The organism is Clostridioides sp. ES-S-0006-03 (assembly GCF_020662275.1).
GTDB lineage: Bacteria > Bacillota > Clostridia > Peptostreptococcales > Peptostreptococcaceae > Clostridioides.
This window is the reverse complement of sequence record NZ_JADGMM010000021.1, coordinates 1-51135: the sequence shown is the minus strand read 5'-3', so window position 1 is coordinate 51135 and position 51135 is coordinate 1. Positions and strand designations below refer to the sequence as shown.

Annotated in this window: 79 protein-coding genes and 1 pseudogene; 8 read left to right on the top strand and 72 right to left on the bottom strand. The window is 30.1% G+C overall.

The features are described from left to right. From IR151_RS19160 to IR151_RS18860, 62 genes and pseudogenes are all read right to left on the bottom strand, one after another. On the bottom strand, positions 1-273 hold a 273-nt coding region (locus tag IR151_RS19160), incomplete at its 3' end, for a hypothetical protein (protein ID WP_227437453.1). A 16-nt stretch (positions 274-289) separates the two neighbouring features. Next, the gene (locus IR151_RS19155; protein WP_227437451.1) at positions 290-970 is read right to left on the bottom strand and encodes a hypothetical protein; all 681 of its coding nucleotides are present in this window, start codon (positions 968-970) and stop codon (positions 290-292) included. A gap of 13 nt (positions 971-983) precedes the next feature. Beyond that, positions 984-1862, bottom strand: coding sequence for a phage tail protein (locus IR151_RS19150; RefSeq protein ID WP_227437449.1), 879 nt, complete (start codon positions 1860-1862; stop codon positions 984-986). Then, positions 1863-2480 carry a putative phage tail protein gene (locus IR151_RS19145; protein WP_227437447.1) on the bottom strand — a complete coding sequence of 206 codons (618 nt, stop codon included), beginning with the start codon at positions 2478-2480 and terminating at the stop codon, positions 1863-1865. Continuing rightward, entirely contained in the window at positions 2480-3529 is a 1050-nt protein-coding gene (locus IR151_RS19140) for a baseplate J/gp47 family protein (protein WP_227437445.1), read from the bottom strand. Before IR151_RS19140 ends, IR151_RS19145 begins: the two co-directional genes overlap by 1 nt. After that, positions 3522-3950, bottom strand: coding sequence for a DUF2634 domain-containing protein (locus IR151_RS19135; protein ID WP_227437443.1), 429 nt, complete (start codon positions 3948-3950; stop codon positions 3522-3524). Before IR151_RS19135 ends, IR151_RS19140 begins: the two co-directional genes overlap by 8 nt. Further along, a complete protein-coding gene (locus IR151_RS19130) occupies positions 3950-4276 on the bottom strand; it encodes a DUF2577 family protein (RefSeq protein ID WP_227437442.1) in 327 nt (108 codons plus the stop codon). Before IR151_RS19130 ends, IR151_RS19135 begins: the two co-directional genes overlap by 1 nt. A gap of 13 nt (positions 4277-4289) precedes the next feature. Then, on the bottom strand, positions 4290-5786 hold the full coding sequence (locus IR151_RS19125; RefSeq protein WP_413927375.1) for an NlpC/P60 family protein: 1497 nt from the start codon (positions 5784-5786) through the stop codon (positions 4290-4292). Between the two features lie 236 nt (positions 5787-6022). Then, a complete protein-coding gene (locus IR151_RS19120; RefSeq protein WP_227437464.1) occupies positions 6023-6655 on the bottom strand; it encodes a LysM peptidoglycan-binding domain-containing protein in 633 nt (210 codons plus the stop codon). A 17-nt stretch (positions 6656-6672) separates the two neighbouring features. Further along, complete coding sequence (locus IR151_RS19115) at positions 6673-6870, bottom strand: hypothetical protein (RefSeq protein ID WP_227437438.1); 198 nt, start codon at positions 6868-6870, stop codon at positions 6673-6675. Between the two features lie 76 nt (positions 6871-6946). Further along, a complete protein-coding gene (locus IR151_RS19110; RefSeq protein WP_227437436.1) occupies positions 6947-7696 on the bottom strand; it encodes an SHOCT domain-containing protein in 750 nt (249 codons plus the stop codon). A gap of 72 nt (positions 7697-7768) precedes the next feature. Beyond that, complete coding sequence (locus tag IR151_RS19105; protein WP_227437434.1) at positions 7769-10573, bottom strand: phage tail tape measure protein; 2805 nt, start codon at positions 10571-10573, stop codon at positions 7769-7771. A 3-nt stretch (positions 10574-10576) separates the two neighbouring features. Continuing rightward, positions 10577-10723 carry a hypothetical protein gene (locus tag IR151_RS19100; RefSeq protein ID WP_227437432.1) on the bottom strand — a complete coding sequence of 49 codons (147 nt, stop codon included), beginning with the start codon at positions 10721-10723 and terminating at the stop codon, positions 10577-10579. A gap of 26 nt (positions 10724-10749) precedes the next feature. Then, a complete protein-coding gene (locus tag IR151_RS19095; RefSeq protein ID WP_227437430.1) occupies positions 10750-11220 on the bottom strand; it encodes a phage tail assembly chaperone in 471 nt (156 codons plus the stop codon). A gap of 31 nt (positions 11221-11251) precedes the next feature. Then, a complete protein-coding gene (locus IR151_RS19090; protein WP_015981500.1) occupies positions 11252-11683 on the bottom strand; it encodes a phage tail tube protein in 432 nt (143 codons plus the stop codon). Between the two features lie 15 nt (positions 11684-11698). Continuing rightward, on the bottom strand, positions 11699-12769 hold the full coding sequence (locus tag IR151_RS19085) for a phage tail sheath subtilisin-like domain-containing protein (protein WP_227437428.1): 1071 nt from the start codon (positions 12767-12769) through the stop codon (positions 11699-11701). After that, on the bottom strand, positions 12770-13222 hold the full coding sequence (locus tag IR151_RS19080; RefSeq protein WP_227437427.1) for a DUF6838 family protein: 453 nt from the start codon (positions 13220-13222) through the stop codon (positions 12770-12772). A 10-nt stretch (positions 13223-13232) separates the two neighbouring features. Beyond that, on the bottom strand, positions 13233-13643 hold the full coding sequence (locus IR151_RS19075) for an HK97 gp10 family phage protein (RefSeq protein ID WP_227437424.1): 411 nt from the start codon (positions 13641-13643) through the stop codon (positions 13233-13235). Beyond that, positions 13644-13994: a hypothetical protein gene (locus tag IR151_RS19070; protein ID WP_227437422.1), complete on the bottom strand. Its 351-nt coding sequence runs from the start codon at positions 13992-13994 to the stop codon at positions 13644-13646. It abuts the gene before it with no gap. Between the two features lies 1 nt (position 13995). Continuing rightward, a complete protein-coding gene (locus IR151_RS19065) occupies positions 13996-14340 on the bottom strand; it encodes a phage head-tail connector protein (RefSeq protein ID WP_227437419.1) in 345 nt (114 codons plus the stop codon). Positions 14341-14368: 28 nt separating this feature from the next. Further along, positions 14369-14590 (bottom strand): Rho termination factor N-terminal domain-containing protein, encoded by a 222-nt coding sequence (locus IR151_RS19060; RefSeq protein ID WP_227437417.1) that lies wholly within the window; start codon positions 14588-14590, stop codon positions 14369-14371. Between the two features lie 12 nt (positions 14591-14602). After that, positions 14603-15541 carry a hypothetical protein gene (locus tag IR151_RS19055; RefSeq protein ID WP_054271807.1) on the bottom strand — a complete coding sequence of 313 codons (939 nt, stop codon included), beginning with the start codon at positions 15539-15541 and terminating at the stop codon, positions 14603-14605. A 31-nt stretch (positions 15542-15572) separates the two neighbouring features. Beyond that, positions 15573-16172 carry a phage scaffolding protein gene (locus IR151_RS19050; protein ID WP_227437415.1) on the bottom strand — a complete coding sequence of 200 codons (600 nt, stop codon included), beginning with the start codon at positions 16170-16172 and terminating at the stop codon, positions 15573-15575. Between the two features lie 118 nt (positions 16173-16290). Then, entirely contained in the window at positions 16291-16482 is a 192-nt protein-coding gene (locus IR151_RS19045; protein WP_054271809.1) for a hypothetical protein, read from the bottom strand. Positions 16483-16516: 34 nt separating this feature from the next. Then, positions 16517-17377, bottom strand: coding sequence for a hypothetical protein (locus tag IR151_RS19040; protein ID WP_227437414.1), 861 nt, complete (start codon positions 17375-17377; stop codon positions 16517-16519). A gap of 62 nt (positions 17378-17439) precedes the next feature. After that, the gene (locus IR151_RS19035) at positions 17440-18483 is read right to left on the bottom strand and encodes a minor capsid protein (protein WP_227437412.1); all 1044 of its coding nucleotides are present in this window, start codon (positions 18481-18483) and stop codon (positions 17440-17442) included. 9 nt (positions 18484-18492) lie between these two features. After that, positions 18493-20076, bottom strand: a complete 1584-nt coding sequence (locus IR151_RS19030; protein WP_227437410.1) for a phage portal protein — start codon at positions 20074-20076, stop codon at positions 18493-18495. Between the two features lie 19 nt (positions 20077-20095). Next, the gene (locus tag IR151_RS20550) at positions 20096-20323 is read right to left on the bottom strand and encodes a hypothetical protein (protein ID WP_227437461.1); all 228 of its coding nucleotides are present in this window, start codon (positions 20321-20323) and stop codon (positions 20096-20098) included. Next, on the bottom strand, positions 20217-20834 hold the full coding sequence (locus IR151_RS20545) for an HNH endonuclease signature motif containing protein (protein WP_227437459.1): 618 nt from the start codon (positions 20832-20834) through the stop codon (positions 20217-20219). The genes IR151_RS20550 and IR151_RS20545 overlap by 107 nt, the downstream gene beginning before the upstream one ends. A 326-nt stretch (positions 20835-21160) precedes the next feature. Next, positions 21161-22312 (bottom strand): annotated as a pseudogene (gene terL, locus IR151_RS19015) (phage terminase large subunit); the annotation flags it as partial. Between the two features lie 169 nt (positions 22313-22481). After that, on the bottom strand, positions 22482-22934 hold the full coding sequence (locus IR151_RS19010) for a helix-turn-helix domain-containing protein (protein WP_227437408.1): 453 nt from the start codon (positions 22932-22934) through the stop codon (positions 22482-22484). Between the two features lie 80 nt (positions 22935-23014). After that, positions 23015-23383, bottom strand: a complete 369-nt coding sequence (locus IR151_RS19005; protein ID WP_227437406.1) for a hypothetical protein — start codon at positions 23381-23383, stop codon at positions 23015-23017. A 14-nt stretch (positions 23384-23397) separates the two neighbouring features. Beyond that, a complete protein-coding gene (locus IR151_RS19000) occupies positions 23398-23658 on the bottom strand; it encodes a Gp49 family protein (protein ID WP_227437405.1) in 261 nt (86 codons plus the stop codon). A gap of 3 nt (positions 23659-23661) precedes the next feature. After that, on the bottom strand, positions 23662-24063 hold the full coding sequence (locus tag IR151_RS18995) for a nucleoside 2-deoxyribosyltransferase domain-containing protein (RefSeq protein WP_227437403.1): 402 nt from the start codon (positions 24061-24063) through the stop codon (positions 23662-23664). A 47-nt stretch (positions 24064-24110) separates the two neighbouring features. Continuing rightward, positions 24111-24308, bottom strand: coding sequence for a hypothetical protein (locus tag IR151_RS18990; RefSeq protein WP_227437401.1), 198 nt, complete (start codon positions 24306-24308; stop codon positions 24111-24113). 422 nt (positions 24309-24730) lie between these two features. Then, positions 24731-25213: a hypothetical protein gene (locus IR151_RS18985; RefSeq protein WP_227437399.1), complete on the bottom strand. Its 483-nt coding sequence runs from the start codon at positions 25211-25213 to the stop codon at positions 24731-24733. A 101-nt stretch (positions 25214-25314) separates the two neighbouring features. After that, the gene (locus tag IR151_RS18980) at positions 25315-26046 is read right to left on the bottom strand and encodes an antA/AntB antirepressor family protein (RefSeq protein WP_227437397.1); all 732 of its coding nucleotides are present in this window, start codon (positions 26044-26046) and stop codon (positions 25315-25317) included. Positions 26047-26108: 62 nt separating this feature from the next. Continuing rightward, positions 26109-26516, bottom strand: a complete 408-nt coding sequence (locus tag IR151_RS18975) for a RusA family crossover junction endodeoxyribonuclease (RefSeq protein ID WP_227437395.1) — start codon at positions 26514-26516, stop codon at positions 26109-26111. Between the two features lie 9 nt (positions 26517-26525). Next, the gene (locus tag IR151_RS18970; RefSeq protein WP_227437393.1) at positions 26526-26828 is read right to left on the bottom strand and encodes a hypothetical protein; all 303 of its coding nucleotides are present in this window, start codon (positions 26826-26828) and stop codon (positions 26526-26528) included. A 154-nt stretch (positions 26829-26982) separates the two neighbouring features. Further along, positions 26983-27222, bottom strand: coding sequence for a zinc-ribbon domain-containing protein (locus IR151_RS18965; protein WP_227437391.1), 240 nt, complete (start codon positions 27220-27222; stop codon positions 26983-26985). Between the two features lie 13 nt (positions 27223-27235). Further along, on the bottom strand, positions 27236-27421 hold the full coding sequence (locus IR151_RS18960; RefSeq protein WP_074105478.1) for a hypothetical protein: 186 nt from the start codon (positions 27419-27421) through the stop codon (positions 27236-27238). 93 nt (positions 27422-27514) lie between these two features. Beyond that, positions 27515-27823 carry a hypothetical protein gene (locus tag IR151_RS18955; RefSeq protein WP_227437389.1) on the bottom strand — a complete coding sequence of 103 codons (309 nt, stop codon included), beginning with the start codon at positions 27821-27823 and terminating at the stop codon, positions 27515-27517. Positions 27824-27825: 2 nt separating this feature from the next. Next, positions 27826-27987, bottom strand: a complete 162-nt coding sequence (locus tag IR151_RS18950; protein WP_227437387.1) for a hypothetical protein — start codon at positions 27985-27987, stop codon at positions 27826-27828. Further along, the gene (locus IR151_RS18945) at positions 27984-28709 is read right to left on the bottom strand and encodes a phosphoadenosine phosphosulfate reductase family protein (RefSeq protein WP_227437385.1); all 726 of its coding nucleotides are present in this window, start codon (positions 28707-28709) and stop codon (positions 27984-27986) included. The genes IR151_RS18950 and IR151_RS18945 overlap by 4 nt, the downstream gene beginning before the upstream one ends. A 4-nt stretch (positions 28710-28713) precedes the next feature. Then, positions 28714-28953 (bottom strand): hypothetical protein, encoded by a 240-nt coding sequence (locus IR151_RS18940; RefSeq protein ID WP_227437383.1) that lies wholly within the window; start codon positions 28951-28953, stop codon positions 28714-28716. A 109-nt stretch (positions 28954-29062) separates the two neighbouring features. Further along, a complete protein-coding gene (locus IR151_RS18935) occupies positions 29063-29395 on the bottom strand; it encodes a hypothetical protein (RefSeq protein ID WP_227437382.1) in 333 nt (110 codons plus the stop codon). Further along, complete coding sequence (locus IR151_RS20300) at positions 29379-29513, bottom strand: hypothetical protein (protein WP_255615867.1); 135 nt, start codon at positions 29511-29513, stop codon at positions 29379-29381. The genes IR151_RS18935 and IR151_RS20300 overlap by 17 nt, the downstream gene beginning before the upstream one ends. Further along, positions 29513-29878, bottom strand: coding sequence for a hypothetical protein (locus IR151_RS18930; RefSeq protein ID WP_227437379.1), 366 nt, complete (start codon positions 29876-29878; stop codon positions 29513-29515). The genes IR151_RS20300 and IR151_RS18930 overlap by 1 nt, the downstream gene beginning before the upstream one ends. A 13-nt stretch (positions 29879-29891) precedes the next feature. Further along, entirely contained in the window at positions 29892-30149 is a 258-nt protein-coding gene (locus IR151_RS18925; protein ID WP_227437377.1) for a hypothetical protein, read from the bottom strand. Positions 30150-30224: 75 nt separating this feature from the next. Next, the gene (locus tag IR151_RS18920; protein WP_227437376.1) at positions 30225-30632 is read right to left on the bottom strand and encodes a single-stranded DNA-binding protein; all 408 of its coding nucleotides are present in this window, start codon (positions 30630-30632) and stop codon (positions 30225-30227) included. Positions 30633-30648: 16 nt separating this feature from the next. Beyond that, entirely contained in the window at positions 30649-30822 is a 174-nt protein-coding gene (locus IR151_RS18915; protein ID WP_167640227.1) for a resolvase, read from the bottom strand. 62 nt (positions 30823-30884) lie between these two features. Continuing rightward, a complete protein-coding gene (locus IR151_RS18910) occupies positions 30885-31838 on the bottom strand; it encodes a DnaD domain protein (protein ID WP_227437374.1) in 954 nt (317 codons plus the stop codon). An 8-nt stretch (positions 31839-31846) separates the two neighbouring features. Next, complete coding sequence (locus IR151_RS18905) at positions 31847-32455, bottom strand: ERF family protein (protein ID WP_227437371.1); 609 nt, start codon at positions 32453-32455, stop codon at positions 31847-31849. Positions 32456-32464: 9 nt separating this feature from the next. After that, complete coding sequence (locus tag IR151_RS18900; protein ID WP_227437369.1) at positions 32465-32974, bottom strand: siphovirus Gp157 family protein; 510 nt, start codon at positions 32972-32974, stop codon at positions 32465-32467. 83 nt (positions 32975-33057) lie between these two features. Continuing rightward, positions 33058-33372, bottom strand: coding sequence for a hypothetical protein (locus tag IR151_RS18895; RefSeq protein ID WP_227437367.1), 315 nt, complete (start codon positions 33370-33372; stop codon positions 33058-33060). 10 nt (positions 33373-33382) lie between these two features. After that, the gene (locus tag IR151_RS18890) at positions 33383-33598 is read right to left on the bottom strand and encodes a hypothetical protein (protein WP_227437365.1); all 216 of its coding nucleotides are present in this window, start codon (positions 33596-33598) and stop codon (positions 33383-33385) included. Positions 33599-33610: 12 nt separating this feature from the next. Continuing rightward, positions 33611-33838 (bottom strand): hypothetical protein, encoded by a 228-nt coding sequence (locus IR151_RS18885; RefSeq protein WP_227437363.1) that lies wholly within the window; start codon positions 33836-33838, stop codon positions 33611-33613. A 123-nt stretch (positions 33839-33961) separates the two neighbouring features. Then, complete coding sequence (locus tag IR151_RS18880; protein WP_227437361.1) at positions 33962-34867, bottom strand: hypothetical protein; 906 nt, start codon at positions 34865-34867, stop codon at positions 33962-33964. Positions 34868-34870: 3 nt separating this feature from the next. Further along, a complete protein-coding gene (locus IR151_RS18875) occupies positions 34871-35077 on the bottom strand; it encodes a hypothetical protein (RefSeq protein WP_194655110.1) in 207 nt (68 codons plus the stop codon). A gap of 46 nt (positions 35078-35123) precedes the next feature. Continuing rightward, positions 35124-35831: an antA/AntB antirepressor family protein gene (locus tag IR151_RS18870; RefSeq protein WP_227437359.1), complete on the bottom strand. Its 708-nt coding sequence runs from the start codon at positions 35829-35831 to the stop codon at positions 35124-35126. Between the two features lie 28 nt (positions 35832-35859). Next, a complete protein-coding gene (locus IR151_RS18865; protein ID WP_227437357.1) occupies positions 35860-36312 on the bottom strand; it encodes a helix-turn-helix domain-containing protein in 453 nt (150 codons plus the stop codon). 44 nt (positions 36313-36356) lie between these two features. Then, positions 36357-36548: a helix-turn-helix domain-containing protein gene (locus tag IR151_RS18860; RefSeq protein ID WP_134932537.1), complete on the bottom strand. Its 192-nt coding sequence runs from the start codon at positions 36546-36548 to the stop codon at positions 36357-36359. A gap of 137 nt (positions 36549-36685) precedes the next feature. On the opposite strand from IR151_RS18860, the gene IR151_RS18855 reads away from it, so the two are divergent. Continuing rightward, positions 36686-36994 carry a helix-turn-helix domain-containing protein gene (locus IR151_RS18855; protein ID WP_227437355.1) on the top strand — a complete coding sequence of 103 codons (309 nt, stop codon included), beginning with the start codon at positions 36686-36688 and terminating at the stop codon, positions 36992-36994. Between the two features lie 60 nt (positions 36995-37054). After that, a complete protein-coding gene (locus IR151_RS18850) occupies positions 37055-37297 on the top strand; it encodes a helix-turn-helix domain-containing protein (RefSeq protein ID WP_021401517.1) in 243 nt (80 codons plus the stop codon). A 178-nt stretch (positions 37298-37475) separates the two neighbouring features. Here IR151_RS18850 and IR151_RS18845 read toward each other — a convergent pair whose 3' ends face one another. Then, the gene (locus tag IR151_RS18845) at positions 37476-37667 is read right to left on the bottom strand and encodes a helix-turn-helix domain-containing protein (RefSeq protein WP_227437353.1); all 192 of its coding nucleotides are present in this window, start codon (positions 37665-37667) and stop codon (positions 37476-37478) included. A gap of 167 nt (positions 37668-37834) precedes the next feature. Between IR151_RS18845 and IR151_RS18840 the strand changes: the two genes are divergently transcribed. Beyond that, on the top strand, positions 37835-38179 hold the full coding sequence (locus IR151_RS18840; RefSeq protein ID WP_074076102.1) for a helix-turn-helix domain-containing protein: 345 nt from the start codon (positions 37835-37837) through the stop codon (positions 38177-38179). Between the two features lie 108 nt (positions 38180-38287). Here IR151_RS18840 and IR151_RS18835 read toward each other — a convergent pair whose 3' ends face one another. The 3 genes from IR151_RS18835 to IR151_RS18825 are packed head-to-tail and all read right to left on the bottom strand — an operon-like array spanning position 38288 to position 39817. Beyond that, a complete protein-coding gene (locus IR151_RS18835; protein ID WP_227437351.1) occupies positions 38288-39091 on the bottom strand; it encodes a phage antirepressor KilAC domain-containing protein in 804 nt (267 codons plus the stop codon). A 15-nt stretch (positions 39092-39106) separates the two neighbouring features. Continuing rightward, a complete protein-coding gene (locus IR151_RS18830) occupies positions 39107-39550 on the bottom strand; it encodes a helix-turn-helix domain-containing protein (protein WP_227437349.1) in 444 nt (147 codons plus the stop codon). 39 nt (positions 39551-39589) lie between these two features. Further along, the gene (locus IR151_RS18825; RefSeq protein WP_227437347.1) at positions 39590-39817 is read right to left on the bottom strand and encodes a helix-turn-helix domain-containing protein; all 228 of its coding nucleotides are present in this window, start codon (positions 39815-39817) and stop codon (positions 39590-39592) included. A gap of 188 nt (positions 39818-40005) precedes the next feature. On the opposite strand from IR151_RS18825, the gene IR151_RS18820 reads away from it, so the two are divergent. Continuing rightward, positions 40006-40365 carry a helix-turn-helix domain-containing protein gene (locus IR151_RS18820; RefSeq protein WP_227437344.1) on the top strand — a complete coding sequence of 120 codons (360 nt, stop codon included), beginning with the start codon at positions 40006-40008 and terminating at the stop codon, positions 40363-40365. 10 nt (positions 40366-40375) lie between these two features. On the opposite strand, the gene IR151_RS18815 is transcribed toward IR151_RS18820, so the two are convergent. Further along, complete coding sequence (locus IR151_RS18815) at positions 40376-40537, bottom strand: hypothetical protein (RefSeq protein WP_227437343.1); 162 nt, start codon at positions 40535-40537, stop codon at positions 40376-40378. 636 nt (positions 40538-41173) lie between these two features. On the opposite strand from IR151_RS18815, the gene IR151_RS18810 reads away from it, so the two are divergent. The 3 genes from IR151_RS18810 (at position 41174) to IR151_RS18800 (ending at position 43594) form a co-directional block, all read left to right on the top strand. After that, a complete protein-coding gene (locus IR151_RS18810) occupies positions 41174-41386 on the top strand; it encodes a helix-turn-helix domain-containing protein (protein ID WP_227437340.1) in 213 nt (70 codons plus the stop codon). 46 nt (positions 41387-41432) lie between these two features. Further along, complete coding sequence (locus tag IR151_RS18805; protein WP_227437338.1) at positions 41433-42494, top strand: site-specific integrase; 1062 nt, start codon at positions 41433-41435, stop codon at positions 42492-42494. A gap of 611 nt (positions 42495-43105) precedes the next feature. Continuing rightward, positions 43106-43594, top strand: coding sequence for a prolyl-tRNA synthetase associated domain-containing protein (locus tag IR151_RS18800; protein WP_255621705.1), 489 nt, complete (start codon positions 43106-43108; stop codon positions 43592-43594). A gap of 230 nt (positions 43595-43824) precedes the next feature. Here IR151_RS18800 and IR151_RS18795 read toward each other — a convergent pair whose 3' ends face one another. The 5 genes from IR151_RS18795 to IR151_RS18775 all read right to left on the bottom strand — a co-directional run bounded on the left by IR151_RS18795 (position 43825) and on the right by IR151_RS18775 (position 50052). Next, positions 43825-46371 (bottom strand): FtsX-like permease family protein, encoded by a 2547-nt coding sequence (locus IR151_RS18795; RefSeq protein WP_227437336.1) that lies wholly within the window; start codon positions 46369-46371, stop codon positions 43825-43827. A gap of 8 nt (positions 46372-46379) precedes the next feature. After that, positions 46380-47057: an ABC transporter ATP-binding protein gene (locus IR151_RS18790; RefSeq protein WP_227437334.1), complete on the bottom strand. Its 678-nt coding sequence runs from the start codon at positions 47055-47057 to the stop codon at positions 46380-46382. Between the two features lie 82 nt (positions 47058-47139). Next, positions 47140-48129, bottom strand: coding sequence for a sensor histidine kinase (locus IR151_RS18785; protein WP_227437332.1), 990 nt, complete (start codon positions 48127-48129; stop codon positions 47140-47142). Beyond that, on the bottom strand, positions 48116-48802 hold the full coding sequence (locus IR151_RS18780; protein WP_227437330.1) for a response regulator transcription factor: 687 nt from the start codon (positions 48800-48802) through the stop codon (positions 48116-48118). The genes IR151_RS18785 and IR151_RS18780 overlap by 14 nt, the downstream gene beginning before the upstream one ends. Before the next feature lie 515 nt (positions 48803-49317). Then, positions 49318-50052 (bottom strand): class I SAM-dependent methyltransferase, encoded by a 735-nt coding sequence (locus IR151_RS18775; RefSeq protein ID WP_227437328.1) that lies wholly within the window; start codon positions 50050-50052, stop codon positions 49318-49320. Between the two features lie 398 nt (positions 50053-50450). Between IR151_RS18775 and IR151_RS18770 the strand changes: the two genes are divergently transcribed. After that, positions 50451-51135 (top strand): ABC transporter substrate-binding protein (locus tag IR151_RS18770; RefSeq protein ID WP_227437455.1); only part of this gene is annotated, 685 nt, incomplete at its 3' end.

The window sequence follows — 51135 nt, the reverse complement described above, 5'->3', positions numbered from 1 at the left end:
TTTTTCATTTTCATTTAATAAAATCTGATTTTCTAATTCTTGTATTCTCTTTTGTTCTTCTGTTAATTCTCTTTTTATCTCTTTTATGATTGGTACATTATTAACTACATCTATCTTTTCTATATAAAAATTATCAGCTATTGATTTAAAAGGAATGTCAATATAATCTAGTTTTGTTATAATTTTTCTTGGTATAATATCGCCTTCCATCTCTCCAAAGATTGCAATTATTTCTCCGTCTTGGTCAAAGATTATTCTTCTTCCTATTTCCATTTTTAGTCCTCCTTTTTTATTCGTACTTTATAGCAAACCAACTAACGGCTACATATATACCAGTATCACTTAAATAAATTGGCGTTCTAAAACCATTTGTAAAAAATCCAGCACTGGTAGAATTAGAATAAGTATCTGTGTCAAATATGCGATTTTGAAATCTAGCAATATTTTGTCTAATACTAGGTCTGTACTGTTCATCAATGCATAGTATTAGATTAGGCATTAAATTCATCGTAGAGTCAAAAGCAATAGTTGTGTAGTTGCTATAGCTATCTTTTGTAGTCATAAAAACTAAATTAGGTCTAAAAGATAACGAATTAATCTCAAGAGAGACACGCTTTACTGAATCTTCCGTTTGACCATATGGCAAGACATAACTTGACCCCATAGAAATATAATTATTTTCACTCTTTGCTGTTTTTATTATATTTTTTATGCTTGACACTTTATCTATTAAATTTTGCATACTTTCAGTTTTATTTGCAGAAACATTTTTATTTGTCAAATTTGTTGCAAAAGTGTTTTTTAATGTTTCTATTTTTGTTTTAGTTGAACTTAGTTTATCTGTCCCAGCAAAAGGGCTTCCTAATGTACTTGCCACATTATTTTTTCCTATCTGTAAGTCATTTTTTATACTTTCAAATGCTATCATAAGTTCACTTAAACTAGAATTTTCAGTTAATTTTTCTGTCATATCTTCACCTCACTTATATCATATCTATTAGATTATTTGCTATTGTAATTCCTTTAGCTCTTTGCCCATTTACTTCTGTATTTAATGAGTTTTGATTTGTTGCTAATTCTTTTAGTGCTCCTTCAACATTGTTACTTGTAAATAGATTATCTATATCTTTTATAGTTGCTCTTTCTGCTGTTATCTGGATGCTATCTAAACTAGCTTTTATCTCATTTACTGCATTTACAAGATTACTTTTGTTAGTTGTTGTTAAAGATGCTTTATCTCCTAAGTTAGTTACTACTTCATTTATAGCCCTTACTGTATTGCTTTTGTTTACTGTACTAAGAGTAGTTGTATCTCCTATTTTATTATTAATCTCTGTCTTAGCAGTTTCTATGTTGCTTGTTAACTCTGTTTTAGTTGTATCTATTTTAGTGTCTAACTCTTGTATATCTTTTAAAGTTGCCAGCACAACCGTTGGGTCTATTTTTAAGTTTATACTTGCTGTATTAGACACAGCTAATATAATTTTAATTAATATTTCTTTTACTGTTCCAGAATCCGGAGCAGGTTTATAAGTTTCGGGATAACTAGATACTGCCAAAAGTTGGTCTTTAGAGTCAAATACCCCTACCTCTCTAATTGTAAAGCTTCCAGTATCTCCAGTTATAGTTTTTTGGATAACTACCCAATTAGGATTTTTTTCGTCTGCTTGAACATGTTCTAATGTGCTTTCCCACACCACATTTTTAAGTACTGTCTGAGTTTCCGTTGGAATATATGCACTTCCACCACCATCCCCAGCTTTTATTTTTGCAAAATCAACTCTAGTCCCGAGTACTGTAGCATTTGCTATAGCCGCCTTACCTATTTCTGTAAGTAATGTATAATATTGTGCTTGTGCCAATTATATCACCTCCTGTTTAGGGTATAATGTTACCCTTTCAGCACTTTTATTGTTTCCACTAGCTAGTATTATTTCTCCAAAACATTCTATATTTTTAGGAGTATAAGGGTAGATTGTAACTGTTTCTCCTGTACTAGCCATTGCTCCTGTATAAAGCCCATTTTTATTAAATAGTATTCTCTCAAATTTGTGTTCAAGATGTGCAGGTTTTATTTCTTCTATTTTCTTATCTAATTCTAAAATAGTGTTATAACTGCAATTATTTGTTATAAAACTAAGTGTAAAACTAAATAGATTACTGAACACTTCTACATCAACATTAGTCTTTGTATAAGCCTCTCCTATCGCTTTTATAACTTCTATTGTAGTTGTACCCTTAGCACGCATTTTCGCTTTTATATTACTTCTTCTATCTTCTATACTTAAATCATATCTATTTTTAATAGATAAAATATTTTCCCAGTAATCAAGCCCCCAAGTGGCTGTATCAACAAAGAACTGGTCGAATGTATCGTCATAAGTTTCTCTAAGTGTTTCTAGTTCTATATCATAAGCATTTTGTATTTTGCTCGTAATAGAATTGTTATAAAATTGAGGCAGCTTATCGATTAACTTCATTAAACCACCTCACTAAATTCTAAGGTTGTAACGCTTGGGACTTTGTCTTCTTCAAAACTTATATTTTCAGCTTTATTATTTAAAAGTAAATTACTAAAGTCATGTAGACCTTCCGTACTTGCAAGTATTGCACTTACTTTGGTGTAAATTATTTCTTTATTAACATTTATTAAATAGCTATTAATGCTTTCTAAGAAACTTTCTTTTACAAAATCTATTGTGTATCCTGCTTCTAATTTTATAGTTGCACTTATGCTTATATTAAGTGGCGAAGGTGTTGTGACTGTTAGTGTACATCCTATTGGCATTTCTGCTTCGATATGTTCTCTACATTTAGTTATTATTTCTTCTTCAACAGCTTGATTATTTTGACCAAATAATAAAACCTTAACTGTCCCTGCTCCATCCCATCTTGGATATACTTTTGCATTATATACACCATCAACCTCTAAAGCCCATTCCTCATAGTGTACTTTATTTCCACTTGTAGCTTGGTTTTTCTGTATTTTATAGAATCTTTCTTTTAATTCTTCGTCTGTTTCTATTTCTGTGCCACCTTTAAAATCTGCATTATTATAAATTTTAGTTATACCGTTTATTTCGTCTTGTAGCTTAAATTCTGTGTTTGCAGGTATATTATATCTAATTCCAATTTCTAAAGCCTGTATGGGGCTTGTATTTCGTTCGATTTCCGAACTAATTTCTATATCTTTAATTACCACGAATAATAGCTCATTGTAAGATATAATAGTTCCATTTTGAACAACTGTCCCGACTTTTCCCTCGAACATCACTTCTCCTGTCGCTTCTGTTCCTAGTTTTCTATACACTCCAAATTCATTTACTCTCTTATCTAAAAAATCATCGAAGTTATCTTCTATAAAAGCTTTCTTATGAAGATATGAAAGTTCTATATAGAATTTTGCTAATTCACTATTAACAGGAGATACCATATCACTTAAAAAAGAACCCTCGCCTTTATAGATATTTAAATCTATGTTGGATAGAGTTCTGTTTTTAACAACATCATATGTTTGACTACTATACATTAACTTCCACCTCCCCATAAATTGTATTTATAGTTATGTCTACACTTAATAAATCATCTGTAAATTTTGTATTTGCAACATTAACATCTAGTATATATGGATTAACTAATAAAGCCTCTTTTATATACCTACTAGCTTCACTTTCTGTAAGTCCTTTGCTGTATTTTTGACCTATTAATTTAGATAGCTCTGTTCCATACCCCCAACTATAAATTTCATGCTCATACCTATTTGTTTTAATACACTTGTACACCCACACCTTTATAGCTTCATTTCCTTCAATAATCTTAAAATCTCCATTTTTAATTATTGGTTCATCTTTTTCAAAGTTCCAAGCTACCTCTCTAAATAATTTTAATTCTTCTGTTTTTGGTATTTCATAATCTGCTGGTACTCCTATAAAAGGAAATATTGTACTCATTATAAGCTCACCAACTTACTTACAACAGCAAATTTATCACCTATTTTAAACATTATCACCATATCATCAAGTTCAAATTTATCAATAAATGGATTTTTAACTTCATGCTTGTGTTCTTGACTTGTTTCTGTGTTAAATGTTTCTATCTGTCTGTCAAGAATCCAACTATCTATTAAAATATCTTCTTTTTCTAATACAATTCTATTTGTCTCTATTTTTAAATCTGGTAATTTACTTTTAATTTTTCCAATAAAAAAAGAAGGTTCATTGTAATGTTTCCCTTCCTCTCTTATTATTCCTATAAATTCATTTATTGGATTAGCCACTATATCACCATCCTTATAATACTCTCCTTGCCGTATTAAAATCTTTTCTAGCACTTAACTTACTTATTTTAACCACATCACCTTTTTGTGGGGCGTGTAGATACTCTCCATTGCCTATATATAAACCAACATGACTAACTGGATTATGGAAAAATACTAAGTCTCCTGCCTGTAAATTATTTTTCTCTACTTTCTTGCCTTTAGTTGCTTGCTGACTTGAAGTCCTTGGCAGATTAACATTAACTTTCTTAAAGCAATATACCATCAATCCCGAACAGTCAAAATTACTAGGTCCATTTCCACCCCATTTATAAGGTTTACCTAGATGTTTTTTTGCTTCTGATATTACTATTTTAGCTTTATCAGATACATTTGTATATCCAGTTCCATCACCTATGATTATCGTTCCTTTTCTTCTTCCAAAGTTATAACATTCTTCTTTACTAGACATTAATATATCTATTTTATATACTCCATTAACTACTTTTATAGCTCCTCCACGGTCTGTAACTGTATATGTCTTGTTATCTATATTAGTTCCAGTTCCTTTTACTTGAATTTTTGTCTTAAATTTAAGTTGTGGAGGTGCAGCACAAGTATTATTTGAAGGTACGAGCTTTTTATTGTCCATGGCTTGGTAGTAGCCGCCTTCCATTTGATTATTAGATGGATAATAAGCTGTAAATTCTGCTTTTACTTCTTTCCCATTTAGAGTTCCTTCACCAGTTAAATCAGAACTTTCCTCTTTTTGTTCATCTTGCCCTGCTGTCTTTTCATCCATGATATTCTGAAAATTCAAATCTAAATCTATCTCATAATTTCCGTTACTGTCCCAGTTGTGTTTATCTGTATCTATATAAAATAACCCAACTAAACCAGTATAAGAATCTTTTACCTTTACACCTCTACCAGTTATACAACTTGCATCACCATACCCTTTTAAATTGCAAGTCTGCTCTATTCCTTTAAACTCACTTTCTATATCTGTTGTACTATTTTCTTGTTGTTGTATAACTTTTTGCATGATTACTCCAACATCTTTGAAAATCTCGTCGTTGACCTTTTCACTTATTTTATTGCCATACTGGTCTACAACTAATACCTTGTTTTTTACATTTTCCATACTCTCTGAGAAGCTTGTATTTATAAGATTTGAACCTTCTTCAAACATAACATTTAATGTAACAGTTCCTTTTTCAATGATATTAAATTTATCTACATTAGACTCTATCATATACTTTTTTTTAGTTGTCTTACTAGCTTCTGTATATGCACTCATTATAGTATCATAGCCAGTTACACCAATAAACATCTTAGTATATTTGACATTAGTCTTAGGTATGTTCCCTATTGCAAGTTTATTGTCATTAAAAACTTGTTTTGCAATGTCTTCAACTAACTTATCTTTAAAATTGTATGATACCTCGCTTTGAGTAAGTAAAAATCCCATGTCTTTTGATGTAAAGCTAATACTATTATTGTTAGAATCTTTAGACCTATTAATTATCATTCCTCGATAGATTTCCTTATCATCTACATAAAAACAAACCGTACTAGCTATAGGTATATCTATCTGTCTAAAATTAATATCAGAAGCTGACTGTACTATAGAAAATTCTAGTGTCCTTGATGGGGACTTATAGTCACCTGACCATGTAACTTTTTCTACTATATCGGTTATGTTGTATATAGCTCCATTTTTTATATGGACCTGTAATTTTATATTATTAATTAAGACCACCTCACTTAAGGAATTGTTAATACCCAACCATCTTGTATGATGTCGGGATTTTTAATAAGCTTTTTATTTGCATCATAAATCCTCTTCCACAAATCTCCATTTCCATAATATTTTTTTGCAAGCGACCAAAGACTGTCCCCTTTACCTACTCTATGAGTCTTTTGTTTATTTTTAACCTCAAATCCCTTCGTCAAAGGTAAATCAAGTTTTGAAGATATCTTATCATTATTAGTGTTTACTTTAGGTATTTGTATTCTTTTATACTCTTTCAAACTTAGTGTAAAATACACATCTCCTGTGCAGTCTTTTTCTTCATATTTAAAACTGTCTACTATAACTTCCATGTTTATATTAGTTTCTGTAATGGTATATCTTAATATAAGCCCCTCGTTCATCCACTTCTGAATTTTATTTACACAGTCGTATGGTGTTGGAAAACCTGTATAATCACAGTAACTTGCTTCGTTTTTAGGAAAGAAACTAGATATTTCTGTAGTTCTTAAACCTACACCTCCAAACACTGCAATTTCGCCTAATTTCAATACATTAGAAGTATTTACTATTGCTTTGCTGTTTATCTCAAAACTGGAAGGAAACACAGGAAATCTAAGAGCGTCATTTGCTTGTCTAAGCCACATTTCCAACTGCATCACCTCTATATTTTTTCTAAAGATATTAAAAACTTAGCTTCATCAATTATAGTTTTTTCAAAAGCTTTATCCAAATTTTCATACCTAGCAATATCTTTTTCATTATTTGAATACTCATGTATATCTTCAATCAAATTTTCTTTTGCTTGTATTAAAAAATTTAACCGCTTTAATGAGCCAATAAACTCTATGTCTTTATTCACCACAATCACCTCCATAATAAAAGCACCTACCATAAAAGTAAGTGCTTTCTTTGTTTATACTTATTTATCTTCTTTGTTATAAATTCAGTAATTCTTTTTTCTTAGCATTAAATTCTTCTTCTGTAATTGCCTGCATGTCTAATAATTCTTTTAGTGTTTTTATTTGCTCTAGTGGATTATTCTTCTCAATGATATTCTTATTAGTATCTTCGCTTTTGTTATTATTTCTATATTCAACTAATTTTTCATATATAGTTGCACAAGCATTTGCATTTTTCTTAAAAGACAGTATAAAATCTTTACATTCTATTATTAAGTATTCTTCTGTTTTAACTTGCTTCTTTTTCATTGCAAGAGCGAATGGTCCAAATAAAGCTATCCTAGTGGCTGTATATCTTCTAATAACTTCTTCTTCTTTTTCAATAGAAACTGTTTTCATATCTGAATATAAAATTTCAAATACATCAACCATTTTTTCGTTAGAATTTTTACCTGCTACTTTAAACAATATTTTATTATCTTTAATTACAGCAAAAAGAAATTCTTCTTTATTTAAAACAGGATGTCCGCCTAAATATTCCAGCATAACTAGTTCACTTTCAACAAAATTTCCGTTTTCATCTTTGCTATTTTCCATGCACTTGATAATTTCATCTTTAGAAATTTTTTTAGGGTCTTTACCTAAAGAGCTCAGTTCTGTTCTACATTTTCCGAGACATTCTTTACACAAATATCCGTCTAAAACTTTCAAAGTATCTGTTTCAGTCCCGCAAATTATGCATGGTTCTTTTGCTTTTGTTTTCTCTTTTCTACTGAATAATCCCATATTTATCCCCCTAAAATATAATAATTATACTACGATTATAGCATATGTTGGTATCTTTTAGGAGGAATATGTCTATACACCACCTGCTAAATTTAACTTTATTTCTCTAACTAACATCTTAGTTAATTTAGTCATATCAGCTTCTTCTTTAACTGTAACACCACCCCAATTTATATTTATGGTAATATTATTACTTTCTTTATTATTAGTAGTTTTACTATCAGTTTTATTGATGGTATTTTGCTGAGTTCTTTGTGTTATAGCTTCTTTATACTTGCTTGTATAGTCACTTTCTTCAATTTCTTGCGGTTTGTACATTCTCTGAGTTAAATTACTAACTACATTGTCAATATTGCTCTTCAAACTTGGTAATTCTACTTTTATACCTTCCCAAATTCCTAAAGGGAGGAATCTACCTACTAAATCTCTTAATTTCCAAGAAGGGGAATGTACTCCAAATCCATTTTTAAATCCATCTATTACACCCTTTGCAAAATCATTTACTTTTCCTTTTAACCAGTCACCAGCTCCAGTTATACCATCCCATAACCCTTTAACAACATTTTTCCCTATGTCCAAAACTTTTTTAGGTAGTGCTTTTAAAGTGTCCACCACTGTGTCAACTAACTTTTTAGCTCCTTCTCTACCCTTGGTAGCCATTTGACTTCCCCAACTCACTACTTTTTGAACTGTATTTGTAAGCCAAGTCCATACACGATTAGGTAGAGTTTGGAAAAATACTACTATATTGTTAATAATCATTCTAGAGTAAATTTGAGCATATGCTATCATAACCATACCCCACTGACCTATTTTTTGAACTGTATTCACTAACCAAGTCCAAATTTTATTAGGAAGTTGAGCAAAGAATGTTCCTATATTATTAATCCATATAGGAACATTTGTAACTAAGTAAGTCCATACGCTAATGCCCCAAGATATTATTTTTCCTAATGTAAAACCTAATCCATAACCAATTTTTGCAGGTAATTGTCCAAACCACACTCCAATATTATTTATCCATGTTGGAATAGTTTGAGCAAAGAAAGCTACAATAGCATTCCAACCACTTATAAAAGCTTGTTTTATATTATTCCACATCTGCACAAACCAAGTTCCTGCATTTGAAAAACTTGTACATAAATCATTCCATGCTTGTGGTATAGTTTGAGTAAAAAAATTACATATATCACCCCACACCTTTGTTGCTGTTTCTTTTATATTATTCCAAGCACCTATTACAAAATCTCTAAATCCTTTGTTTGTGTTCCACAAAACAACAAGTCCTGCGACTAATGCCGCAACTACAACCACAATTACTCCAATAGGTCCTCCTAGAAGCAAAGAAGCTTTTCCAAACAGCGTTGTAACAGCAGTTAAAATTTTCATTTTTCCTGTGAGTACTGAAACGATTATCTGAAAAGTTGTCATACTTAATGCGGCTGTTGCTCCTGCGTTAGCACTAAAAGCTAAAGCTATACTATAAGCAACAGCTGCTCGTTTAGCCGCCTTCCAAGCATTGACTAAAGTTACTATCCCTTTTACAACACTTGTCATGATAGATGCAGTTTTTATACTTACAAAAATACTGGCAATCGTAGGTCCATTCTTTAAAATCCAACTTAAAGAATCAATTAAAAGTGGTAATGCTTTAGTTGCAAGTTTTACAGCACTCGTTAGTCCATTCCCTAATTCTTTTCCAAAATCATTTATTGATTTGACACCATCGTTTTTTAACCAATTGGCAAAATCATTTAAGGCAGGTAACATCCGCTGACCGAGGGGTATCAACACATCTGCATTTATAATCCGTCCTATGCCTTGCAATCCTTGCGAGAAGGAAGCATATTTAATTTTGTTTATTTCATCCATGGTATTTTTTGTTTCATCGAATTTATTTCCAATATCACCAAGTTGCCTACAAACATCTGGTCCTAAATCTTCCCACATAGTCTTAAAAAGCTGAGCTCCAATAGTACTTTGCTTCAAAGGGTCATTTACATCACCTATAGCTTTCATAGTGTCCATAAAAGCTTTCTTAGCAGATTCGCCTCCTCCTGCAAATTTCTTAGCCATATCGTCAGCGTTGAAACCTAGTTTCTTAAAAGCATCTACAGTAGTATTAGAACCATCGATTGCATTTACAGAAAGTTCTTTTATTGCATCTCCAACTTTGTCAAGGTTGAATGCTCCGCTATTCATGCCTGTTTCAAAAATATTGAACATGTCTGTAGCAGTAAACCCAAATTTTTTAAATTGAACCGAATATTCATTAATGTTATCAAGTAATTCTCCTGAATAATCTAATCCTCGTTGTTGCCCTTGTGCCATTAAATTAAATGCTTCATCACCACTTATACCAAAATTTTGTATCAGTGCATCCGCTGACCTAATACTTTCAGATACTTCATATCCAAACGTATCCCGAAAACCTATCGCCTTTTCAGTTAAACCTTGTATGTTTCCAGTTGCTCCTGCTAGGCTTTTGTCCACTATAGACATAGCATTTGCTATATCTGCAAAATCCTCGCCAAAATTATTTTTATATACTCCAAGCATTGCATCTTTTAAATGCTCCATACCTTGTGCTGTATTTCCTGTTGACGCTTGTATTTGATTCAAAGCTTTTTGATAATCATCATTAGCTTTTATTGCCATCCCACCAATACTTAGCACTCCTGCACCTAATCCAGCACATGCTTTCGTTGCTATCTCTCCAACTTTCTTTAACTGTTCTTGTAATCTTTCTTGTGCTTCTGACGTTGAATCAGTTTGATTTTGAAGGGCTCTAGTAGCATCTCTAACTTGTTGTAAGGTTCTACTAGCTTCATCTCGCATTCTTATAACAGCTTCCAAAGCTCTGCTTCCTGCTGACATACTCTAAAGCCCCCCTCCAAAATTCTTTATTTCTTCTATTTTTTCATCCATTTCTTGATACATAAAGGCTTTCGTTATATGTTTCTCTCCATGTTTAATCTTATAAAAAACAGATGGCATCATTCCTTTGTATTTAAACATTAAATACATTAAATTAACTTCACCATCTGTTTTTATTAGTTTTTTATTTTTTCTTCTATTCTCTTATCTTTTTCAGAATTAGATTCGCTATATCCATTCAGCTCACATATTTTGTTATATAAATCATTTATTTCCCCTGCTAATAACATTTTTCTTAACAGCTCTCTTGGTGTTGGAGATTTAAAATGTTTTAATAGTTCTTTATCTTTAAATGTTTTGCAAGAAGCTAATATAATATTTGTTTTCATTTTAAAATTATCTAAATCCTTTAATGAACCATTTTCTATTTTCAATCCACTTGATTGTAATTCGTCAAAAGTTTCCGGTTCTAATGCTGTACATTCAAAAGGTAACTCTATACCTACCTTTTTACAAAATATTTTGTATGTCATGCTTGGCATTTTAATTTCACCTGCATCCATTTTAAGCAATAATTCTACTATATTTTTTACTTCTGTTACTTCTTTTTTATCTACTATTTCTTTTTCTAATTTATTTTCACTCATATTAATTCTCCTTTTTATTATTAATTATTTTTTATGCTGCATCCAATATCTCAAAATCTTCAAAAGTGAATGATGCTTCAATTTCTCCTTCTTTCCCATTTTCCCAATCTATAATTGACAACCCATCAAAAGAAACCCCTGTTAAAGAAATTCTTTCCACTCCTTTAGCATCAGGGTCAGCTAGTTTACTTATAATAGTAAATTTAGGTTCTCTACCTTCTTTTATAATTTGGGTTATATACTTTAACATATTTGAATCTACATGATATAGAGTTATAGAGCCTTCCGCACTAGCACCTATCACTTTTTGACCTTTTATCATTTTGCGAGGTCTAACTATTTCAGCTTTATCTAGTTTTATTTCAGCTTTCAATGCTTTACACTCTGCTATTTGTACCTCATTTAACCAACATTCTCCGAATGTTCCATTTATAACATTTTTACTTTCAAAACTTGTAGCCATATTCTCACCTACCTTCTACATTTGAACTCTTATATTTATATCTTCCATTGCATCAACCAGTTTTAGATTTATTAGGTAAAATCCGTTTGAGCCAGTATTAGCTTCTTTTATTTCATTCTCTTTCATTTTACTAACATCTACTTTTTTGCTTTCTAAGTATTCTTTTTGCTTCTCTAAATCAATTTCAACAGTAAAATTAGAGTCAATTAACTCTTGTTTTGCTAATTCAGTTAAATAAGATTGTATAGCAACTATAAATAAACATTTGTTGTCATAAGTATTCGGACATTTACGCAAATACTTTTCTACATAAATATTCTTTATATCTTTACTTATTAAATCTTTTGTATCAACAAGCTTGATTTTTTGAAACATTTCTCCTTTTTCCGCTGTTAGAGTTGTAAGAGAATTTACTCCCCTAGCAATTCTAATTTTACCCGATAGCCTTCTTAAAATTAATTCTCCTGCCTGTACTTTAGCATCTGCACTAGCTTTATCTATCTTTGCAATAGATTCAACTTCATTAAGAGGAGCATAAGTAACAGATTGTGTGTTTGGTGTAGATGCTATAAGAGAAGCTATTCTAACAGTGTATTTTTCTGCTGTTATTTCCTCTCCATTTACAGTTACATTTTCAGTAAAATTAATAATTGCTTCATTGTCAGCTTTGATATTTGCAAGAACCGCTTTAGCTTCTGTACTTTCCTCTTCTCTTACTTTCTTAATCCAATTTACAATTGCTTGTTTTTCTGCTTCTATAGCTTCTGGCATACATAAGTAATTAAACTCTACAGATTCTAATTCTTCTAATATATCCTCAACTTTTCCATCTTCTGTGAAAGTGCTTATAATAACTTTACTTGGTTTTAGTATCTTCTCATTGTCAGTAGAACCCATAAAAGCATATTTTATATATTTTTTATTAGAATCACTTAATGAAGTTGGTATATCATCTTCGCTTGTAAGCTCTTTATACATCTTTGTTGTATCTTTCAATACAATTACTACTATTCCAGCTCGGGAACGTTGTATAAAGCTTGTAGCCAACTCTTTAAACTCTATATTTATGTTAACTAATCCAGCCATTTAATCACTCCTTCCTTCAAATCTCATATTTAGTTCTTCCATCAATTCATGTTTTTCTTCTTCAAAATAAATTTGCTCATGATAATTTATAGATATAAGAAATTGAACATAATTTCCTATCTCATCTTTTTCTATACTTCCACTTTTCTTACTGAAAGTTAAATATCTATCTTTTACTTTTATATTTCTAGTGAATATGTTCTCTAATTTATTTAGAATGTCAAATAAATCAGTTTTCTTTTTCTTCCAGTTTGGCAAATACTTTATATCAACTAAAAAACCTTTTATATCAGTCCTTTTAGTTGCTGAATTACTTTCTTCTGGCAATATCTGCACAAAAAAACAAGACTTTTTATTGTCTTGTATGTTATATCCTTCTACAAATATGTCTTCATTAAAATTTTTAGATATTTCTTTAGTAAATGAATATAGTATATCTTTATAACTTAGCAATACACCACCTCTAATTATAAAAATCTATTATTATTTGATTTAGTTCATTGTCAATTATACTGTTTATTTCATCAACACTTTTTGCCAACATAAAAACACCTTCAACAAATCTTATACCACCTTCTTTTGGTCTATAGTTTTCGCTAGTTCCTGTCCCTTGCCTAGTTCTATGACCAAATTCTAAGTGCTTAATATACTCTGTGTTATTAAATACAACTCCATCAAAAGTATTGAGTTCCTTATATTTCCAATTTTTTCTTGCTGTTCCACCATTCTTTTGAGCTACTGGTGTTTTCTGCTTTACTTTTCTAAGTAGCTGATTGCCTATGTTATTTTTAGCTCTTCTAATCTGTTTAGTTAATTCCTTTTCCTGCCTCTCTAAATCTCTTATTAGAGTATCTAAACTACCAAAGTCTATCATTTAATATCTTTCCTTTAGAGTTAAATTAGCTTGAAGGTGACTTGAATAAGGAAACGGTTTAGATACAATAAAAGTTTCTACATTTCCATTTTCTAAAGTTATATCAAGTATGTCTCCAACATGCAAATCTATTTCGGGTCTGCAATATAACTCAAATACTGAAATGGAGCTTGTTATATCTGTATCTATAATATTGGTTACATTCCCATTTATAGCACATGGTATATCTTCTACAATTACAACATTCTCATCAAAATCCGTAACTCCTGTCTCCTCATTTTTAATACTTACACATCTTCTTATTGTCATTTTACAAAAGTATGTCAATGCTAATATATCTGCTTCTGTCATGTTACCACCTAACTTTTCTAAAATTATTTAAAATATTCTTATCTTTTTGAGATAATTTTATTTCTATTAATTCATCTGTCGTTTTAGCTGTTGCAACATTGTAAGTAACAGAATAACCACCACGAGAAATTGAGCTAATTTTACCATTATCAGTACTACTGACTAATACAGTCTCTTTTAACTTAACAATAACTTTATCCTCTACAATACCTTCAAGAGTATCATTAAGTGTTTCTATATTGCAGTATGCAAGAACTAGAGTAGTGTATTTTTTAATGTACAACTTTATTAAATTATCATGAGTATCATCTTTTAAATTTAAAATTAACTTTATATTTTCTAACATCTAACCACCTCAAATAAAAATAGAGAAACTAAATGTTATTTAATTTCTCTATTAATTCATCTTTTTTCAGCTTCGAATAACCTTCTATGCCATTTTCTTTTGCTAAGCTTTTCAGTTCTTCAAGAGTTGAATTTCCTATATCAATATTTTTCTTATCTTCTAGTAACTTAAATCCATCTTGTATTAACTTATCTTTTAAAAAAGAATCTTCTACTCTACGTTCTATATTTTCTTTAATTAATATAAACATTTAAATCACTTCCTAGGCTGTAGGTTTAGCATCTTTAAAATTAGCATATACAGAGTTAACCTTGTTATCAAGGACCCACAATTCATGGTATCTTCTATAGTCCATAGACCATCCATCTGCTGTTTGATTTGTATCAGGGTCAAAGATTCTCATTTTATCTTGTTTTGTAACAGCGATAGGCACATCTATTGGAGCTATTATAAAGTTAGCATCTATTGCTTTTGTCCCTTTTGAATAACCTCCCTCTGTTTGGTTAGAAGAAGTACCATCATTAAGTATTATTGATGAATACATTCTGTTTTGAGGTGTTTTTATAAGAGGGCATCCATCAATTGAAGGTACTTGTGTTTCTATACCACCTTGTATAAAAGTAACAGAAGATAGCTTTTCTAACACTTTTTCTTCTACTGCAAACATACTATCATAATTCAAGTGACAAACTAAAGGTCCATTATATCCATTTTCTCTAATTACTTTTATACCAGCTTTTATCTTATTTATTATTGTACTTGAATTTACTGTGTATCCATATTCAACGTTAGTGTCTCCTGCTACATTCATAGCAGTAGTAGCTAACTTACTTAGTCTGTAAGCATCTATTTCTGGAATAACTTTTAATCTTTGGAACTCTCCCATAATATTTGTTGCAGTTACCAAAAAGTTAGTTTCATCCACATCCATAGAATCTAATGTGAATTTTCTTCCTCTATCTTGTGTCATAACCTTAGTTTCATATTCAAATTTAACATCCCCATTAACATAAGCATCAGACGAACCTCTTGCATAATCACCCAATCCATCTGTAGAAAGCTTACCTATTTTTACTTCTTTTCCCCCTGTGTATTTTATTTGTTTTGCGTTAGAATCCATCCATCCAGTTAATAATTCTTGTGTTACTTGTTTGTCTAAACCTTGTTGTAGAGCTTGCCCATACGCTAATATATTAGCCATATAATCATCATCCTTTCTTAATCACATTGATTTATTTAACTCCTAATATTTCATTTACCATAGCTTCCATATTTACATTCTCGTTTGTTTCTCCACTACCACCTGGTACATACTTGTAAAAAGACTGTGCATTTGTTTGTTTAGCAGTTTCAGTAACATTAGATTCAAACAAATCTTGGTAGCTTTCTTGTAACTCTTTTAATTGTTCCTCTATGCCTGTTATTTTGCCATCCTCACCCACACTTATTTTTTCTAAGTCAAACTTATTTGTTAATAAATCAGTATGCTTAGCTTTGTTAGTTAATAAAGCTTTCTCAACAGCACTTAATTTTCTTGTCTTTAAGCTTTCATTTTGCATTTTCTCAACTTCTATCTTATGATTTTCTTCTATCTTTTTTATTTGTGCTTGATGTTCCGTTTTAATCTTTTCCACATCTTCTTGAGTCATTTTGCTATTAAAACTTTCAATAGCTTTGTTAGCTTCTTTCAATTGTTCATTTGCTTTATTAAAAGTTTCTTTAGGTACTGCATACTTGGGAAATTCAGTATTAACACTTTTTAATATTTCCTCAACATCAATCTTATTCTCTTCGATTTTAATACCTTCTAATATTTTTCTTAACCATTCCATTTCTTCATCACCCCTTCTTATTTTCTCTATAGATTTTTATAGTTGCTCTCCAACTGTGAGAGTTTCTTTGTTCTTTATGCTCTACAACTTTTTTAAAAAGAGCAAAATAAAAAAGCCTCTATAGACTTTTACGTTTTCTTAGCTCATCATTTAATTTTTTCAAAAGTTCATTAGAAACTTTATTTATAGCTACTTCATATTCTTTTTTTAAACTTTTTAGATATATTTTTAAAACCATATCACTTATTAAACTTATAATAAGTATTATGTTTACAACAATACTTATTATTTGTAATATTAACCAACTCATTTAAATCACCTCATTTTATAAAATAAAAAGCATACTATATATAATCAATTTCATTGTCTTCAATATAATCACTAATTACTATAGATTGGACATTAGACATATTAAACATAACTGTTTTTTCTTCATCTTCAAAAGCTCTCAAACAATCTATATCTGATTGAGAATCAGAAAAACAAGTTACTAATTTATCAGCTATATGTTCTTTAACTATGCCAAATATACAATCATTATTTTTAAAATGTATGTCATATTTTTTGAGCTTTTTATCTTCTTTTGAAACTATAAGTTTTTGTGATTTTAATTCTTTAAGTAGCTTTTCATTTACTTCTTCTACACTTTCAGATTTTGATATTGTTGGTATATTTATTTTTACTTCATTTACCTTTTCTCTACCAAATATTCCATTAATTTTTTGCTCTAATTTGCCTGCTGCTTCATTAAATGTTTCGATTTCTTTTGTAGCACTTTTTATATTTTCCTCAAAATCTGTTGTATCTAATTCCAACTTAGCTGAAAGTTCTAATTTATTCTTCTTGTTGTTATCCTCATCAACATATCTATGTCCTTTTTCAATATTTTCAGTATAGTTTCTTATATCCTCAATAGTTGCAGTATATTCAACTTTTTGATATATATCATCAAATAATTCAAAGTTGCAAGAGTTTATTTCTCCATGTGAATTTCTGATTATATAATCATCAAGCTCTCCTCTCCACAATCCTCTTTTCTGAGTTTTTATCATCAAAATCGGTTTTTTAATATATTCACTCTCCTGAACATATTCAGTTGAAATAATTTTGTTTTCAACTGCTTCTGATACCCATTTTGGTATTTCTTCTTCGTCTCCAAATCTGAAAACTTCTACTACATCTGATTTCTTCACGAACTTAGCCATTTATTCCTCCTTGAATTTTTACACAATAAAAGCACTTGCTATTTAAACTTAACAAGTGCTCCCTATACAACTTCTATATTTTTTATTACATGTTCCTTGTACCATTCATTATAAGTCAAGTTTGCTGGAACTTCATAAGTTTTACCTTTTGGTAGTCGTGCTGTTCTTGTTTCCTCTTGCTCATGCGGGAAATATGGTATAGTTGTACACCTGCAACGTGGATGCATTGGAGGATAATTTTTTGTTTCTATAGCGTCCTTAACTAAAAATACTTTCATATCTACATTTCTACATTTTTCACAAGTATTCCCCTGTAATGTAGATATGAATTGATATTTATCTACGTTTTGACTTTCGTATGCTCTTTTATCAGCTTCCCCCATAAAATGTCCATGTTCAGTTTGAACTAATCTTATTGCATTTTCATAGCTAGAGTACATTTTCTCTGATACTCTATTAGAAATCTTTTTCAAACTCTCCCCTCTTATAACCATCTGAGTAATTTCTTCTTTGATAACTTCACTTAATAAATATCTATTTTTCCAAATTCTTTCTGAATAGTTTTTGCCACTCCAAGGATATGCAATTATATCCTTTAAAATATCTTTATCAAGTCTAGTGAAGCTTACACCAACACCAACACGCTTTTGAGTTTCATATATACTCTTATAGTAACTATCTTTTACAGCTTCTTCTAATAGCTCCCCTACTCTGTTATTTTGAATTTCAAAAGTATTATATGTCTCTTTAGATATTTGATAGAATAGTTCTTCTAATCGATTTATTCTACTTTTCATAGTTAATGTATTAAGTTCTAATAGTAGTCTTTCATCCATAGTTTGTTCTATTAATTTAATATATTGCTTAATGTCCATACGCCATGCCTTAAACTCATTATTAGTTAAATATTTTTGTGTTTCTGCATATGTTAGTTTATTCTGCTCAGCATATTTGTAAAATAAATTAGCAATTTCTTTCTCTATGTTTTTCATTGCAATTTTATATTGTTTATCTAGTTCATTTAATACCTTTTTTTCATCTTTTAATCTTGCATTTAATCTTTGCTTTTCTCTTTCTTTCCAATATTCAGTATTATTATTTTCCATATTAAATACCTACATTGAACCTTCAAGTATTTTTTTAGCTTCATCTTTTGTCACACCTATAGCTATAGATATTACATTTATAGCTTGACCTAATGTTAGTGTTCCTGCTGAATATTGAGACAATACACCTACCAGTGATTGTGTCTGAGCACCATTTAGAATTTTTCCTGCTACTTCCTCTGCGTTGTCTATAGTATCATTCACAGTGCCATTTTCTTCTACGTCTCCCTTTTTATTTGGTAAATTTTCAAAGTCGTAATCATCAGAAACGGAAGCTGCTTGTGCTTGTTTTTCTTCTAAATAAAGTCTCTCAGCTTCCTCGGGGTCGTCAATCCAAGGATGATGTCTAAAAATAATTTTGGTAGGTATTATTCCCATGCTCTTGGTTGCTATGTCTGCATCTTCTAAATCATTGGACATCATATTGCGTGTATATGTTTGTTGTATCTTTTTATAGTCTGTAACTCCTAAAAAATATAATATGACTTTAACTAGTTTATCAAAAGAGGTTCTAAACTCAGTTTCAAGTAATCCACTTTTTAGTTCTAGCTTTCTATAAAAGAATTTAAGTGCTACACCACTTGCATTCCCAAAGCTCTCAGTATCCTGTTGTAGTCCTTGACCACTTTCATATATTTGCTTTTTCAAGATTTCAAGTGTTATTCTTCGAGCTTCTGTAGGTATTTCTATTTGCATAGTTTTAAGACCACCACTATCTCCTTCGCTGTCTGTTTCGGTTTTTATTGCCTTATATCTCTTTAATTCATTTAAAAATTGTGCTGTATCCTCTCCACCGTAATTTTCTAGAATGTATATTATCTGTTGTATATCTTCTAAATCATTAGCAAAACCACTCATTATTTTATCATATAAATCTAACACTGATTTATACTTAGATAAGTCGCTTTGTTTTTTTATATTGTTAGCAAATTCAATAAAAGGAACTGAATTAAATCTATGTTGTACTGTTATATGCTCTATTTGAGAACCACAACACGATACTCCAAAGAATTTATATTTATTTAATACTTTATCTGTCCAAAATTCAACATAAGTATATGGTTGTTTCTGTATCTGTCTTTCTACATCTTCTAACTGAACATAGTATCTTATTACAGCTTCTAACTCTCTTTCGATACCATTTTGATATATAGGAATAATTTCTTCTGTATTAACTACACCATATTTAAATACTTGACTAATTACCTGTTCTCCACTATATTCTTCATCTATCCAGTAGTGAAGCCATGCAGTACCACAATTTGATGCTTCTATTGCTAAATTCTTAGCTTTTCTAGTAAACTCATTCCCTAAAACATCTGTTACCTTCTCATTTAATTCTTTGTCATTGTCAATGTCAAAAAGAACTGGATAAGTAAACATATAAGAAGCTTTTTCATCTACTAGTATTTCATGAAAGTTATGACTAATTCTATTATCAGCATTTCGCAAAGGATTTTCGTCTCTATTTTGAACAACTACACCCTTTTTCAAGATATCATTTTCATTATAATAATATGATTTAGCTTGTAATATCTCTTGCCTTCTAGCTATATCAGCACTTATTATTGCTCTTATTTTTTCTAACTCCACATCATCACCACCACCTATATTACTTAAATACTGATAATCCTTGACCTTTTAGTGCCTTTTCTGCAACTCCTGTTGTAGCATCACAATTAGACACCAAAAAACCATGAGCATAGTACACATGGTTTCCTTCAACAGTTAAATTATAAACTTTTACTTTTTTGCTTTCTATTAATGTGGTTGAGTCTATTTGAACATGACTTTGAACATGTTTGTCTTTCTTTGGAAGATGCCTTGTATTTTGTGCCAACAAATTCTGTTCCACATATAATACATTTTGATGTATATTTGATTCGTCTGTTTTTACCTCTCCATCTTTCTCCACATTTATCTGAACAGAATTGAGATGTTTGTACTTTGCTTTCAAAATAGTCCCCACATTCTTTACATTTACATTTATATTTTTCAAGATTTTTTGAAATCTGCTTTGCATGCTCTGAGTGCCATTTTCTGCCTTCTTCACTTTTATGCCATTCAGTAGCTTTTTCTCTTGCTTTATTGAGATTGTTAATAGTTGCTTTGTAAAATTCTTCATCTTCAAGATTTTTCTTTGCATGTAGCGATAAGTGTTGTTTATAAGGAATACATTCCAAGTTGTCAATGTTGTTATTAAGAGGATTAAAATCTTTATGATGAATATGATAGCCTTCTGGAACTTCCCTTTTATTATTAAACTCCCAAATTGCCACATGAAGTCCTTTAGCATGTTTTCTTTTTTCATTTTTACTTGACTGACTAAGATAATACTTTTTTTGTCCCATAAGTTTATATTCTTCTCCATTGAATATAACAGTTTCTTGTACTTCCATAATATCAACTCCTTTAGTGATATTATACTGGTTTCTGATATACCTGTCAATTTATCAAGACTTATAAAACCATTGATATGACTAAATACTTTGTGATTTCTAGTGGCTTTTAGCCCTAGTTTATTTATAGTTTCTTTTTCTCCTGTACATCCTGACCATAATACTTTTCTAAGACCGAATGGTGTGAATACATATTCCCCTTCTTTTATTTTCTCTATAGATTTATTACCAAACAATGTTGATATTTGTGTTCCTTCTTCAAAACATGCATCATCATGTTTGTTCTTACCTTCTCTTTGATAACTCACCATTGCCTTATAATAATCTTGCCATTTATCTCGCCAATTAGTTGGAAAATATATATGTTCCATTACCCACGAACTGTTAGATAATATCCTAGCTTCTTTATTTTTCGACTGATGAAACCATTTAATAATAGTTTTATTACTTTTGAACTTTTCTTTCAATATTCTTTGTACATTTCTTGCAAAAGCTCTACCACCACTATTACTTTCTATGTCAGCTTTGTTAACTTCATTATCATAAAACATCTTAGCAGTTTTATACTCTGTTGTTTCCATGCTTTCTTTAGTATATAAAACATCTAATACATAAGCTTCTTTGTTATATACTCCATACACAATAGAACATAAATAGTCTGCTCCTTCGTCTGCTGTATCCACATAAGCTTTAATAGATGTAAATAGTAGATTGCCTTTATTATCAGCAGGAAGCTTGTCATATGTCTTAAATCTAGTGTATAAACAGCCTTTAAGGTCGATAGGCTCTTGTTGATAGTTAGCACTTGCAATATCTTCACCCATGGCTCTTACTTTAGATTTGTAACTTTTTAGAGATAGCACTTCTTCACAAAGCATGTTGCCATCTTCCTGTAATGCTTTCATATTAATATGTCTTACTTTCTTGCCTTCTTCTTTGTAATGTTCTAGTGCCCTACCTGCTAAATCCTTGCTAGACCATCTAGTCATTATAATTATTATTTTCCCGCCTTCTTCAAGTCTTGATAACATAGTATTAGTAAACCAATCCCAATGTTTTTCAAGAACATTCTCATTATAAGCTTCCTCTGCATTTTTAATTAAGTCATCTACAATCATCAAAGAACATCCAAAGCCTGTTGCTGTGCCACTTGGAGATGTTGCCAAATAATTATTATAACCACCTTCCAATGACCATAAATTCATAGCTCCATCACCATGTTTGATTTTTGTGTTAGGAAATATATCGCTATAGATAATAGTGTCTATATCGGCTTTTTCTTCTTGAATAGCATTTCTAACATTCTTCGAAAACATAGTTGAAAGAGTTTCATTATAACTACCAGTCATTATTTTTTCATTTTTATTTTTACCTAAAATCCATTCTACGAATAAACCTGCACTTCTACTCTTCCCGTGTCTAGGTGGCATATTTATAATTAAAACTTCATCATCTGAATAATAAAAATCTTGAAGCTTATTACAAGTCTCAACTAAATACTTTCTATCTTCTTTATAAAATTTTGGAGCTAATAAATTACAAAAATAAAAGAACTCACGTCTTGCAAGTTCTTTCTTCGCTTCTAACTGTATTAATTTTTTATCCATCATCTAATTTTGCCAACCTTTTTAATTCCTCTGTAGATAGTTCTTTAAATGGATTATTTATTGTAATTTCATTAGTTGATTCTACTATTTGTTTATCCCTCCATTCAGCTGGTTTTCTATTTTTCAACCAGAATATCTGTGCTGTAGTATCTGGTACTACATGTTTAGTCACTCTTTTAGTTTCTTGACCTTCTTCATATGTTATTTCATAATATTCATAACCTAATGCTCTTTTTAGCAAAGCATTTTCAACCTGTCTGTCAATTACTTCTTTTCCCTTTTTTAAGGCATTACAAATATTACTATACTTCTTTTTCCAATCATAGAGTGTCTTAACATTTATCCCAATATTAAATGCTATTTGTTCATCTGTAAGACCATCTCTTGCCCATCCTTCAATTTTAATTAATCCTTCTTCTGTTATCCAGTATTCATATTTAGCCATATCACCACCTCGTTTGTTTGTCGTTTTGGGAATTAAAAAAGACCTAGAATTTTATATCTTCTAATTTAAGTCCTCCTATTCTAAATACCACTAGTTCCTTCAACATTTCTCATTTGTCTATCTAAAGTTCTTTTTCTAAGCCACATCAAGCATTCTTCTAACTTCTCTATAGCCTTCTCATTCTCTTTACAAGCATATGTGCTATCTTGAAATGCTTCTAATCTTGTTATAACTGCCAATATTACATCTTCATTATTTATTCCATTAACTCCTTGCTCTTTTATAGGTCCTTCTTGAAAACTAAGATACTGTATTGGTTCTATACAATCATCCTCACAATCTGCTCTTCCTAATATAAAGTAACATGGGGCATTATACTTCCATTCTTCTTTATCCTCGCAATAAAGCTTAGTATAATTTTGTGTGCATAAACTGTTTTTAACTTCCATAATTCATTCTCCTTTTATAATTTTCCTAGTTCACATTGAAGTCTATAACCCTCTAATTTCCAAAGTTCATTTTTAATTTGTTCTTCACAAATATCTAGTCCTATTTGCTCATCATAGTTTGCAGGGTCAACACAGGCACTATGACCAACTAGAGTAAATCCATTAGGTAATTGTATTGTCATTACTGTACACTTATCCCAATAAATCTCTACTTTCTTTTCTGCTTGATTAAACAAATCATCTATTTGTTGCTGAGTTATTGAATTTTTATTCATTTTTTAATACTCCCCTTTTTTATTTAAATAAAGTGCTGTATCAAGCAAATTAGTAAAATACTTTCCACCATTTCTTTTAACCATATTACCAACTTCATTTAAAGATTTTAATTCTGATATAGTAAATTTCTTTTCATCTCTAATTGAGTCATATAAACAGAAAATAGTCTTGTGAGGTCTTTTTATAGAATCTTCTACTGCTTCTGCAATCGAATATACCCCAGTCATAAGTGGTGTTATTGTGTATAAACAATAGTCGCAAGTTTTTCTTTGTTCTCTTTCCTTTTCCATACATTCTTCTGTCCAATTAGGTACAACTGGATTATAGTAATCAATTTCTAACAAACTAATCAATTCATCTCTCCAAGTGCTTTCATTACAAGTTCCTCCTAAAAATACTTTCATAATATCATTCTCCTTCTTAATTTATTGTATAAAAATAGACTTAGAAATTAATCCAAGTCTTTATTTTCCGTATTTACTATATAATTTGCCATAAGCACTACTCCCCTTATCAATAAATCTTCACTAATAGCACTTTTCCCTATGAAACTCTCAACATATCTAACTCCATAATCTAAAAATTCATCATCTGCATCTATATTAAATTCATCTAATTCTTTTATTATCTTTTCTCTTAAATCATTCATATTATCATGCTCCTGTAAAAAAATAAAAGACTAAGCTTACCCGAACTTAGTCTTTTTAGTGGGGGATACATATTATTTAAGGGAGCAAGTTCTAGGAATCGAACCTAGACTAAACACCAGCCCTTGCATGGTGAGTGAGGTTACCAAGCCCCACTCTTTCAGACAATTGAATTAAATTCCGTTTTAATCCAATATATCTACATATAGTGTATTAATACATTTTGAACATAGTTAGAATTGAACTAACAGCATCCTCATGCCCTGCCTAGTCTGTTCACATAAGCTAGAGTAATCCCTTAACCCTAGCCTAATATATTTAGTTTTGAGAGGGAAATCTTTATTTCCACAATATTATTATCTCACGTTTTTGCCAATAAAAAGTCTCACGATAGTCTCCAAAAAGTCTCAAAATAGTCTCATTTTTAAGCTTTCCATGAAAAAATGGGCAATTCAAACTCTTTTATTTTCGGATATAACATATCCATGATTTTACAAACTATTCTTTTTCTTATTCTAAAGCAATGACTTCTATCTATGTGCATAGTATTAGACATATAATCCATATTTATTTTTTCATTGTTCATGTACATTTCATTGAAGAACTCTGTTTCAAAACTATTTAAACTTGTTAATGCACATTCTATAGTTTCTTTTTCAATCTCTAGCGTTTTCTTATCTTCTTTTAATCTATTTAAATCTTCTTCTCTTTTAATAACTTCATTTTCCACACTTGAACTTATATTATAAGTTTCTCCTGTTTTTTCTTCATAACTTTGAGCCTTACATCCGCAAAACTCATTTTCTATTTTTTTAATATATATTTCTTTAATTTTTATTTGACTCTCTAGTTTTTTATAGTTATATAATCTTCCTTCAACCTCTTGGAATAGTGTTTTTTTATTCATACTTTCACACTCCTATCAATTATTTGTGTTATAATATTATTGATGATAATAATTCTATATTTTTGACAAGTGGAGTGTGAAAGCACTCCTTTTCTTTTTAATTAGCAGAAATTATCTTTTTCAAAGAAACTAATTTGATTTGTTTTTCTTTCAGACTTTATAATCCTAATTGATTCATCTATAATATTTAATGATTTTAATAAAACATCTTTTGGTATATCCTCCCACTTATCAGCTCCAAGAATTAATAAAGTTCTCTTTTTAACTAAATCAAACTCCTCATTAGCTCTAGGAATATCTAATCTATCTTTTATGTAACTTGAAATATCATACTTAGTTTTACTTGTAGGTCTATAATATTTAGAAGATTCTTTTTTAAATTGTTCTATCTGTGTATCATGTTTAGTTTGCATTTCATATAATGCATTGCTTACAATATCATTAATTTGATTTAACTGTATTTTTGTAAGATTATTTGGCGCTTTGTATTTTTCTTCTACTGCAATTAAATACTTTCTATAATTTTTAGAATTTCTTTTAAGTTCTTTATTTGCTCTTGGACTTGCTCCTGCTACTAAACAAATTTCTTTTGCTATTTCTAATTTCAAAGTATACTCTATTAGAATCTGACGCTCCCTTTTAAAAGGGATTGTGAAATAATCTTTATTTTCAATGGCATCAACACTTTTTAGGTTTGTTTTTATCCAATCTGAAAAATCCTGTTTAACACCTAATCCTTCCCAAAGTTCCCTACCATCTACAACCTTTATATCTTCATCTGTTGTATATACTTTTATAAGCCCTTCATTTTCGATTAATTTTAAATCATTCATACTTATAATCCTCCTCCAAATTATTTTTATCTAATGCTTTGATAAACGGATTTTTCCGTTGTTCAACTAATATCTTCTAATATAACCTCAATTCTTGGTCTATCACTAAAATATTTACTAGCTACAACCTCAACTATCTGTGTATCATCCTTATATGCTATCTCATTAAGTGCATCAGCCACAATCTTAACAACATTATCAATATCGGGTTTCTTACTAGGTCTTAACGCATTATTTCTTTTCTGCTCTTTAACCTTTTTACTATTACTTTTAGCTATAGAATAATAGCACCTTAAAGTCATTTTTATATAACCTGTAAAATGATACTTAACTTTAGATTGATATAGCCACTTTATAAGATTCTCATAATCTTTAGTTTTATTAGGTGTATAGGTTCTTTTAGCGTAAGTATTCATTCTTGGTCTTTCTTTTCCGATTGGTTCTCCATCTATTGTAAAATTAATCTTCATTGCCTCTCCTTAATCCTCTATATAATAAAATTCCGCTTCTCCTACTTCACATTCATGAACTATCCAGTCGCGTGCTTTACTACTACTATAATAAATATAGTTAAATAAAAATTCCTTAATTTCATCTTTTTCAACTTCAACTTTAATCTTTGTTTTACAATTCTCACAATCATCCCTACTGCATCTATCACAATACATTTCAACCTTCATTAATTTACCTATTTCTTTTTTTAATAGTCTTAAATTCTCTCTATCTTTTCTTAATTCATCTAAATCTTCTAGTGCTATAGTTGCTGTTGCAGATTCTAACATTTACTATTCCTCCTTAAATTTTTATTTTATTCTTAATTACATCTTTAAAAGTACTAGAAGCTATCTGTAATTCATGTATCATAAGCTCACATCCTTTAAAAGTTTTAGTCTATAATTTTTGACTGCTCCTTTTCATATAATCACTTCCCTTAATTTACTCAATTACTCTCATATTCACTTTTCCATTTTTAAAAAGTTTTATTTGATATTTTTTTCCACAATGGGGACAAGTAACTATCATTTTTTTAAACTTAGCTAATGTATAGAAATTCCTACCACATCCACCAAAACATTTACCTCCATTGAATATTTCAAATTCTCCATAGTCTCTATCTAACTCATTTGCTTCATCTCTATGTTCATTAACTATATATTTATATATCAAAGTATTCATTAAAAACACCTGCCTAATCTATTTCGATTTCGACTATAGCTCTACTTAAAAGCTTTACATTATAATTTTCTTTTATATTTTCCTCATCTTTTTTAAAAGCTCTTGCTTCTTCTAAATCATTAAATATAGAGCTGTATATGTTCCCTTTTTCCCATTCTCTTGTTGTCTGCCAAGTTACTTTAAATTCTGTAATAACCATATCGACGACTCCTTTTATAAGTCAAAGTAAGTCTATAGACTTTTAGTTTCATTCACAAACTTACCTTGACTATTTAAATTATTTAAACCTAGACTATTTGTTTCCTTCACTTTCCATTTTAATTAATAATTCTTTTATTTCAGCAGCTTCTTCTTTTATACATTTAATAGCTAGTTTAATTTCTTCTTTTAAGCGAATATTTAATTCCTTATTTGTAAAAGTAAGTGGTATTTTAGTACCATTTTTTCTTACAATTGATATATTTATTTTTTTACACTCTTCTATTTCCTTTAAATATTCTCTTAATTCTTTTTCATCTTCTTTCGCTCTCTTTATAGCCTCAAGTATAGGAATAACAGCTACTTTATATCCTTCTGGAATATCATTTAAATTTATTTTCATTTTTAAATCTCCTTTTCTAACCAATTTTTATATGTTGTATCACAATCTTTGCTTTCGCAATCTACCCTATCATTTATGCAACTAGCACAAATCTCTTTCCCAAATTCCTTATACACTTCTCTTTCATCAAGATTCTTTGACTTGCACATTTCTTTATTAGTCATATACTCACCTTCTCTGTTTGAAAGAAACTTATTTGTCTTTCATTTTCTATATCTTCATTACTAAATCGTCTTTCTAGGTCATGTACTGTGACCCCATTAGCTCTAAAAGGTACAGGACTATCTCTATCTAACTTAAGCATCTTTTGCCACAAAATGGGATAGTATTTTCTTAGTGTTTTAAGACTCTCTAAACTTTGTTTAGGGCATAGATAACAACCTGTTCGCTTAAATCTATGATGTATTTCATAATAGAATCCTTTTTCTTCTAAATACTTCAAGCAATCTTTTTCAGTCATTTTTGCTTCAAATAATGGAGCTATACAGTTTTTTTCTAGTCTTTTATATCTATTAGGTTCATCAAAGGCAATTCCAATGTACCTTTTATGTTCTCCAACCGAATTGAAATATTTGTTAGCAGGAGCAAGTTTTAGTCTACTATTGCACCATGCTCCTAGAGTGTACGGAAAACCCCATATTTGACCCTTACGCTTGCCTTTTTCATTTACTGTATAAAAGTATTCCTCAAAGGTCTTTTGTGCTTTAATTCTTGTTATTTTAAAGTTTATTCTTTTCTCAAAATCATCTATTATGTTATAGATTTCATCAAACTCTATTCCTGTATCTATAAATACAATTTCATCAAGAGGTAATTTCTTTTCTAATATTAAAAGAAGCATTGCAGCTGAATCTTTTCCTCCACTAAAACTTGCAATATACTTCATAAAATCACTCCTTGCACTCTCTAAATGATTCAACTACCATTTTAGTCTCTCCACTAGTATCTTCTACAAAATCTATTTGTCTCCCATTAAACTCTCTTATATAATCTGCTATCTCATATATTCTTTGACACTTTTGTTCTATACAGTTACAAATATCATTTATATTTATTTCGTTTGGAATTTCAACCATAACTTCATGTTCTAAAGTCACTTTTTCCTCAAACTTAATTTTATATTTTTTCATTTTAAATCCTCCTTTATTTCGTTTTTGAGAGTCGCAAAACACTTCAACAGAAATTTATATTAAGATACATTTTGAAACTCTCTAAATTGTTTTTATTTAGATATTTCTTCTATTCAAATATAAGTTCTTCGCTATCAAGCCACTTTTTAATACCATTCTCACAATCATATTCAATATCATTAATCTTGCAGTCATAAATACAACATTCACACACCTGTTTATTATGTAAAAAATCTATCAGTCTATTAATAAATAGCGACTCCTTTTCTTTTAACTTTTCTTTAAGAGTTTTATTTTCTTCCCTTAATTCACTAATTTCATTAAAAACATCTAAAAGTAACTTTGAGTCTATCTCATTATCTTCATTTGAAATTCTATACTCATAAATCCTACCAACCATAAAACTAGTTACTATTAATGTAATACTAGTTAAAATATTCATTTTTCAACATCTCCTCATATTCTTCTCTAGCCTTATCTATAGCGATTAAGATTTCCTCGCCATCATTATATAGCTCTTTTGCTCTCTTAATTGTGTACTCTGTTCTTGAAACTTCCATTATTCCTCCTCAATGTATTCAACTTTCCACCCACTTCTGCTTGGGGTCTTTCTTTTCAATATGTGACTTACTGCTGGTTGTTTTAATCCTAAAAAACAAGCAGCACTATCAATAGATTCAACTTCTTTTACTTCTCCAGTTTTAACATTTCTCATTCTTACAGGCTTATTATTATGAGGTCCTTTACACCTACTTTTTACACCAAATTCAGATAACATACTATCAATTCTTGGCATCACTTTTTTACCTTTTCTTTCAATCCCAACTAAGCAACAATATAATGCTAAGTAATTTCTACATGTAGGGTCATCATCTATGATATTTGTTCCTAAAGAACCACTAAAATATTTTTCGACCTTAAACATTTCAGCAACCTCCTTATTTAACTGGCATTTCAAATACTTTCTCTTGATTATGTCTAACTCTGCAAGAATCTATATAATCAGTTCTTACTCCACTTTCAATAAACTTTTGTATTTCATTCAACACTTGTATAGCTCTTTCTTCATTCTCATATTCACCTATTTTTCTAAAATCTGAACTACCTTTAAATATAGCTATTACCTCATTTATATCTACTTCAACTCTGTTAACTTCCAATAAATCTAATCTATCTTGGCTTCTAATTATTATCATTTCTATTCCTCCAATATTTTTAACTTCTAGGAAGTTAATACTTATATTAACTCCCTAATAATTTACACAATCACTCTAAAAAGGTATATCATCATCATCTATTGCTTGAAACCCTTGAGGGTCTAATCCTGGTGGTATATATTCTTGCTTAGGGTTACTATCACTTTTACTAGAAAGCAATTCTAAAGCATTTACATTAACTTTAGTAATAGATTTCCAGCAACCATTTTCATCTTTGTAATTATATATATTTAACTCTCCAACAACATACACAGACTTAGCTTTAACAAGATATTGCACAAGATTTTCAACATGTTTTCCTAATTGTTCGCATTGAATAAAATCAGTTATTTTGTTTCCATTCTTATCTTTAAACCTTCTATCTACCGCTATTGAAAATGTTATTTTTGGAGTACCTGAATTAGGAAGGTACTTCAATTCTGCATCTGCAACTAATCTCCCAACTAAAGTTATTGTATTCATTTAAACAGCCTCCTTTTTATTTTTCTTCATGTTCTTCTATATACTCAACAAAGTAAGTATAAGTAGTTTTACTATTTTGTTTCTCTCTACCAATCTTTACTGTATATCCAGCTTTTCCAAGCAACCTCAATAATTCCAATCTATCTTGTTCATTTAAAGAACCGCTTTTCTGTGCATATATTCTCCCCATCTTAATCCTCCTTTCTAGGAAGCAGTAGTATGATATTTACTTCCTAGAAGTTTAATTTAATTTTATTTGAATTTAACTTTTTGGCTTTTTTTAATAATGTCGTCTAGTTCATCACTTGAATACTTAGTAAATGTTTCATCAAAATTATGAAAGTTAGTTTTTTTACTTTTACTAGGAGCATTGACAACTTTATTATTAGACTGTTTCTTCTCCTGTTTACTCTTTTTCTTCCTCTCAAACTCATTCTGATACTCTGTAAGTTCTAAACTAGTTTTTACACCTGCTTCTATCCAGTTATTTAATATTGTCTTTACATACTTATAATTCTTAACTCCACTCCCTACAGCTTCATCAATAGCCCTTATAATTACTTCTAACTCCATTCCATCATCTAGAAAGCCTAGTAACTCTAAAAAGTTGTTTGGAGTAATTACACCTATATATTTTTCAAAGTATTTTTTTATGTAGACAGTTTTATCTAATTCAGATTGTTCATTAATAACAATAGTAGTAATACCATTTTCTTTTAAACCTATTTTCTTTTTAATACTATTTTCTTTTATGTTGCCGATTTCCCGACCTCGGTTTTGCCGACTTCCGGTTTCACCGACTTCGGTTTTACCAGCTTCCGGTTTTACCGGAGTCGGGAAATCGGCACACGGTTGGGATTCAGTATTTTCAACGATTTCAGAATTTACACTTTGAGGTGTATCAAAAATATCATATCTATAACCTTTCATTTGACCTTTTTCATTCCTTATTTGTGTCCTAATAACAAAACCTTCTTGCATAAGCTCATTTAAAGCATTACTTACTTTTGTCTTGCTATCTTTTCTATAACTTATTAATGATTTTGCATAAACTTTATGACTACCTGACCTTTGAAATCTTAGCATCTGAGTAACTACCCCTATAGCTGAATAAGAAAGATTTTTATTATCAAGTATTGTGTTAGGTACTCTTGTAAAAGGGTCATCAAAATTTATATGAAAGTATGTTTCGTTATTAAAGTCCAATATATCACCTACTCTTGATTTTGCTTATCTAAAATGCTCTTATATCCATTTAGAACCTTTTCATACTCTTGCTTAGTCAAATCTATTGCTAGCTTACTAAACTTCTTATAAACCTCACTATCGACTCTATTTTTATCCTTATCTATAGACTCGCCTAAAAAATATAATGTATTTAATTCATCTTCACTAACTTCTCTTTTTTTTTGTTCTTTCCCATGTGTATTTGTTGCATCACTATCTTTTGTATCATCAATGCAGAATAATCCATTCAAAGCATATTTTCTTGCATAGCTTGATACGCTTCCAGTTACTTGTGCTAAATCCATGCCTTTCTTAGTTTCATCTTCTCTAGCTAATGCCTTTACAGATACTGTTTCTCCTGTTTCTGCATCTATTAAAGTTGCTGTAGCTTCTACATAGAATCTAGTGCCTATTTGAACAACTTTATCATCTAATATAACTAACGCTTTTTCTTCTTTTAAAATAGGTTTTAAACCTTCTAGTATATCCTCACAACTCCTATAATTATATTTACCAAAACTATTAAATTGATTTTTAGGAGCTTTTAAAGCACTCTGTATATTTACAAGCTTCATATAAATATTATTAGTTTCCATATCTCCCACCTACTCTTTTTTAGCTTTTGGAATTGTTAATGTAGTTCCATATTCAATCCTGCAACCTTCAACCTCATGACCTTTTTTAATAAAGTCTTTTATAACATTCTTATCTACTTTTATAACTTGCTCTACTGTTTTATATATAGAAGGTATTTTTTCTTCATCTTCTATGACCAAGCTACCTGCTGATTTTCTTATACTTATATTTCCTAAAATTGTTTCTACCTTCTTAGTACCAAGTAACTCCATGCAATCTTTTATATTGCTTTTTAACCTATCAAGACTATTCTTTTTAACTCTCTTTAATTCTTGCAACCTCTTAATCTCTAAATCTATAGAGCTTATATCACTGTCAATATTCATTATTACTGAGACTATTCTAGTGTTTTTATTTTGTATCTCTTGTTTTATTATTTCTTTTATTTCCTCTAGTTTCTCAGCTTCATTTCCTGTTATCTCTGTTAAACCTTCTTCTATTTCTAATAAATCTGTAGTTAATTCATATAAAGTACTCATAATTTCCCTCCATTTATGCTATAATTAGCTTAATTAAATTTTTGATATTTTTTTGATTAGAGCCACTTGCAATGGCTCTTTTCTTATATCTGTACCTCTATAGGTATATCTCTTTCAATTTCTTCTAAAATTAATTGAAGTCTCTTGTAATCTTCACTTTCCTCATGTTCTTTTGTTTTAATCTCTACATTTATACCTTCTAAAATATTTTCAACAGCATATTTTGCTCTTTGCCATGCAACTATTTCTCTTAGATAACTTTCCATGTGTACATTGTCTATTAAATCCCTGTCTTTATTTCTAAGTTCATCATAAAGCTTGCTATTTTTGTTTATCTCTAATTCAGCTAAATCTAATTGTTTTTGCACTATTTGTTTTACTTTGTTTAAACTTTCCATAATTAACCCCCTAGTTTAAATTTTTAACTTCATAATCATTATCTTTAATATCTTCTACTGTTAATGCTTGATACTCCATACATCCTCTTTCTTTGTTGTAGTATGCTAAATTTAGCTCATTTTCTGTTGCTACTACTACAATGCAATCAATTTCAAAACCAAGTCTTTTGCAATTTACTTTTACTGCATTTCCTACTCCAACTTTCTTTAAATCGAATTTATTCATAATTACCTCCTTTTAATTTAATATTTCAATATAATATTCATTGTCTATTGCATCCTTTATTGTTAAAACTGATTCACACATTTTCTTTGTTTTTTTATTAAAATAAACTATTGTTAATTTAAACTGACTTATTTGTGTTACTATACAATCACTTTCAAAATTAAATTTCTTGCATGTCACTTTTATTGCTTTACCCCTTTTAAGAACTTCTGTAGGAAATTTTACTTTAAGTATTTTCATATCACTATCCCCTTATTGTATTTTTTAAGACCCTCAAAACTTGCTTTTATTTGCTTATCTTTACAGAACTGCATATAAACTATTAGTACCTTTACACTCGACTAAATCACTCCCATTCTTTTTTTATATAGTTACTTTAGGAAACATATCTTTAGCTACTCTCATAGCATTTTTAGTTAATTGTCTTTGCCATGCCACTTCTCTTGGTGACCATACAAATCCATGTTTTTTAAGTCTAGTTCTTAACTCCAAATTTGGTTTTTCATCAAAGAATACTTGCAATCTATCAATGTCATAATTGACAAATACCTCTCCACCATTAAAATTAAACCCTTCTAATTTTCTTAACTCTTTATGTTCTTTTACTTCTTCAAGCCTTTTTTTAATATCTCTTATTCTTTTATTGTTATTTGTTAATTTAAAAGCTTCATAGGGCTGTTCTTTTTTATCTTTTCTAGCCTTTTTATTTGCTTCTTTCATGTCTTTTTGTAAATTTTCAAAATAAAACAATTTAGCTTCCAATTTTTCTATTGCATATATATCACTTGTTTCTATTGCCTTTCCATATTCAAAACTTCCAGTTCGATATGCTTCTAAAATTTTTTCTATAGGTGTCATTTTTTCTAAATTCTTCTTTGTATTTTCAATAAATCTTTTTATAACCTCAGAGTGCTCAAAATTACGTTTCATTATCATATCAGTTTGTTTATCAGCTTTTTCATAGTTATATCTAGCTGGTCCTGCAACTGTAACAGGTACAAAATTTGCTCTTCTATTTAACTTTTCGTTGTAGATTTTTTCTATTAATCCTTTAAAACCTGCTTTTCTTAACTGTATGTACTCTAATTGTTCTTTTGTATATTCATCATTGCAATTAAAATTATAATCAAAACTTTCAAAAGCTATCTTTGCATCCTTTGCAATGCAATTTCCAGCTTCAAAATGACTCAACTCATTACATCTTCTTATATTATCCTTATTCAAGTTTAACTCCACTACTTCTCTATCTATACAATTTACACATTCCATTTTTTATGCCCCCCTTTTTGTTTTATAACAATATCTTTCTTTAAAATAAGTCACTGATACCCTGCCAGAAAAAGTCTTAAAGCCTTCTTTTTCTAATTCTTCATTTAATTCTGCAATTATTTTGTATGCAGTTGCTTCGCATATATCTAAAAATTTAGCTACATCTTTTGCCCTATAAAACAATTGTTCTTTAGCTACTGCTTTTGCCATTTAAAACACCTACTTTCAAAATATTCTGTATTTAAATTTTAAAGTTCTAACCTAACATTGATAGCTGTTCTTCTTGTTCCTTCAATAATCTTTTTAAAATATACTCTTGACCTTTTCCTGTAACTCTAGTTGTTTTAAAAGTAAATGTGCCAGCTGAGTTCTCCTTAACACCTTCTATGGTTTCTAAATAATCTCTATCTATTGCAACTTGCTTTGGTTCAGTAGAATTCTTAAATACTAAATCCCATTCTCTTAATTTCTCGTATAATCTTTTCTCTCCAATAACTATCCCTTTGCTTTTAGAAATGATTTTTGCTACCTCTCTTACAAGTAAACTATTTTTTGATGATGCTATTTGATTGATAAATTTACTTTTTTCCTGCAACTCTTTATTTTTTTGCTCTATTGTTTTATTTGCTACAATTAATGCTCTAGCCATAACTTTTTCGGGACTATTCCAATCCTTTTCTATCTTAATAAAATATTGTCTTGCTTGTTTACCTTTTTCATTACGCTGTATCATAGCTATTTCTTTTGCCATATCTAACTTAATCGCATGATTTTCACTTGGTCGTCCTCTAGTACTTTCTTCCAAAATTGGAATAAAGTCTTCGTTTATTGTAAATCCATATTCACACATTCTTTTAAACCAAGTTGTATAATTGGAATTCACCTCTAAAAATTCATGTAATTCTCTAGCATTTACTATTGGTTCTTGATTTTCATTTATTTCAACATTTATAAGCTCATTCATGACTATCTTCCTCTCTATATTTTTAGTGTTATTCAATATTACTTGCTTTAGTTGCAAACTTTAAACCTAGTACAGCTTCATGTAAATCATCTATACTTTCCATTCCGATATTCCAAACTTCTTCTTCATCTTTGTCTATCACATCATCTTCAACTACTCTTATAAAATCATCTTCTAACTTTAGGTAATTCCTTATCGCTATGTATAGTTTTAGAGCTGCATTAGAAATTGTTTTAAGTTTTACATTTGGTAAATCAATTAATTCATTCCCTGTACTAGATTTTAAGTGCTGGTATCCTAGAAATTGATTATTATAAATTTCTGTCATTTTCGAAACTACTGTAGTTGGTGGCATTCTTTTATCGTTCTCATATGCTCTTAAACTCTCTACTGATATATCTAGTAGTTCAGATGCCTTTTCTTGTGTAAGACCAGTATTTTCTCTGCTTAACTGATATATATTTTGGTATTGATATGACATTCAGTTTTCCTCCATTTCATCTTATAATTAATCTATAAAATAATTTAATTAATTAAATCTGTTATTTCTATACCTAATGCTTTTGTAAGTTTACATAAAACATCTATCCTAGGATTATATTTATTTTTTTCTAAGTCACTAATTGTTGTTTGTGCTATACCAGTTTTTTTACTTAATTCAATTTGAGATAAAGAATTATTTTTCCTATAATATTTGAGCTTGTGACCTATACACATTAGCCTCACCTTCTTTCTGATTCAATCATAACGCATTTGCGATATATTGTCAACGCATTTTCGTTATTTTTTAATAAAAAAATATCTGTTATACTATATTTATTACCGTATTTACGTTAAAGATTGGATGTGTTTACATGGATGTTACTCAACGTATAATTGAATTACGAGATAAAAAGGGATATAGTACAAATAAACTTGCTACTAAAGCAGGATTAACTCAATCAACGCTTCAAAGTATTCTATCTGGAAGAAATCAAGCATCTATTAATACTATTGAGAAAATTTGCTCTGCATTAGATATATCTTTATCTGATTTTTTTAATGAAAAATCTAATGTTGATTTACCTGACTATCTTCTAGACTTTATTGAATCTAGCAAAAATTTATCAAAAGAACAATTACAAGCCTTGTCTATATTTTTAAAAACATTAAAAAAAGAGTAACTTTGCTGGTTAATTTTAACTAGCGTTATTTTGTTTTTACAGTACCTGTGGAGGTTTATTATGTCTTTATTAACAGCAGTATCCAAACGAATATTAGGATTATGTCAAGAAAATGACATTACAGTAAATAAATTATGTACAATGGCAGGTGTTACTCAATCTACAATAGATAGTATTTTAAAAGGTAAAAGTAAAAACCCTGGCATATGTACAATTAAAAAACTTTGTGATGCTCTAGATATAACAATTATTGATTTTTTTAATCACTCTTTTTTCAAAGATTTAGATATTGATATTAATTAATATTTGTTGAATTTATTGAATAATTGCAAACTTTATAACTCATGTGAAGGTACTTATAATTAATAAGTATCCTTTTTTGCTTTTTATTGGGTAATACTAGTATTATCTCTACTAATTTGATATATATTTTGGTATTGATATGACATTCAAATCACCTCTTTGAAAGGTTATACTATAATTAACCTTTTACTTTTAAATATTTACAAATTGCTTCTTTTGCATTTGGACTTTTAAGTCTATCGTTAATTACTGCTGATAGATGATATTTTGATAACCCTAACTCCTCTGATAAATCATCTAGTTTCAAATCTTTATCTATCATGGCTTTTTTAACTTCTTTGCTCCATTTTGGTAAACATTTTTTATTCATTATTATCACCTTCTTTATTAGTGTGTTTATTTGTGGTAAAATTAAATTTATATAACAATTTGTTGTCGTAAGTAATTGTTATTATAGTTATATTATATTTGGATTTTTCCAAAATATCAATATATATTTTGGAATTTTCCTATCATTTTAGAAAAGAGGTTAAATTTGTGATTAATCGTATACTTGATTTGATGGAAAAAAATAATATTACAGCTAAACAATTAACAAGTGATTTGGAAATTTCCAACAGTTCTATAAGTGATTGGAAAAAAGGTAAAGGTAAACCTTCTTCAGATGCAATAGTTAAAATGGCTGAATATTTTAATGTTACTACTGATTATCTATTATTGGGCATAACATGCAATAAAACAAATAATATAAACTTAACTGAAAATGAACAGGAAATTCTATCTCTATTACATAAATTCAATAAGCGTAACCAAATCAAATTTATAAGTAAGGTTGAGGATTTAGCTGACAAAATGTTAGAAAAAGAAAATGATACAGAGTAATTACTATATGCCTGCTCTTTTATAACTTTTTAGACAGGCGTATTGTTGTTTGCTCTCTTTGCATATATCTCATCTTTTCAAAATATTCTGTATTTATTTTTCAAAGTGCTAACCTAACATTGATACTTGATTTACTGATTTCAATTTGTTAATAAAGTATATTTGACCTTTTCCTGTTACTTTTGGTGTTTTAGTAATCTTTGTGCTTCCATCAGGGTTATATATTGCTCTTTTTTTAGTTTCCATTATTTTTAAGTCAGCACTCTTTTGAGTTGGTGTATTGTAATCTTCACCCTTACGTTTTATTAAGTAACCATTATCTCTAAGCCATGCGAATAATCTTTTCTCACCTGTGTTAACACCGTTTTGATTAAGTAATTTAGCTAGTTCTCCAATTAATATTGAGTCCTCAGAAGATGCTACTGCATCAGCAAAAAGTACTTTTGGTTGTTGTAATTGAATTACCTTATCTTTTTCTTCTATTTCTTTACTTTTCTTTTCTATTGTCTTTTGAGCTACTTGTAATGCTATTGCCATGATTTCATCATCTGACATATCTTCTGTTGTGTGTATATATCCACCAGTTTTACGAATTTCTTTTAATATCTTTTTAACTTCTTTTTTGAATTGTTTTGCGATTGGTTTTCGACTTTGCATCAAAACCTCATACAATCCATCTTCTGTTAAAAATAATTTATTTCCACCACTATTACTATTTGTAATAGTCACTTTTTCTTCTTCATCTATACTCATTAGCATTTTAGAAGTATTATAGTATCCTTCGCTTGTCTTACTGTAATCTATCCATTCAGCTACATCCCTAGCTAAAAATAGTGGATTTTCTAAAGTTCCATAAACTCTAAATTCTTTACCTAATAATTCTTGTTCTTTAATTGTTTGTAAGTTGTTCATATAATTTTCTCCTTCCTATATTGTTTTCTTTGAAAATTTCAGAATTAAAATTGATTTAAAAATGTCTTCTAATTCCTGCATAACATCATTCCAAACTTCTTCTTCATCTTCATCAATCACATCATCTTCAACTATATCTATGAAATCATCTTCCTTTTTTAGATAATCTTTGATTTCTTTATGTAACTTCAAAGTTATACTTGAAAGACTTTTCATTTCAAGTTGTGGTAAAAACATTACCCCTGCTTCTGTAGTCCTTCTAACATGTTCATATCCTAATAAGTTGTTGTTGTAAATAGAAACCATTTTGGCTACTACTGTATTTGGTGGTATCCTTTTATCATTCTCATATGCTCTCAAACTTTCAACTGATATATCTAGTAGTTCAGATGCCTTTTCTTGTGTAAGACCAGTATTTTCTCTGCTTAATTGATAAATATTTTGGTATTGATATAACATTTATCTTTCTCCTTTCATAGTGTAAACTTAATATATAGACTAATTCACCGCCTCAGTAAACTTTAAGTTGACGTTATTATTAAAAAAAATTTCCTCTATGCTTAGACCAAAGAAATCTGAAATAGTCTTTGCTTCTTCAAGAGTGAATTTAGTTTTACCATTTTCCTTATGCGAATAAGAAGTTAAAGTTATATTAAGTAAATTTGCTATATCAGACTGATTAACATTATTTAGTTTTCTATACGCCTTTAGTTTTTTAGTGTTCATTTTATCACCTCTCTTTTAGTCAACTTTGCGTTAACTTTATATTTATATAATAGTCTACTTTAAGTTTACTGTCAACATGAAATTTATATTTTTTTAAAAAAAGTATTCTTTATGTTATATATTTTATAAAAAGTATAACAAATAGTTTATAATAATTTATAATAAATGTGAATGGAAGGAGTAATATTATGGCTCTTAAAGATAGAATAAAAGAAGAAAGGCTTAAACTTAATTTGAATCAGGTCGAACTAGCAAAAATATTTAATGTAACAAAACAAACTGTAAGTAATTGGGAAAGTGGAAATAGAATACCAGATACTTTGATGCTCACTAAATTAGCTGATTTTTTCAATATATCTGTAGATTCTCTTTTGGGAAGACATAATCTTGATAAAAAAAATAATAATGATAAATTTATTGATGAATTAGATAGCCCTGATGACATAAAAGAACTCATAAAAGTATTTATGAACTTAGATGAAGAGTCGAAGGAAAAAATGTTAAAAATTGCACAAGTTTTTATAGATGAGGAAAAACGAAATAAATAAAAAAAGAGGTTTATACCTCTTTTTTTTTATCTATTTCGTCTGTTATTTCTATATATGTATTAGGTTTGTTTTTGCTTACCATTTCCTTGTATCTATTAAATTTATTTTCATTAATATTTTTTAGCTCAGTAAAAATATTATTAAGTCTTAGAATCATTTTTTTATCATCCATTAGATACACCACCCCTTGTAAACTATTTCTCCGTTTCAAAACATACGTTCGTAAAAATAAGTGTAAAATCTTTAAATTCACTATAGTTATAGATTTATTTCAACAAATATAATATTTAAAATTTTTTAAAATTACTTTGTAAATATATTATATATATTTCTATATTATCGTGCAACTTGACTAATATAGAGATTTTAGTTTTGATTTTAAAAATGAACTTCTATTTTTTATCTCTAATGTTTCAGATTATCTGTATTATTTCTATTATATCTATTATTTCTATTATTTCTATTATTTCTATTTTTAGTTAGTCGACTGACTTTATTTTTCATAAATTTAATTTTTATTTTTTTTATTATATTTTTTTATTACATTTTTTTACATTATTCTTAAATTTAATTTACAAATTATTCACTTTGTATTTATAGATTTTTAAATAGAATTTATTCTTTCTTTAAACTCTAGCATCTCAGCACTATTGTTATAGTGCTTTTTACTTTTAATTTCTTAACTACATTTTAACACATTTTTCCAACAAAAAATGTTCTAACGAGGAACATTTATTACAATAAATTACACAAACTATTAATTATAAAAATAATCAAAAAATAATTAAAAGGCAGATTTTAATAAATATTGAAAAAATTAATAAAAAAGAAAAGAATGACGCAATTAGAATTAGCAGAAAGAATGGGTCGTAATAGAAGCTATATATCAAAGTTGGAAAATGGAGAATATAAATATATAACTATATCTACAATATTAGATTTATCTATAGCACTAGAAGAAGATTTTGTTGAGTTATGTAAATATTATAAACTTCAAGAAATAAAAAGAAGAAAAAAATAAAACAACTAGTTAGAGCATGTTATAATTGTAATATTAAGATGACATAATGGGGGTGTCTAGAATTCCAGCTTATAAAGATGAAGAAAGAAAAACTTGGTTTGTTAGCTTCTATTTTACAGACTTCAACGGAGATAAGAAAAAGAAAACTAAGCGAGGTTTTAAAACTAAAAAAGAAGCTTTAGAGTTTGAAAGAGAATTTTTAAATCAAAAGCAAATGAGTACAGATATGACATTTAAAAGCCTTACAGAAGAATATTTGGTTGATATGGAAACGAGATTAAAAACCTCAACTATGAATGGCAAGAAACATATAATAGAATTGAAGCTTATTCCATTTTTTGGAAAACTAAAGATAAATGAAATTACTGGTATACATGTTCGTAAATGGCAGAATGAACTATTAAATAGTTCTTATAGCCCCACTTATCTTAAAACAATACATAGCCAGTTAGTGGCAATTTTAAACTATGCAGTAAAATACTATAATTTAGACAAAAACCATGCAAGTCTAGTGGGTGGTATAGGTAAAAAAGATGCAGAAGAAATGAACTTTTGGACTTTAGAAGAGTTTAAAGAATTTATTAAATTTGAAAATAAAGATGATGCAAACCTAGCTTTTAAAATTTTGTTTTGGAGTGGAATAAGATTAGGTGAACTATTAGCCCTTACTCCACAAGATATTTCTGAAACAGAATTAAATATTAATAAAAGTTATCTAAAATTAAAAGGAGAGGATATTATTTCATCTCCAAAAACTGCTAAGAGCAAACGCATTGTTACCATTCCGAATTTTTTATATAATGAAATTAAGGATTATATTTCTAAATTATATGATTTAGGAGAAAATGAAAGAATATTTAAATTTTCAAGAGCTTATTTAAATTTAGAGCTGAAAAGATGTGCTGAATTAGCTTCTGTGAAAAAAATTAGAGTACATGATTTACGACATTCTCATGCTTCTCTACTTGTAAATATGGATATCAATATATTAACTATAGCTGAACATCTAGGGCATGAAAAAGTTGAAACAACATGGAATATATATTCTCATTTATATCCTAATAAACAGTTGGAAATCTCACAAAAACTTGAAGTTTTAAACAAATAGTATCATAATAGTGTCACAGATAAATCATAAAACCTGTAATCATTGTAATTGCAACGATTATAGGTTTTAGTTAACAATCCCAGAAGAAGCATAAATTTTACCAGTATATTTAATTCCAGCGAGTTCAGCTAATTCTTCATCTATGATTCCAACAACTTTGTCTGTAGACATATAAAGCACATTCCTTTCTAAGATAATTTATTGCTAAAATTATTAAAATTAAATATCTATATTTAAAGTATAGTTTATTCGAAAAAGAAAAGATAGTATAATATAGTTTTTTCATATCTGACCTTACATAACCTCTTTTTATATGATTTATAAATGGTAACTAAGGCTCTATTTTCAAATTATTTTTGGAAAATTTTTAGTTTTTTAAGCTTATATTATATATATATCATTTTTTACTTGAAAATATATATATTCTGAATTATTATAATAGTAAGAATTGAAATGAAATTAGGCAAGGCTGTTGAAAGATTTTATGATTAGATATGGAGAAAGTATAGTAGACTTTTGTTTGTACAGAATAATAATGCATGTTTTATTTTAAAGTGTTCTATGATAATATTATTTTTATATATCAAATAAATTACCAACAGGAGGAAATTATGAACGCTCAACAAGAAGTATATAAAAAATTGGATGAACTAAATATATCTTATGAAATTGTAAATCATCCTGCAGTCTATACAATTGATGAAATGGAACAATTAAAAACACTACAAATGGAGTTTGTTGTAAAAAATTTATTCCTTCGTGATTCTAAGGGTAAAGAGCACTTTTTAGTTGTCTTAGGTAAAGATAAAAAAGCAGATTTAAAGGATATACGCAAAAAAATTGATAGTAAACCTCTTAGTTTCGCCTCTGAAGAAAGACTTGAAAAATATCTAAAACTTACTAAGGGAGCTGTAACACCTTTTGGTATACTAAATGATACTGATGCTATTGTAAAAATTGTATTTGATAAAGATTTATTGAAAATGGATAAAATAGGTATACATCCAAATGACAATACTGCCACTGTATTTTTAAAGTTTGAAGATTTAAAAAGGATTATAGAAAAAAATGGAAATGAAATATACTATGTAGAAGTATAGTTTTATTATTTTACATATAATAAATGATAGATAAAGTGGGTACCTCAAAATAAAAATTTGAGTCATCCACTTTTTTATACAAAAAATAGAAAGGGGGGTTCATAAGAACCCCTAGTATAATTCACACTACTTCCATAGGATGAACTCTGTATTTTCAATGTTTAAATCGCCTTTTGGGACAATTGTGAATCATTTGAACTCAATCACGCAGGTATCTCTTTTATTTTCTATTAAGTCATATCATCCCTAAGCGCATCAATAATATTTTCTCTTTTTATTTTACTAATGGCATACAACATTGTAATGAACACTATAAAGAGAACGACAAACACGCTGATTCCGATACTGGTCCATGGAAGTACAAAATCTATATCATCTTTGACCATTCCTTTATGAATTAGCCAGGAAGAAATTACAGCTATAGGAAGTCCAAAGAGCAGCGACCTCATGCCATAAAAGGCACACTCAAAATTCATCATCTTCTGAAAATCACGTTCAGACATTCCCACAGAGCGAAGCATGGCAAGTTCACGACGGCGTAGCTTGATATTTGTGGAAATTGTGTTGAATACATTGGCTACTGCAATCAGCGAGATCATAATTATAAAAGTATATGCGAACACATTGGCAATAAAGATGTAATTACGGTTTTCGTCCATCATTCCATACATATTGTACAGGTTGTACTCAGCCGTAATCCCTTCCCTCTCGATGATTTTCTCCATTTCTGCAACTGACTGATTGGGATTCTTTGATTTAAAACTCAAGCTTTTAATTCCTTTAGAAATACTTGGAGTCTCAAACGAATCTTTGACCGAATAAGGTGCCAACACCCTGAAGCAGGCTTTCCTCATCTTTGAGTTTCTGACACCTGGTGGAGAATCAGGTGGCACGACTTTTACAAATGAAATGTTTACATTTTGCCTATCGACTGTGTTCGACTTGCTATCAGCTTCAGAAGTAAGTTCAAGATTTATGGAAGAATTTGTGAAGATATCAATAGTATGGTCATCCTCCACCATCATTGAAACGGCAATCATTTTTGCATTTTGCCCAGTGTACTCTTCTGTTGGCAACCCCAGACTTTTGATAATATTCAGATAAGTACTGTCATCAAGAAACTGCATATCTACTGGCATATCAACCGTTTCAGATGGCGAATGTGAACCCTCATAGTTCAAGTAATCATCTGTAAGTTCACTTACTTTAACAACACATGAATAGGTCATAAGTTCTTGATACAAGCCTTCATACACACCATTGGCAGTCTTCAGCTTATCGTATAGCTGTAGCATTTTACTGTCATTCATGTCCTGCGTGGAAAAAATGATGTCCTGGTCAGTAACCTCTGATGCCTGATTTGAAACCTGTTTCAAATCAGCTACCAAAGCACTAGTCGATATGAACAGCACTATGCTTAAAACAAGCGATAGCACAATACTACGATAGCGTTTCTTGTTTCTTTTAAAATTCTTCAGCGCCAGAGTTCCCTCCAGACCATAAATACGCTGTGCAAACTTTGATATCTTCACTGCTTTGGATTCAATTTTCACCTCGTTCGTTTGGCGAATACACTCCATCACTGGTTTGCTGGCAGCCTTTCTAGCTGGAATATAAGCCGATATCAAGATGGTAACCATGCTGACCACTGCTGCAACGACGATTGCTGGGATGGACAACGTCAAGGTCAAAGGTACATTGGTGTAGAGAACATTTGCGAAATTTTTGGAGATAACAGAAATGACAAGTCCAATACTAACTATACCGACCGCAACACCAATCGGTATGCCAACAGCACCAATGCAAAGACCTTCAAATAAAACTGAATTACGTAGCTGCTTTGCTGTAGCTCCAACAGATGAAAGGATTCCAAACTGCTGTGTGCGTTCGTTCAACGACATGTTAAACGAATTATATATCAGAAAAATCGAGCCGAGCATGATTATGGCGACCACAATACCACCAACTGAGTACAAAAGCATATTGAACAAGTTATTGTCGGAAATACCCATGAAACGCAACACATTATCATTTAAAACGTAAGCATGGTCTCCAGTACTGTTTGTATATGAATGAACCTGACGTGGATTTTTCAACGTGACAAACAGGCTAAGGCTGTCAGCCTTGATTTGTGCATCCGCTTTGGTTATCAATGTGTATCCTGGTGCGGAAGATTCCTCAAAGACAGGCCTTTGGCAGGTACCAACAACTGTGTAGCTTCTCTCGCCTTGTGGAACAAGAGTTTCATCTCCAGCAGTATATTGGTCACTCTGACTAAGCTTCTCATTTCCATTCATACGGTTTCCCACAGACAAAGAAATAGTGTCGCCCACTGCGAATTTGACACCGCCATCTGTTGCAACTTTACCCGAAACAAGAATCTCTCCACTGTTTTCAGGAAATCTGCCAGAAATCAAAGTTATAGGCAAAGTATCAAAGGCTTTTTCGCTGAATCCAGCTATAAAAAGATACGGTTTGTTTGGGTTTTTGTTGCCATCAAGCTTTGCATAGCCAATATTTTCAAATGTTGCGGTATTTGCAACTTTATCATTTCCTATCTGTTTCTGTACGAAAGAGGAATTAACATCCAAAAACTCAACGTGCCAACCACCATATTTCTCAATCGAACCATTTACCATATAGTTTTGCAGGGAAATGGCAAGTGTAGCGACTGCTGTAATCATAGCAGCAGACAGAACAACTCCGATAACTGTTACAATCGTTCGTGTGCGTCTCTTTTTCATGCTTTGCAGTGCAACTTTGTTGAAAATGTTCATGGATATACCTACCTCCTTTCATCTCGCGTCACTTTGCCATCTGATATGCAGATAATGCGGTCTGCTTGCAGGGCTATATTTTCGTCATGCGTTACAATGATAAGGGTTTGACGATATTTTTTATTGCTTAATTTCAATAGATTGATAATTTCATGTCCATTTCGGCTGTCTAAACTACCTGTGGGTTCATCAGCAAGCATTACCGCTGGGGCATTCATTAAAGCACGTCCTATGGAAACACGCTGTTGCTGACCGCCAGAAAGCTGATTTGGTAAATGCGTTTTGCGGTCTTTTAGCCCAAGTAGGTCCATCAAGTCATTTAAGCGTTCCTCATTGACCTTTCGCTTGTCCATCAGTATAGGTAAAGTGATGTTTTCAACAACATTCAGAGTTGGAATAAGGTTATGAAATTGGTAAATCAGTCCGACTTGTCGCCTACGGAAAATGGCCAGCTTTTCATTGCTTTGGGCATATACATCCTGACCGTCCAAATACACCTTTCCGCTTGTTGGTACGTCCACTCCACCGATGATATGAAGTAATGTGGATTTTCCTGAGCCAGATGAACCAATGATTGCAGTAAACTCCCCCTTTTCTATTGTAAGCGAAACATTATCAAGTGCGGTAACTTTGTTCTCGCCCTTGCCGTAGACCTTGCATAGATTTTCAATTTTTAAGAACTCCATTATGTAAGTCTCCTTTCTTATGGTTTAACCATATAATATAACTTTCAACTTACATCTGTGTGACTTTCAGGTGAGAGATTAGTCACTTTGGGAAACGAATTACAAATATCGCGCCACCTTTTTGGTGATTTTTTGCAGTAATCGTCCCTCCCTGTCGTGTTATAATTATTTTACAGAGTGCCAATCCAATCCCATATCCTGTGGCTTCTGCGTTTTTACCACGATAAAATCTATCAAACAAATAAGGTAAATCTTCTTTTTCAAATCCTGTGCCACTGTCATGGATAGTAATCTCAGTAAATAGCGGATTATCCTCACAAACAATCTCAATCTTCCCATTATCGCCTGCACTTTCCATACAATTTTTGAGGATATTCTGAATTGCTTCTGAAAGCCAACCCGAATCACCCTGAATAATCATTCCTTTAGGCACATCTATTTGTAAAGCAATGTTATGCAGTTCAATTGGAATTAGAAATGGTCGAAGTGAGTTGTATATCAAGTTGTTCACATCTATCTGCTCGCTTTGGAAAACCACAATACCTGCGTCTAAGCGAGATAACTTCAATAGGGAAGTAATCAACCAATCCATCTTTACAAATAATTCCTCTGTTTCCCTCACCAATGCCTTTCGTTGATTTTCATCAGAGCTATTTGATAGCAATGACAGAATAATATTCGCGGATGTAAGAGGTGTGCGGAGTTGGTGGGCTATGTCAGCCAACGAATCAGCAAGATGTTCTTTTTCTTTTTTTAGCGCATCGTTTTGTTCCCGAATACATAGTGTCATTTTTGTTATCTCGCTGTGCAGAATGGAAAGTTCGCCCTCGTCCGATTCACCAATATACAGATGGTCAGCATTATGAAGCACAAGATCAATTTGATTAGAAATCTGTGCAATATTTTTATATCGAGCTTTGGTAAAAGAGAAAAACGCTAAACCAAAGGCAGTAACAGAAATAATAGAAAGGATTCCAGCCACCATATTTATTGTAAATCCAAGCGTTACAGTGGTGACAGCCATTAAAGAGAACAAAATAGCAAACTGCTTAAACTCTCTATTTCGAAGCATAATCGTCCCCCAATCTATACCCTGTCCCACGAACAGTCAGAATTATTTGTGGGCTTGCTGGGTCGCTCTCTATCTTCTCCCTCAAGCGCTTTATGTACACAGTTAATGTATTATCATTGACAAACTCACCCGCCGCGTCCCATAATTCATCAAGGAGCCTGCTCCTCGTGATAATACTTTTGGGGTTATTAATAAACACCAACAACAAGCGGTACTCTAAAGCTGAAAGAAAAACCTCATTGCTGTTTTTTTTCACAACGCCACTTGCCATATCGACATGAAGCCCACAGATTTCAAAAGCCGCTTCTGAACGTCCGTTTTTTCGTAGGGCAGTTCCAATTCGCGCAATCAATTCACGTGGACGAAAAGGTTTTGTTATATAGTCATCTGCGCCTATATTCAGCCCAGTAACAACACTCGCCTCATCGCCTGAAGCTGTCAGAAAGATAACAGGAACATCTTGCATTTCTTTGATTTCTGTGCAAACTGTAAAACCATTTCCGTCAGGTAAGGAAATATCAATTAATGCCAAGTCAAATTTATTACTGGAAAGCATGGCAATAGCTTCACCTCGTGTAGGAGCGTGAGTGACTTCAAATCCTTCTGAGTGCAGCAAAAGCATAAGATTTTTAGCGATTGCTTTATCGTCCTCAACCAAAAATATTCGTTTCATTTGTTTTCACCATCCTTTACTTTACTATTTCTATATCGTCCATCAGCTGAAACAAATCACATATTCTTCATTTTTTTGTTTACTTAACCCGCTCAGCAGAGTAATTTCATATCACTATTATGTATGCAATTTCCCAATTTTTCAAGGATTCTTTTGTTGTTATATAGCTCACGCGTAACACCTCCATTGCTATATTATATTTCTTTTGATGGAAATACACAAGTTGAGGTCTGGGTAAAACTGCTTTAACAAGCATCTTTACATTTGAAAATAGTTCTCCATAATGAAATCAATTTTCGAAAGTTCTCATTTTGCATTGTTATGGAAAGTAACCATATTCCTGTAAATACAGGTTTGATAAATGCCTTACCTATATTTACAGTGTCAAATGTACATGTTTATAGTGTAATAAAGAGGGTGAAAGCAACAAGTGCTTTCACCCTCTTTGAATATATAGCTTGTGTCACCCAATAGAATCCCATAATCACTTGCAATCAAAATTCCACTATTTTTTATTACTTTTTCCTTGCAGAAACAAGTAACATCATAGGTCTACGTAATTCATCTTTCATTTCAGGAATCGTATTTAATAATTTCTCTTCTGGTTGAGGTTCGATTATTTCTAATATCTCAAATCCAGTTTTAACTAAAGTATTTAGATAAGTAGTTAATGTTTTATGATATTTTATAACTTCTTCCCCTAAAAAATTTGATTTTCGAAGTCCCTCTATAAAATAGTTATCTACTGGCCAGTGTAAATTGTTTCCATCTTTATCACAGTACCATTCTTGAGCTCCATATGCAGTGAATATAGGATGTTCAACTGAAAATACAAAATCTCCTCCGCTTGAAAGACAATTGCTTATATTTTTACATATATCTTCAAATGATTGAATATAATGAAAAGCCAAAGAACTAATTACTACATCAAAGCAATCTTTTGGGAAGTCTATATCTTCAATAGGCATACATATGTATTTTATATTATCAAATTTGGTTTTATTTCTTGCTTCTTTTAGCATCTTTTCTGAAATATCAATTCCAATAGCAGACTCTGCACCATTTTCAACTGCATATTGACAGTGCCATCCAAAACCGCACCCTAAATCTAATACTCGTTTCCCCTCAAAATCAGGTAACATTTTTTTTAGAGTATGCCATTCTCCAGCACCTTCAAGACCTTTTTTAGAGCGTTCCATATCACTGTATTTACAAAAAAATTCATCATTATCATATTTATTTTGTTTCATTTAATTTCCTCCATTTTAACTGTACTTGTTTAACTATATTTGCCAAAATATAAAATGCAAATCTTCACTACTTTACACAATAACATTTTTTAAATTTATAAAATTAAATTATTATTTATATGAATTAATTTAATATCTATTATTAATAAATTTTGTGCCTATATAATTTATATAAAAACATTACTGTTTTAATTTTATATCTTAATTTACAAATAATCAATACAATCTATTTAATATAATCGATTACTTGAAAAATTCAAATATAAAAATTATTTTTAAATTATTGTAGAAATAAATTCTATAGGTATATATTTTTGTAACAACTACAACAAATATTTAATATTATATATTATTCGGATGTCTTATGGGAGGTATTTATTATGTTTAAAAAATTTATTATGTTTAAAAAAATAATCGCAATTGCAAGTTCTATTGTTATGAGCACAGTATGCTTAACTGGATGTGATTTTAACTCTAATGATGAAAATGATAAGTCTGCTTCATCTAAAGACTTAGATAAAGTAACTATTGCAGAAGTTACTCATTCTGTTTTTTATGCCCCACAATATGCTGCTATTACAAAAGGATTCTTCGAGGATGAAGGAATAAAGGTTGACCTTATAAATACTCAAGGTGCGGATAAAACTATGGCAGCTTTAATTTCAGGTGAAGCAAATGTAGGCTTAATGGGTCCTGAAGCTTCCATATATGTATATAATCAAAACAAAAACGATTATGCTGTAAACTTTGCACAATTAACTAAAAGAGATGGTAGTTTTTTAGTTGCCAGAGAAAAGATGCCTAATTTCTCCTATGATGATTTAAAAGGAAAAGAAATATTAGGTGGTAGAAAAGGTGGCGTTCCACTAATGACTTTTGAATATGTTCTAAAAGACAAAGGACTTACTATTGGAGAAAATTTAAAAACAGGCAATGTCAACGTAAGAACTGATGTACAATTTGGAGTAATGGCTGGGGCTTTTGCAGGTGGTGAAGGTGACTTTACAACAGCGTTTGAACCTACAGCAACTGCCATGGAAAAAGAAGGCAGCGGATATATAGTAACATCTATAGGAAAAGATT

Coding starts and splice junctions, on each gene's coding strand:
- IR151_RS18900 (WP_227437369.1), bottom strand. CDS start 32,974: ATGAGTACTTTATATGAATTAACTACAGATTTATTAGAAATAGAAGAA.
- IR151_RS18925 (WP_227437377.1), bottom strand. CDS start 30,149: ATGATAATAATTAGAAGCCAAGATAGATTAGATTTATTGGAAGTTAAC.
- IR151_RS19040 (WP_227437414.1), bottom strand. CDS start 17,377: ATGGCTAAGTTCGTGAAGAAATCAGATGTAGTAGAAGTTTTCAGATTT.
- IR151_RS19075 (WP_227437424.1), bottom strand. CDS start 13,643: ATGATAGACTTTGGTAGTTTAGATACTCTAATAAGAGATTTAGAGAGG.
- IR151_RS18845 (WP_227437353.1), bottom strand. CDS start 37,667: ATGAATAAAAAATGTTTACCAAAATGGAGCAAAGAAGTTAAAAAAGCC.
- IR151_RS18865 (WP_227437357.1), bottom strand. CDS start 36,312: ATGTCATATCAATACCAAAATATATATCAGTTAAGCAGAGAAAATACT.
- IR151_RS18915 (WP_167640227.1), bottom strand. CDS start 30,822: ATGGGGAGAATATATGCACAGAAAAGCGGTTCTTTAAATGAACAAGAT.
- IR151_RS18815 (WP_227437343.1), bottom strand. CDS start 40,537: ATGGATGATAAAAAAATGATTCTAAGACTTAATAATATTTTTACTGAG.
- IR151_RS20300 (WP_255615867.1), bottom strand. CDS start 29,513: ATGGAAGTTTCAAGAACAGAGTACACAATTAAGAGAGCAAAAGAGCTA.
- IR151_RS19035 (WP_227437412.1), bottom strand. CDS start 18,483: ATGGAAAATAATAATACTGAATATTGGAAAGAAAGAGAAAAGCAAAGA.
- IR151_RS19085 (WP_227437428.1), bottom strand. CDS start 12,769: ATGGCTGGATTAGTTAACATAAATATAGAGTTTAAAGAGTTGGCTACA.
- IR151_RS19135 (WP_227437443.1), bottom strand. CDS start 3,950: ATGAGTACAATATTTCCTTTTATAGGAGTACCAGCAGATTATGAAATA.
- IR151_RS18950 (WP_227437387.1), bottom strand. CDS start 27,987: ATGACTAATAAAGAAATGTGCAAGTCAAAGAATCTTGATGAAAGAGAA.
- IR151_RS18895 (WP_227437367.1), bottom strand. CDS start 33,372: ATGGAAAGTTTAAACAAAGTAAAACAAATAGTGCAAAAACAATTAGAT.
- IR151_RS18945 (WP_227437385.1), bottom strand. CDS start 28,709: ATGAAGTATATTGCAAGTTTTAGTGGAGGAAAAGATTCAGCTGCAATG.
- IR151_RS19010 (WP_227437408.1), bottom strand. CDS start 22,934: ATGGCTAAATATGAATACTGGATAACAGAAGAAGGATTAATTAAAATT.
- IR151_RS18800 (WP_255621705.1), top strand. CDS start 43,106: ATGAACGCTCAACAAGAAGTATATAAAAAATTGGATGAACTAAATATA.
- IR151_RS18935 (WP_227437382.1), bottom strand. CDS start 29,395: ATGAATATTTTAACTAGTATTACATTAATAGTAACTAGTTTTATGGTT.
- IR151_RS19105 (WP_227437434.1), bottom strand. CDS start 10,573: ATGTCAGCAGGAAGCAGAGCTTTGGAAGCTGTTATAAGAATGCGAGAT.
- IR151_RS19095 (WP_227437430.1), bottom strand. CDS start 11,220: ATGAGTGAAAATAAATTAGAAAAAGAAATAGTAGATAAAAAAGAAGTA.
- IR151_RS19110 (WP_227437436.1), bottom strand. CDS start 7,696: ATGGGATTATTCAGTAGAAAAGAGAAAACAAAAGCAAAAGAACCATGC.
- IR151_RS18960 (WP_074105478.1), bottom strand. CDS start 27,421: ATGGTTATTACAGAATTTAAAGTAACTTGGCAGACAACAAGAGAATGG.
- IR151_RS18825 (WP_227437347.1), bottom strand. CDS start 39,817: ATGAACACTAAAAAACTAAAGGCGTATAGAAAACTAAATAATGTTAAT.
- IR151_RS18905 (WP_227437371.1), bottom strand. CDS start 32,455: ATGGAAACTAATAATATTTATATGAAGCTTGTAAATATACAGAGTGCT.
- IR151_RS19045 (WP_054271809.1), bottom strand. CDS start 16,482: ATGAGTTGGTTAATATTACAAATAATAAGTATTGTTGTAAACATAATA.
- IR151_RS19140 (WP_227437445.1), bottom strand. CDS start 3,529: ATGTATAGTAGTCAAACATATGATGTTGTTAAAAACAGAACTCTATCC.
- IR151_RS19145 (WP_227437447.1), bottom strand. CDS start 2,480: ATGAAGTTAATCGATAAGCTGCCTCAATTTTATAACAATTCTATTACG.
- IR151_RS19125 (WP_413927375.1), bottom strand. CDS start 5,786: ATGATAATTAATAGGTCTAAAGATTCTAACAATAATAGTATTAGCTTT.
- IR151_RS19055 (WP_054271807.1), bottom strand. CDS start 15,541: ATGGCTAATATATTAGCGTATGGGCAAGCTCTACAACAAGGTTTAGAC.
- IR151_RS19070 (WP_227437422.1), bottom strand. CDS start 13,994: ATGACAGAAGCAGATATATTAGCATTGACATACTTTTGTAAAATGACA.
- IR151_RS19155 (WP_227437451.1), bottom strand. CDS start 970: ATGACAGAAAAATTAACTGAAAATTCTAGTTTAAGTGAACTTATGATA.
- IR151_RS18850 (WP_021401517.1), top strand. CDS start 37,055: ATGTCTTTATTAACAGCAGTATCCAAACGAATATTAGGATTATGTCAA.
- IR151_RS18920 (WP_227437376.1), bottom strand. CDS start 30,632: ATGAATACAATAACTTTAGTTGGGAGATTAGTTGCAGATGCAGAATTG.
- IR151_RS18980 (WP_227437397.1), bottom strand. CDS start 26,046: ATGAATGATTTAAAATTAATCGAAAATGAAGGGCTTATAAAAGTATAT.
- IR151_RS19100 (WP_227437432.1), bottom strand. CDS start 10,723: ATGTATTTAATGTTTAAATACAAAGGAATGATGCCATCTGTTTTTTAT.
- IR151_RS18785 (WP_227437332.1), bottom strand. CDS start 48,129: ATGCTTCGAAATAGAGAGTTTAAGCAGTTTGCTATTTTGTTCTCTTTA.
- IR151_RS19120 (WP_227437464.1), bottom strand. CDS start 6,655: ATGTGGCTTAGACAAGCAAATGACGCTCTTAGATTTCCTGTGTTTCCT.
- IR151_RS19000 (WP_227437405.1), bottom strand. CDS start 23,658: ATGAATAAAAATTCAATAACTCAGCAACAAATAGATGATTTGTTTAAT.
- IR151_RS18885 (WP_227437363.1), bottom strand. CDS start 33,838: ATGAAAATACTTAAAGTAAAATTTCCTACAGAAGTTCTTAAAAGGGGT.
- IR151_RS18780 (WP_227437330.1), bottom strand. CDS start 48,802: ATGAAACGAATATTTTTGGTTGAGGACGATAAAGCAATCGCTAAAAAT.
- IR151_RS19060 (WP_227437417.1), bottom strand. CDS start 14,590: ATGTTTATATTAATTAAAGAAAATATAGAACGTAGAGTAGAAGATTCT.
- IR151_RS18990 (WP_227437401.1), bottom strand. CDS start 24,308: ATGAATGATTTAAGAGAAAAGATAATAAAAGAATTAGATGAATTTAAT.
- IR151_RS18805 (WP_227437338.1), top strand. CDS start 41,433: ATGGGGGTGTCTAGAATTCCAGCTTATAAAGATGAAGAAAGAAAAACT.
- IR151_RS18890 (WP_227437365.1), bottom strand. CDS start 33,598: ATGAATAAATTCGATTTAAAGAAAGTTGGAGTAGGAAATGCAGTAAAA.
- IR151_RS19050 (WP_227437415.1), bottom strand. CDS start 16,172: ATGGAATGGTTAAGAAAAATATTAGAAGGTATTAAAATCGAAGAGAAT.
- IR151_RS18985 (WP_227437399.1), bottom strand. CDS start 25,213: ATGAATAAAAAAACACTATTCCAAGAGGTTGAAGGAAGATTATATAAC.
- IR151_RS19065 (WP_227437419.1), bottom strand. CDS start 14,340: ATGTTAGAAAATATAAAGTTAATTTTAAATTTAAAAGATGATACTCAT.
- IR151_RS18970 (WP_227437393.1), bottom strand. CDS start 26,828: ATGTTAGAATCTGCAACAGCAACTATAGCACTAGAAGATTTAGATGAA.
- IR151_RS18830 (WP_227437349.1), bottom strand. CDS start 39,550: ATGTTATATCAATACCAAAATATTTATCAATTAAGCAGAGAAAATACT.
- IR151_RS20545 (WP_227437459.1), bottom strand. CDS start 20,834: ATGGGACAAAAAAAGTATTATCTTAGTCAGTCAAGTAAAAATGAAAAA.
- IR151_RS18855 (WP_227437355.1), top strand. CDS start 36,686: ATGGATGTTACTCAACGTATAATTGAATTACGAGATAAAAAGGGATAT.
- IR151_RS18995 (WP_227437403.1), bottom strand. CDS start 24,063: ATGAAAGTATTTTTAGGAGGAACTTGTAATGAAAGCACTTGGAGAGAT.
- IR151_RS18820 (WP_227437344.1), top strand. CDS start 40,006: ATGGCTCTTAAAGATAGAATAAAAGAAGAAAGGCTTAAACTTAATTTG.
- IR151_RS18975 (WP_227437395.1), bottom strand. CDS start 26,516: ATGAAGATTAATTTTACAATAGATGGAGAACCAATCGGAAAAGAAAGA.
- IR151_RS18860 (WP_134932537.1), bottom strand. CDS start 36,548: ATGTGTATAGGTCACAAGCTCAAATATTATAGGAAAAATAATTCTTTA.
- IR151_RS18965 (WP_227437391.1), bottom strand. CDS start 27,222: ATGAATACTTTGATATATAAATATATAGTTAATGAACATAGAGATGAA.
- IR151_RS18875 (WP_194655110.1), bottom strand. CDS start 35,077: ATGGCAAAAGCAGTAGCTAAAGAACAATTGTTTTATAGGGCAAAAGAT.
- IR151_RS18795 (WP_227437336.1), bottom strand. CDS start 46,371: ATGAACATTTTCAACAAAGTTGCACTGCAAAGCATGAAAAAGAGACGC.
- IR151_RS19090 (WP_015981500.1), bottom strand. CDS start 11,683: ATGGCTACAAGTTTTGAAAGTAAAAATGTTATAAATGGAACATTCGGA.
- IR151_RS18930 (WP_227437379.1), bottom strand. CDS start 29,878: ATGTTTAAGGTCGAAAAATATTTTAGTGGTTCTTTAGGAACAAATATC.
- IR151_RS18775 (WP_227437328.1), bottom strand. CDS start 50,052: ATGAAACAAAATAAATATGATAATGATGAATTTTTTTGTAAATACAGT.
- IR151_RS18955 (WP_227437389.1), bottom strand. CDS start 27,823: ATGAAAATAAATTTAAATGATATTCCAGAAGGATATAAAGTAGCTGTT.
- IR151_RS18790 (WP_227437334.1), bottom strand. CDS start 47,057: ATGGAGTTCTTAAAAATTGAAAATCTATGCAAGGTCTACGGCAAGGGC.
- IR151_RS18880 (WP_227437361.1), bottom strand. CDS start 34,867: ATGGAATGTGTAAATTGTATAGATAGAGAAGTAGTGGAGTTAAACTTG.
- IR151_RS18870 (WP_227437359.1), bottom strand. CDS start 35,831: ATGAATGAGCTTATAAATGTTGAAATAAATGAAAATCAAGAACCAATA.
- IR151_RS19005 (WP_227437406.1), bottom strand. CDS start 23,383: ATGGAAGTTAAAAACAGTTTATGCACACAAAATTATACTAAGCTTTAT.
- IR151_RS18835 (WP_227437351.1), bottom strand. CDS start 39,091: ATGAACAACTTACAAACAATTAAAGAACAAGAATTATTAGGTAAAGAA.
- IR151_RS18940 (WP_227437383.1), bottom strand. CDS start 28,953: ATGAAAAAATATAAAATTAAGTTTGAGGAAAAAGTGACTTTAGAACAT.